Origin of the sequence: Edaphobacter sp. (genome assembly GCF_028283685.1) — a bacterium.
Classification (GTDB): domain Bacteria; phylum Acidobacteriota; class Terriglobia; order Terriglobales; family Acidobacteriaceae; genus Edaphobacter.
Window position 1 is genome coordinate 228,831 of the sequence record NZ_JAPWKF010000008.1, and the last position, 57,067, is coordinate 285,897.

A 57,067-nucleotide genomic window follows, 5' to 3' on the forward strand; every position below is an offset into this window, starting at 1 on the left:
GCATCTCGGTCCGCGCCTAAAACTCTACAAAATATTTCAGAAAAGCAGGAGGGAGACCTTCTGCTCTTCTGCGTGTCAGCGGCGATGCTTTGCGTTGCCCGCCTGCGGCTGGCTGGGAGTTGTCTGCATCCACGCGTGCTGCGCGGACCATCCTGCCGCCGTCGAGAGATCGATGTGCACGGGAGGGACTGCACCCTGCGCGGCGGTGTCTTCCGTCGCAGCCTTTGCCTGAGCGTCCACGTCGGACTTCGCAGCTGCAGGCGTCTCGTCTTTCACCAGCCCATTGCCCAGCGGAGCGATCGCTCCGGCGAACGCCCGCAGGCGAAGCGGGGTCGCCATACCGGAGAGGCGCATCGCGTAGCCGTTGCCGTCGAACTGGCCGTTCAGGCTCGCAGGGTCTCGTCCGCCCAGCAGAATCGGCGTCGGCGCCAGTTGCAACATCGAGCTGGTCCCGTCTGCCGCAGGCACCAGGTGCAGCTCCACATCGCCGTTCAGCAGCGGAGCGTCGTCTGCCGCCGTGCGCAGGGTGCCGTTGTGCAGAGTCATCTCGCCCGTCCATGCGGCTGACGTCGCCGGATCGTGGACCAGGCTGGCCGTCAGCGTGCCCGTGGTGGCGATGCTGTCCGAGATGTTCGCGCTGCCGAGGCGCAGCCAGTTCACCAGCGTCGCCGCAGGCACGCCCGAGGTTCCCAGCCGCAGCGCTGCGGTCTGCGGGTGACGGACATCGGGGATCTCGCCCACCAGCGCGACAGTCGGGCCATCTGCGGCGCCCGGAGGCCAGGAGCAGCGCAGATCGACGAAGGAGTGGAAGACCGAGGTGGCCGTGGCAAAGCACTCGACGTTGGCCGAAAGTGGCTGCTGCGGCACAAAGTCGGCGCGGCGGGCCCCCAGCAGGCGCAGGCGGCTGGTGACGGCGCTCTCACCCAGTGTGCCGCGGATGTGGGCGCTCAACACCAGGTTGCCGCGCCATCCGGCGTCGTCGCCGGTCAGCACGCGGCTGGCCTCGCCCAGCGGAGCATCGCGCCACTGGCCTTCGACATCGACCGGGATATGCGCCAGGGAATCGCCACGTCCCAGCGTGCCTTCAAGCTCGATCGCGCCCGTGTCCGAGGCGCTGGAGTCGGTGCGCGCCGGGCGGGCCTTCAACCGCAGCTGCCACTGGTTCGGGTCGGGCGACCATAGCGCGAACTCGCTCTCCACCAGCGAGAACGGCGTCTTCTCGTTGTCCAGCTTGAAGTTCAGCCGCGCATCGGTGGCCTCGATGTAGGGGAAGCGGGGCGTCGGGCCGGCGCGACGCTGCGAGGTCGGCGCGGCGTCGATATGCGAGGCCTGCAGCAGCACCTTCTCGATGTTCCACTTGCCGTCGGAGGTGTGCACCAGGTTGACGCTGGGGCTGGTAAAGCTGATGGTCGAAAACTCCACGCGGCGGCGCCACAGCGACGAGAGCCGCAGGGTGACGCGAACCTCATTGGCGCGGATGATGGGTTCCGCGCCGAAGGCCGGGTCTTCATCCACCACGAGGTTCTGGATCTCGAAGCCCGGCAGCGGCAGCAGGCTCAGCGAGACCTGGTCGAGGTGCACCGGCCTGCCCAGGCTGCCGCTGATGCTGGTCGCAATGCGGCGCTGGTAGCGGTTGACGTTGATCAGCGGGGGCAGCAGGGCCAACCCCAGCAGCACCAGGACCAGAATAGCGGCCAGCCGCAGGTTGCGCACGGTCTTGCCGCGCGCCGGGACGGTGCCGTCGGGAAGGGGAGTCTGCTGCACGTCGGCGTTGATAGGGTCAATCTGTTGCATCGTTACGGTCTTCGGATCTGCCTGAACGACATCCGGCTCTACCGGATCAGGTGGAACGTCCTGCTCCAGCGCGTCTCGGTGAAGAAGTGGATGAGGATGTGCGTCATGAAGGAGAATCGGTCGGCGATCGTCTGCTTGTTGGCCTGGTCGGCCGGCGTCTCGAACGACCAGTAGACGAACAGCGGCCGTCCCACGATGTTCTCGCGCGGCACGAAGCCCCAGAAGCGGCCGTCCAGCGAATCGGGCCGGTTGTCGCCCATGGCGAAGACCTTGCCCGGAGGCACCACCAGGTCGCCGCCCTCGATGTGCGTGGGCAGCTCGTACTGCCAGCTGGCCGTCACCTGGTACATCGGGTCGGGAGGAATGCTCGGGAAGTCGTCGCGGTAGGGCTGATACTCGTGCTGCGGATCGCCGTCGGAGGAGGGCATCGCGGCGTACGGCTCGTTCTGGGCCACGCCGTTCCGGTACACCACGCCGTTGCGCAGGTGGATGCGGTCGCCGGGAAGGCCGATGGCGCGCTTGACCAGGAACATGTCCGGCTCGCCCGGCTTCAGGAAGACGATGATGTCGCCGCGGTTGACATCGCGGTAGTGCGTAAACGGAGCCCACTTCGTCGGAGGCGCCAGCGTCACGCGGTCGACCAGCACATGGTCGCCGATCAGCAGCGTCTTCTCCATCGAGCCCGAGGGAATCTCGAAGTTCTGGAAGATGAACGTCATCACGAAGAGGCCGACGGCCAGCACGCTGGCGATCGAGGATAACGACTCGAGCGGTGTCTCGGTGCGCTCGTCCTGCTGGGCAGCGGACGTTGCCTGCTCTTCGGTTTGAGTCGTTTCCATCGTCTTCATCAGTACCAATCTCCCGGCGGGATGCCTCTGGTCAGTGTATCGCTGAAGTGCCCTTCGCTGCCCGGTTATGTGGGAGCCGGCCGCCGGAGGGTATCTTTTAGCGGACGATGTGCAGTACCCGGTCCCAGCGGGCGAACCCGGTCAGCCCGGCCGCCAGTTCGCTGCTGCGAGGCAGGGCTCTTACCCTGTCCCGCTGGCCGTCGCGCAGCGAAAAGTAGATCAGCAGCGGACGGCCCACGATCGAATCCTCCGGCACGAAGCCCCAGTAGCGGCTGTCCTCGCTGTCGTTGCGGTTGTCGCCCAGGACAAAGTAATTGCCCGCCGGAACGATCAGCTCGCCGTCGTCCACCAGCTTGCGCATCCGCATCCACCAGCGCGAATCGATCTCCGGGTCGGCGCTCTCCATACGGGGGAAGTTGTCGCGGAAGTTGTCATGCGCCGCGGGCCGGTAGACGGCATACGGCTCGTCGATCGGCTTGCCGTCGATCTGCACGTGTCCGCCGCGCAGCCGGAGATGGTCGCCCGGAAGCCCCACCACGCGTTTGACCAGGTGCATCTCCGGGTTCATCGGGAAATGAAAGACGATGACGTCGCCGCGATGAATCGCCGGGCTGGGCAGCAACGCGCTGCTGTCTTCCGCTGTCGCCGTCACCTGTTTGTCGACCAGTAGAAAATCACCGATCAGCAGTGTCGGCTCCATCGAACCCGATGGGATACGGAAAGGCTGCACGTTGAAGGTCACGATGAAGACAGCGACCGTAATGATGATCGTCAGTGTCTGGATGGCAGGCAGAAGGCCGTGGCGCTCATGCGGGTGAGGCGCCGGGCGATGGTATCGTGCGGCCGCCTGCCGTGAAGGGGATGCAGCCGTCTGCTGCGACCGGGGTACCTGCACTGCGGGGGGCTGCTCCCGGCCGGGGGCGGATGTCACCTCCGTCGTGAGCGGCCTGCTCATTGCGCGGCTCCCAGCCCCGTCTCGTCTGCGGGAGGCGGAACCGGATCGGCGGCCTCCTCGGCCAGCAGCCGCTCCACGGCGATCCGCGCCGCCTGTTGCTGTGCCTGTTTCTTGGTCGAGCCCTCCGATTCGCCGAGCGCACGCGATCCTCCACGCCCATCCGGGATGCGGACCTCCACGCGAAAGAGCTTCTGGTGGTCCGGCCCGCTCTGCGCCGTGAGCACATACTGCGGCTGACCGGCTCCAATCGCCTGCAGATGCTCCTGCAGCGCCGACTTGTGATCGCCGATGGCCCCTGAGAAGGTCTCTCCCGCCTTCAGCGCGCCGTTCAGCTCCGGTATCGACGGCTCAATGATGTAGTGCTCAATGAAGGCGCGTGCCGCCTCCATTCCGCCGTCCAGGTAGATAGCGGCGATGACGGCCTCGATCGCGTTCGCCAGCAGCGCAGGCTTCTGACGGCCTCCGCTCTGCTCCTCGCCGCGGCCCAGCAGCAGCATCTGCCCCAGGCCGATGCGTGCGCCCACATCTCCCAGGTGGCGGCGGCTCACCAGCGAGGCGCGCAGGCGTGTCAGCTCGCCCTCCCGCGAGTGCGGGAAGCGGCGGAAGAGGCTCTCTGCAACGGCAAGGCCCAGCACGGCGTCGCCCACAAACTCCAGCTGTTCGTTGTCCGAGCTGGGATCGGGCGAGGCCTCGTTCCCGCTCTCGTAGGCCAGCGAGCGATGCGTCAGAGCCCAGGTCAGCAGCTCCGGGCGCTCAAAGGTATGGTCGAAGAGAGCCTTCGGCGTCGCGCCCGGATGCTTCGGTGCGGACTTTTTGCGACGGGTGGTCATGCTGCTCCCTCTCGGAATACTCTACCGGATGGATGGACGCACGAGCCCCTTGCCGGGGAAGCGTTTCAGCGAGGCGTATCCGGTCGATAAGCCTGCTTCTCCGCCTTTCCGCTGGGGTCCAGCGGCTCGTTGTCGTCGTCCTGCGTTTGCGATCTCTTCGGCAGAAGGAAGGGCTGTTTAATGCCTTGTTCAGCTGCGGCACGCGTGTCGGGCTGCGAGTCGCGGACGGCCAGCGCCGCCTTATACTCCGCCACGGCCTTGGGCCGTTCCGGGTGTTCGACATCCGGCTGCGCCGGGTCGCGTGCAACGTCGTAAAGCCGCCCCATGTAGATGTGTGCCCAGGCCAGCGTGCGCGGATCCCTGGCCTCGGTGAGGGTCTTGTTGAAGTGCTCCATCGCCGCTCCGGGATCGCCGTGAATCAGCTCGATGCGCCCGGCGAGATAGTTCGCCTGCGGGTCATTCGGATTGGCCTTGAGGGCCGCGTCGGCCATCTCCTCGGCACCCGTCGTGTCACCCTTTATCAGCTTCATCTCGGCCAGGTCCATGCCCTGCAGCTGGCGCGGTGCGCGGCGCACAAAGTCGTTGGCGCCCTCGGGCAGAAACTCGATATGCTCGGCCGAGTGGCGCTCCCGGTCCACGTCCATGCCGTACACCATCTCGGCGATGTCCTCGCGCAGGCTGACGCCTTCCTTCTCCATCGCGCCGATCTTGTCGTAGAAGTAGCCGGTCAGCGCATACCCCTGGTGCATGTCGAGGTCCACCTGCCTGCGGCGGACCACCTCCGCCTCACGCTCCCACGCCGCCAGGTTCGCCTCGTAGCCGGTCAGATCCGTGCGCACGCGGATCTGCGTCGGTCGCACCGGCTTTGCCACGCCCACATCCATCGTGTGCGCCTCGATCGCCTTGATCATGCACTCGGTGATCAGCGCCGCCACGTCGGACTTATACGCGAAGTCCAGCGGAGCATCCTGCACCGCCTTCAGCAGAGGCAGCAGCCGGTTCATCGCGCTGGCGCGGGCATACACCAGCGGCTCCACCTCGTAGTGCAGGTAGGTGTGCCGGATCTGGTCCATATGCACCTCCCCGGTCGCCGACGGCGAAGCCACCACGATGTAGTCGTTGCCATAGATACGCGCGTTCGTCGTCGAAGGAGCCAGCATCGGCTCCAGCAGCACCAGGAAGCGGCGGCCGTCGTAGCTGGAGACCGGCATCTTCAGGTAGAGGTTGGTGTCGAGTACTGTCTTGGTCAGAGGCTCGTGAATCTGGTTCACCAGCGCCTCGTACTCCGGCCGGTGCATGATCCAGATCGCATGCAGGTTGATGTCTGCGGCGAAGTTCCTGAGCAGCGGCAGAATGTTCACCACCTGCGTCGAATCCGGCGGAAGCTCCGTCTCGCCTACCGAGGGCGTCAGCGCCGGTGGAGGGTCCACGTACAGCGACAGCGAGATGTACTGCGCGATGGTCTGGCCAGGATCGTTCAGCTGGTGGTCACGGATGTACGCGCACAGTTTGTCGCGATGGTCGCGAGCCTCCGGCGTTCCGTTGGCCAGCGCCTGGATCACCTCGTCGCGTACCTCGTGCCGCACCGGGGCCGAGGCTGCAAGATCGTTATCGTAGCCGCAGGCGTTCAGAGCCACGGCAATGTCGAACAGCGGCTCGCTGGTCTCCAATGTCACCGATGCTCCCGCAGCCTCCGACTGGATCACTCGCGGGCGCGCCGGCAGGCCGGGACGATTGTCGATCGTCGCATCCGGACGGCTGGCGCCCGAGCTGGAACTGGAAGAGCTGGAGCCCTGCTGTGCATTGGCAGGCAGACAGACCATCGGAGCTGCAAGCAGCAAAGAGAGAGCAAATGACGAAGATCGGATAAAAGGAGACACGATATATATAGTTTTCGACGTTCCAGTGGAGTTTAGGAGAGTGCCGGAGGAGGTTGCAAACCCATTCGGGAGCCCGGTGCGGGAGCGCGGCGTCGGCGGCATCGCATGGCCTCCTCCAACCCGCTCTCTGTAAATGAGTTACGGCGTTGTGGACGGGGCCGCAGGCTGAGTCGTGTCCTGTTCGTCGACCACATGCAGGCGGTAGCGGTGGAGCGGAGCGACGGTCTCGGGAATGCTGCCATCGTTCACCAGCACCTCATCCGGCACACCTCCAAACAGGATGCGCGTCGTAACAGACGCCTGCGGGCCGATGCGGACGCGCTCCGTGGTTGTCAATTTGCCCGAGCGCACCGTCACCGGCACCTCGACGTTCACGTTGCCCTGGTTGTGGACCTCCACCGCCACCAGCCAGCTGACGTCCTTGCCGTTCTTCGCCGTCAGGCTGCGCGGTGTCACGTTGGTGATCGAAAGATCGGCCAGCCCGCGGTCGTTATAGACCCAGTCGTCGAAGACCCACGCCAGGTCTTTGCCCGACGCCCGCTCCAGCACGCGCTGAAAGGCATGCGGGTCTTCGGGGTTTTCGGGAGTCGCGCTGCGGGCCATATCGCGGTAACGCTGCAGCGCCTGTTTCAGCGGCCCGTCGCCGGTGATTGAGCGCAGCATGTACAGCACCGCCGCAGCCTTGGCGCGATAGTAAACCTCATCGTGTGCCGCAATCAGGCTCTGACCAGCCTCGCCCGGAGGAGGCGTGAGCGTCTCCGGCAACGGCTGCGCGGTCTGACTCTGTGCCGCGCTATCTGGCGTTGAACTGGAGCTGGAGGATGAATTCGACGAGTAGCTCTCCGGCGGACCCGGCAGGTTGCGCGGGTCGAACGGGATGCCGTTCTGCTGCTTTTTCGGCATCGGAGCCTGCGCTGCTATCGAAGGCTCCCCCTTGGGAGCCTCAGCGGGAGGCTCCGGCTCCATCAGCGTCAGTGGCGTAATCAGGCCTCGCAGCCCTGCCAGCGCCCTGTCGCGTCCATCCACGCCTTCGTTCTGCACAATGGCCATAAACTGAGGCACACCCTCATTTAGCCAGGGCAGGGAAGAACGGAACCAGGCATGCGTCAGCGAGTGGACCAGCGCCCCTGCAATCTCCGGCACGCTGGGCGCCGTCATCGGAATCGCCAGCAGCGCGTCATCTTCGAATGGCTGGCCGGGATGGTCGAGGATCGTCAGCGGCGTGATCGGCGCCTGCCCCAGCCAGTCCTGCAGCAACGGGGTCAGCGACCCTGCTGCTGTGTTGTACGGCGTGATGGCCTCAGGCCGATCCGTCGCCACGGAGAGAAGCTTGTCCTCGCTGGGCCGCGTCGCCTGCCAGCTCACAAACAGGCTGGGCGTGCGGAAGCCCAGCGGGCCCGCCGGAAAGTTTGCCGTCGCGACACCGTGCGACTCGTCCACCAGGGCATCCGGCTCTTCGGTCACATGCTCGGCAGGCTGATGCTGTCCGTTGACGTAGACATCGACCGGCGGCTCGCCCGTGTACTCGATTGCCAGCCTTAGCTGGAAGTTCGATCCCGCCTCTCGGAGCCGCGACTGGCCGATCGCCTGGAAGAGCTTGGCGCCATCGCCCAGAAATAATGCCGGAGAGCTGACCGGGTACCAGGCCACGTTGCCGAAGCCGCGCAGCGCGATCTCCTGCGCCATGATGCCGTCCCAGTCCACGCTTGAGGCTCGCTCCGGAGGAGCGCCGATGCGCGTCAGCCGCGCCGCCGACTGCGGCAGCGTACCGGAGTAAAGTGCGGTCAGCGCCAGCGATGCGCCTGGAGCCAGCGGCTGGGGCAGATTCACCAGAGCCTCCGACACCTCGCCGGTATGGTCGGCGTCCGTTGCCAGCGTGTGCTGGGTAAACGTCAGCGGCGCACCCGCCGCGATGGACTCCCACTGGAGCGTTGAAGAGATCTGCAATGTCAGCTGTGTCAGCGGCTTATCCGACCCATTGCGTACCGTGAACCGCACCCTGGCCGACAGGCGATTCGTCGCCGGGGCCATGTGCAGGTCGAGATCGCGGCCCGTAAACACCACCGCCGAGCGCTGAGCGTCGGTAATGGCGGCGACTGCCGCCTGCGGCGTGGGATTGGCGACCGCCGCGTGACCCTCCGGCGTCTCCTGCACATCGTTGCGATGGAACAGAACCTTGCCGCGAGCGCCGTGCTGCTCCGTCGAGGGGGCGGCCTGAGGCGTCGTCTCTGCAGGCTGCTGTGCCTTCGCAGGTTGCTGCGCTGCGGCGATCGAGGTCGCCAGAAATGCTGTAATCAATGTGGAACGAATCATTTAGAGACTGCCAAGACCCTTCGGCTTCTTCGCGGCCTTGGGGGCTGCGGCCGTCTGTTGGACGGTTGAGCCGCCGTTTCGGCCCCCTTGCCGCTGCCGCATGGCCTCGTACATCACCACTGCGCCAGCCACGGAGACGTTGAGCGACGACACCTGACCCGCCATCGGAATGCGCAGCAGGTGGTCGCAGGTCTTCTTCACCAGGTCGTGCAGCCCCGCACCCTCGCGGCCCAGCACCAGGCAGCAGTCCGTGGTGGCGAAGTCGAAGTCCGTGTAATCCGGCGTGCCCCGCTCGTCGAGGCCGACGATCCAGATATTCGCCTTCTTCATCAGCTCCAGCGAGCGGACAAGATTCGTCACCCTGGCGATGCGAACATGCTCCGACGCTCCCGCCGAGGTCTTGGCCACGGTCGCCGAAATCGGCGCCGAACGCCGCTCCGGCAATATGATGCCATCCACCCCCGCGCCGTCGGCGGTGCGGATCAGCGCACCAAGGTTGTGCGGGTCTTCCAGCCCGTCCAGCGCCAGAAAGAAGCGGCGTTCGCCCTTCTTCCGCTCCAGCAGGTCTTCAACCGTCAGGAACTGGCGTTCGCGCAGGAAGGCGACCACGCCCTGGTGCATATCGGTCTTGGCGATACGGGTCAGCTGATCCCGCGGCTCCAGAGAGACGCGGATGCGGTTCTCGCGTGCCATCGCCGCGATCTGTTCCAGCTTGCGATCCGAGCGCTCCCGCGCGATCGAGATGCGGTCGACACGCCCCGAGCCGGAGCGGAGTGCCTCTTCCACGGGATGGAGGCCGTACAAAACGTCCATCCCTCAAGTCTAACCGCTCAAAAAGCCGTTTTCAGGCCTCCGGAATGGCCGTAAACTGTCTGCGGCAGGCAAATTTCTGGCTCCAGCAACGATTCCCACGCATTTTTCATGAGAAAAGGTCAGCCTGCGCGACTTTTTCTCTAAAGAGGACGTCACTATCGCTATGGATGCAGGATCCGTGTCGCTGACCGCCGCCCAGGCCGCCTCTCTCAACGAAAGCGAGAATGCGGCGATTGCGCGCGGTCTGAAGCGTCAGGACACTGAGCTGCTCGACCACCTGATCGAGCAGTACCAGCACCGACTCCTCCGTTATCTGCTCTTCCTCACCGGCCGCCGCGAGACCGCGGAAGACCTCTTCCAGGAGACCTGGATGCGCGTGCTGCTGCGCGGTGCGCAGTACAACGGCAAGGCCCGCTTCGATACCTGGCTGTTCACCATCGCCCGCAACCTGGTCATCGACCTCTCGCGCAAGCGCACCATGGCCAGCCTCGAAGAGATGAGCGAACAGAACGAAGATGACCGCCCCTTCGAGGTCGCCTTCGAAGGACCTTCGCCACTCGAACAGTTTCAGTCGCGTGAGAACTCCGCCGAGGTCGGCCAGATCCTGCTGACGCTCGAGCCCGCGCACCGCGAGGTTCTGATCCTTCGGTTCTACGAAGAGATGTCGCTTGAAGACATCTCCACCATGACGCGCGCTCCGCTCTCGACCGTCAAGTCGCGCCTGTATCGCGGTCTGGCCTCGCTGAGGCCGGAGCTGGCCAAGCTCCGGAGCAATCGCCTGATGGAGGCAAGAGGATGAGCGAACTCTTCGAGAGAGCACAGGGACGGGACAACGAACGGCCCGCTCCGCTGGGATCGATCGACTTCGGTTCGCTGAATGTTGCCGCCGGCGCCTCGCTGGTCAATCGGACGCATCGCGTTGTGCGCGAGCGCGCCAACCAGATGTCGAAGCGCCGCGACCGTATCCGCAGCCTGATGGCGCCGATGGCGATCAGCGCGGCGATGCTGGTCATCCTGGTTACAGCGGTATGGACGGTCTTCGACGAGTACGAGATCAATCCGACCGGCTTCGTCGACTCCAGCGATCAGTATCTCGTCCTTGCCGTGTGGTTTCTTCCGCTCTCCCTCGCGCTTCTGGGGATGGCGTGGTGGAACCGGACCCGAGGACGCCGTTCGGAAAATGAGTACATGCGATGAACCTGCCATGGAGACAGAACGGAGCAGCACAGGGAGACCTGCGCGAGCAGCAGCCGGACAGTGAGGACCAGCTCAGCCTGATCCCCGCCTGGTCGGTGGTGCTGGCGGTTGCCGTCTTCACCGCGGTGCAGTATCTCTTCCACGTCGTCATGCCCCACCACAAGCACGAGCTGCTGCCGATGCGGCTGCTGATGGGCTACTCCTGGGGAACGGCCTTCGCCAGCTATGTTCTGCTCGTCGGCTACGTCAGCCGCGATATCAAGCGCCGCCGTATGCCTGCCGGTCTATGGATGTTGATCGTCGTGCTGATGCCCGGTGGTATCGGTGCCGTCGTCTACTTCCTGCTGCGCCAGCCGCTGATGCAGCCCTGCCCGCACTGCCGCACCGAGCTCACCGTCGGTTGCCACTTCTGCCCGCAGTGTCAGTTTCAGATGGCGCCCGTCTGCGGACGCTGCTTCCGCGGCGTGCAGATCACCGATGTCTACTGCATGCAGTGCGGCCACGACCTGGCCGAGGATCACGCCCCCGCCCGCCTGCGGGCGTATAGTGACTAGTGGAGTTGCCTGCTCTGGGATGAGTCGGACTCCGCTTGTCCCATGTCACTGACAGCACTCATCATCGACGACGAACCCCTCGCCCGGCAGGAGCTCCAGTACCTGCTGGAACATGCTGGCGGCGTCCAGGTGTTGGCGCAGGGAACCAACGGCATCGAAGCCGTCGATCTGATCCGCAACCACAAGCCCGATGTCGTCTTCCTCGACGTGCAGATGCCCGGCCTCGATGGATTCGGTGTCCTCAAAAAGCTGCTGGACCGCAAGCTACCCATGCCGCAGGTCGTCTTTGCCACCGCCTTCAACCAGTACGCCGTGCGCGCCTTCGAGGTGAACGCCGTCGACTACCTGCTGAAGCCCTTCGACCGCAAGCGTGTCCTGCAGACCATCGAGAAGGCGCAGTCGCGCATCGCGACAGCCTCCGTCGAGTCCGCCTCCGCCGCCATCACCGATGCCTCGGTCAGCGAAGCGACCGCGAAGCTTGATGCACTGCTGAAGCTGGTCGAAGAACAGGCCGCGCAGGCCGCCGGCTCTCCGCCGCAGGTGCGTGCAAACACCGGCAAGGTTGTGGTGCGGGCGCAGAACCGTCTTCTCCTCGTCGATCAGAAGGAGATCTGCTTCGCCTCCATCGAAGAGGGCACCATCACGGTGGTTACCCGCACCGTCGAAGGCCACTCCAACTGCCGCACCATCGAGGAGCTGCAGAGCCAGCTGGACCCGGAGATGTTCTGGCGAGCGCACCGCTCCTACCTCGTCAACATCCAGCACATCCGCGAGGTCGTGCCGTGGTTCAAGTCCAGCTACCAGATCCGCATGGACGACCCCAAGAAGACCGAGATTCCCGTCAGCCGCGCCCAGACCAAGCGCCTGCGCGACCTCTTCAATCTGTAGACACGCCTCAATTCCTGCTCGCTTCGCGAAGTCTCTGATCCGCAACGTCTCTGGCGAGCGAAAGCATCCTCTGTTCGGCATCGCTGGCTCACTCAGCAAAGAAAATTGAAGTTGCCGGGAACAATTTTTGTCTCTCGACGTACTGATGCCTAGACGGTCTACAAACAGTTCGTGTAGATAATCATAGTATGGGACGACCAAATGATCTTGTGCAGGGAACACTGGGCCTGCTGATCCTCAAGACGCTCTCGCTTGAGCCGAAGCACGGCTGGGCGATCGCCAAGCGGATTCAGCAGATCTCCAACGAGGTGCTGCAGGTGCAGCAGGGCTCGCTCTATCCGGCCCTGCAGCGGCTGGAGCAGCAGGGGTGGATTCGCTCGAAGTGGGCGGAGACCGACACCGGCCGGCAGGCGCGCTTCTACTCGCTGACGGCCGCAGGCAAGGCGCAGCTCGAACACGAGCGCGAGATGTGGAGCCGTCTTTCGGCGGCCATCGATCTCGTCGTCGAGAGCTAGCGGCAATCACGGAGGCACGCGATGCGCTGGATGCACACCATGAAAAAGTTGCTGTCGACGCTCTTCCGCCGCGGCAGCGAGACCGCGCGGCTCGACGAGGAGATGCGCTTCCACCTCGAGCAGGAGATCGCCGAGCAGGTGGCGCAGGGTCGCTCGCCCGAAGAGGCCCGCAAGGCCGCGATGCGGCGCTTCGGCAATCCCGCACTGCTGCGCGATCGGTCACGCGACGGCTGGAGCTGGGGCTGGCTGGAGACGCTCGCCCGCGACCTTCGCTTCAGCACGCGCTCTCTGCTGCGTGCTCCCGGCTTCACCATCACCTCGGTGGCCGTCATGGCGCTGTGCATCGGCGCGACCATCTGCCTGTTTACCGTCGTTCGCGCCGTACTGCTTGATCCGTTGCCCTTCCGCGATCCTGGCAAACTGGTGATGGTGTATGAGCACTGGCGCGCCACCACCTACGGTTCGCCTTATAACCCGGTCGCGCCGGGAGATTTTTTTGAGTGGCGGGCGCAGACGCATGGCTTCGAGGATATGGCCTCATACCACTACTCCAGCCTGACGGTCACTGGAGACCACGGTGAGATGCCAGAGATGGTGGCGGCGCAGAAGGGCACGTGGAATCTCTTTCCGCTGCTGGGAGTGACGCCTGCGCTTGGCCGAACCTTTCGTGAAGAGGAAGACACGCTGGGAGATCACCATGTCGCCCTGCTGACGTGGAGCTTCTTTCAGAGGCGCTTTGGCGGCGATCCTGCGATTGTGGGAAAGACGATCCGAATGGCGACAAGGCCCTACACGGTTATTGGTGTGCTGCCGGAGTGGTTTGTGTATCCCGATGCGCGGACGCAGGTGTGGGTTCCTTACGCGGACGGAGAGACGGCCGAGCGGCTGCACGAGCACGACAATCATTATCCCTATGTCGTTGCGCGGATGAAACCCGGCGTCAGCCTGAAGACGGCCACCGATGAGGTGAGCGCGCTGCAGTACCGGATGCATCTGCAGTATGCGGGGCTGCCGGTGGCCGAGGACGTCATGTCGCGTCCGATGATCGAAGACGTCGTGCAGGACGTGAAGACGCCGCTGCTGATGATGATGTCTGCGGTGGCGTGCATGCTGCTGATCGGATGCCTGAATGTGTCGAATCTCCTTGTTGCTCGTGGAGCAGCGAGGCAGAAAGAGATGGCGATTCGCGGCGCTCTCGGGGCAGGCCGTTTCGCGCTGCTGCGGGGGCAGATGACGGAGACCCTGATTCTTTGCGCCTGTGGGGGAGCCATCGGGTTGTTGTTGGCGCTGACGGGAACGGCATGGCTGAAGCTGCACTGGCGCGATCTGCCTCGTGCGTCCTCCATTCACGTCGATGGAATGATCGTGCTGTTCACCTTTGGCGTGGTGGGCGTGACGGCGATTCTCGCAGGGCTGCTGCCGGCGTTGTCGTCAACCCAACGCGGAATTCTGGAAGGGCTCAAGGACTCTTCGCGCGCTGCGGGAGCGGGTGTGTCTCGTGCCAGGTTGCGCAAGACGCTGCTGAGCATTGAGATTGCTTTGACGGTCATGTTGTTGCTCTCGGCGGGATTCCTGTTGAAGAGCTTTATCCAGCTGCGTACGACGGAGCTGGGCATCGCGGGCGATCATCTGCTGACGCTGCGATATAACCTGCCGATGGAGGTCTATAGCAAACCGGAGCAGAGCGTTGCCTTTTCTGAGTCGCTTCTGGAGCGTGTGAGGCGCATTCCGGGAGTGCAGTCAGCGGGGCTGGGTTCGACGGTACCGGGCGCAGGCTGGGACGGCGACCAGGTCTTCATCGTCCCGGAGCGCCCGACCCACGAGACCAACAAACAGCCCGATGCGATGATCCGGTATGCGGACCCTGCTTACTTTACGACGCTTGGTATTCCCCTGGTTGCAGGAAGGGTGTTCAACGAACACGATCGGCTGGATCAATCCAAGAAGGTCGTCGTCTCGCAGGAGCTGGTGAAGCGGTACTATCCGGGCGAGAACGTGATCGGGCGCACGATTGTGATGGGAGCCGACATCACCAACAAGAAGCGAACCTATGAGATCGTCGGCGTGGTTGGAGACACCTTGTGGAAAGTGGGAGAGCGAACGAAGGCAACGGTGTATTACCCGGTCCTCTCCGGCGACACGGGCTATCGATCCACCCTGGTGTTACGCACAGCCGGCGATCCGCTCAGCTACGCCGTTGCGGTCCAGAAGGCAATCGGTTCGCTCGATCCGCAGCTGCCGCTTGTCGAGATTCTGACGATCCCGCAGATCGTTGGTGAGTCGACGGTAAACCAGAGCTTCTCCGCTTCACTGGTACTGATCTTCGCAGCGCTTTCGCTTCTGCTTGCAGGCGTCGGCCTCTACGGCGTTCTCTCGTACATCGTGACGCAGCGCGTGCCGGAGATCGGCATTCGTCTCGCGCTCGGCGCTCGGCGCGGACAGGTACTGGGGCTGGTGCTGCGCGATGGATTATGGCCTGTCGCGTCCGGGCTGGTGGTTGGCATCGCCTTCGGCATCGCCGTCGGCTATGTCATCCGTTCGCTGCTGTACCAGACCCGGCCACTCGATCCGACCGTCTTTGCCTGGATGGCTGCCCTGATGCTGGCGGTGGCTGCCTTAGCCAGCGCAGTGCCTGCATGGCGGGCCTCAAGCATCGACCCGATGCAGGCGCTGCGTACGGAGTAAGTTCTGCGGCTGAGTATCGATGCAGTGCTTTTACTTCGGCGCCTGCCCCGGCTTCGAGCCCTGCACCACCAGGTCGTTGTCGACGCTGAACACGCCCGACGTGCCGTTGGCCTGGATGTAGGCGATGTTCGAATCCATCGTGTTCAGCACCACGCCGTACAGCGTAACGTGGCCGTTGTTCACGATGATGTGGATCGCGTGATAGCCGATCGGCGGATTCTGCGTAATGCCTCCGGCCATCATGCCGAAGCGGCCGCCGCCCGGCCCCATCGCACGCGCAATCGAGCCCTGGTTGGCGTTGTACTTGCGCAGCGACGCCTGCGTGTAGATGCGCGAGTACACCTGTGCGCGGATGCGGTCATCGTTGTTCGACAGCGGCAGCACGACGATCTCGTTCTCCACGGTGGATATGTCCTTCACCCGCTTAAGCGCGTTCTCTGCGTCGCTCTTGAGGATAGGGCGCGAGGCAAAGCCCTTCAGCACGACGGTCTTGCCGTGAACGCCGAAGGTGATCCAATCGAAGACCGAGTAGGTCGTCAGACTGCCCAGCTGCTTCTGGACGTCGGTGACAATTCTGGTGAAGTCCTCCTGCGACCACGTCGGGTCGGGAGCGGCCTGTGCCGCCTGATCCTGCGCCAGTGCGAGCGAGGGAGTGCAGGCGAGAACAAGAGAGAGACAGAAGGCTTGGATGTGGCGCATAAGAGAATCTCCTTGATCGAATGAAATGCCTGTCTCCGGCCAAATAGCATCAGGCCGGAGTCGCATCCAGCATAGCCCATCGGAGTTAAAGCTTGGCTGCCACCGCCAGCACCTTGCTGATCGCCTCGATCACACTGGCTGCCGTGTTGATGTTCTTCGTGATGGTGCGGATGTCTTCCTTGATCTCCTCCAGCGCCTTGTTCGCATGCTCGATCTTCGGCAGCAGCGCCTTGTAGGCCGTGGCGTTGGCCTCGAGCTTCGCGCGGCTTAGCCCTGTCAGAATCTCGTAGACCGCCTCGCGCGTGCCCTGGATCGTGTCCTTCGAATGCATGTCGGTCGCATCCCAGTAGGCCCGGCCCAGCGTGTCGAAGAGCTGCTGGTAGCTATTGATCGCGTCGCCGATCGCATCGTAGCTCGTTACAGGAGCCTGCGCCGCCGCCGTCGTTGCGACTGGCATCATCGTTGTGGCTGGAGTTGTCGTTGTGGCGGGCGCCTTCTCGGTCTTCATCGCCGTGGCGATGGTCATGGTGGCGTGTGCCTTCGTGGGCAGCGTGGCGATCTTCTTGTTGGACATGATTCTCTCCGGGTTAGCTGGTTGCTGTGGGCAGCGACTGGTAGTAGCTCGCCAGCCGCTGACCGGTGGCGCTCAGCTCGGCGATTCGCGCCGTCAGCGATGGCGCATCCTTCTTGCCCGCCGCCGCGGCCAGCGCATGATGGGTCAGCGCCAGCTGGCGAACGCACCTCTCGAGATCGGCCAGCATGTCGTCCGCCGCCTGCTTCTCTGCAAGAATCTGCGGCAGTCGCTCAATCTCCGCTCGCCGCTCGATGGGCTGCAGATCTTTGCCGGCGTGGCGGATGAAAGCATCCTGCTCCATCAGCAGCACCTCGTAGTCGTTGCCCGACTGTCGGCGCAGCACGGCGATATCGTCCAGCAGCAGTTTGCATAGCGCATCGACACTGGGGTCCATCGCCTCGATCGTCTTCGGCAGCGAGCCGTTAATCTTGCGCGAGATCAGGAACTCGCCCAGCGCCTTCATCGCCGTGCTGGCTCCATTGGCCTGCTCCGGCGTGATGGCGATGCCCACCGGCGTCGTCGCCGAGACCGCGCTGCCCAGGCTCACCAGGTTGCTGCCCACCGCCGCGGAAGCGTCATCCAGCTGCTTCGACGAGACCCCGCCCGCCAGGTCGGCCACGGTCTGCGCGTAGCTTCGCAACCCGTCGAGCACCGTGCGGCGCGTCCGCAGCCCCTCCGCGTCGATCAGATGTTTGATGGCGTGCGGGTCCATCGGCTGCGTGTCGTATCGCGCCACCAGCAGGGCGCTCTGCACCCGGTCGTTGCGCCGCACCGCCGAGCGAAAGGCGTCCTCCGAGTTGTCGACGACAAAGGATGTGGCGGAGGAGAACGCAGCCGTCTGCCTGGCCAGCGGTGACAGCGTGCAGCCAGTTAACAGGAGCGCAGCGATAAGAGGGGCCCCTGAAACCAGTCGCATGTTCATGACGCCCAAGGAAAAATGTTCGATGAAAGATTGTCAAGAAGTCTCTACGCGATCTTTGCGAAGATGAGAGAAGATCGACAGGGAAGAGGGACGGCGATTTGAAACAGCTCCTGGTGCGTACGCTGATGGGAATACTGGCGATTGCGGGCATCCTCTGGGCCGCGGACTGGCTCGTCTGGCAGGGCCGCAGCCTCGCCGGCAAGGGCGACGGCACCGTCACCGTCGGCCACTTCGTCGTCGCCCCGCTCAAGGGCGGTAAGGAAGAGTACTACCCCGACGGCCAGCTCCAGGTACGCTGCACACGCTCACTGCTGCCCGAGGGCTTTCCCCAGGCCGGCGCCAAGCCCTGCTGGTGGCTGGAGCGCAACCCCGTCGTCTTCGAGCGCTGAAATCGTCTTTGAACCCTGAAATCCGCTTCGAGCGCCGAAACATCGCCTTTATTCGCAAACTGAATCCTTAATATGCCCACCCGGCGTGCAGAGACGCGCAGCCAGTTCTAAACTGGGGACAGATGCCCCGCACGTTGGTGGCGAAACCAGGTGAGGAGAGTTCAGCATCATGAGCACCGACAACGAGAAGAAGCCGGCCAAGACAGCCGCCAAACCGAAGAAGACAGCGGCTGCCACCGCAGCCAAGAAGGCTGTCAAGGCAGAAGCCGCGCCCAGCGCGCCCGCCGCCGCAAAGTCAACCGCTGCATCCAAGGCAACCGCTGCACCAAAGGCAACCACCGCCGCCAGATCCGCTGCCGCTGCTGGTATCCCCGAGGCCGCTACGCCTGCAGCCCTGCGTAAACCCACCCACGACGAGATCGCCTACCGCGCCTACTTCATCTATCTTGAGCGCAACGGCCACCACGGCCATCACGACAACGACTGGCACCGCGCCGAGCAGGAACTGCTCAAGCTGCTCTAACCGTCGCATTACCATAGAGATCCCGAAAAAATCCCGGCGCTCTGCCGGGATTTTTCTGCCTGATCCGTCATTTATACGTTGCAAAGAATTTCACAGGGCAACCGTCCCCTCCGTACGGTCATCATCCCAAAGATGAAGATGAATTCAGGTCTTTTTAATGCACGATCTTTGCGGAGCCTTGCCGCTCCGTTTGGTGTACTCACTTTTGGTCTGGTGCTCGCCGCCTCTTCGGGCGTGGCGGTCGCACAGGGCCCTCCGGGACACGATTACCACCACGATGATCACCACGACAACCATTACAACGATCATCACGACAACCATTACAACAACCGTTACAACAACCATCACGATAACCACTACAACAGTCACAACGACTGGCGCTTCCAGAACAATCACCGCGACCAGTTCTATTCGCACTATCGCAACGACGCCATGCGCTGGCGCGGCCGGCAGCGTCCCAACTTCTATCGCGGACAGGTCATTCCTCGCGGCTATAGCATCCAGGTCGTCCCGCCGTCCTACTGGCGCGGCGCCCCGCCACCACCCCCCGGATACCAGTACGGCTACTATGACGGCTACGTCGTCGCCTACGACCCCACCACCCGCATCGTCGCCGACGTCATGGATATGGTGGCCGCGGCCACTGTCCGCTAACAGCTGACCGTATCAAGCGAACCACAGGGCCGCGGCGGCACCCCATCTTCGCCGCGGCCTTTCTCTCGTTCGCTGGGCTCTAGTGGCTCACACCCGGATAATCCTGCGACAGCGGATGCCACTGCGGATCACTCCGATCCGCCTTATGGCTCCGGTGGAACGCCGAGAAGTGGTAGCTCACGCCCACACTCATCGCCCGCGCCCACGCCGTGCCCGACTCCGTCACCGGAATCCCCCAGTGCTGCATCTGGATATCCGCCTTCACCGACAGCCGCGGGTTCAGATACACATCCACGCCCCCACCCGGCGAGTAGGTGAAGCCTGTCGTCCGCACATACCCCAGCGTGTTGTAGATATAGCCCGACGGATAATCCACGCGCCCCAGGCCAAACAGCACATCGCCATACGGCTCGAAGCGGCCAAAACGCCTCCGCACCACCGGCCCGCCCAGCACCGTCATCTCCTTCGAGGCCGTGCTCGCCGCCGACAACGGATACGTCGCCCGCAGCTCCACCGCCGTCGTATATGCTCCAAACGGCCTCAGCGTCAGGCTCGCGCCCGCCGTCAGCGCGCGGTTCGACCCCATGAAGCCCGTCTGCGTCTCCGTGCCCATCACAAAGATCGAGGTGTTCTCCTCCATCCCGCGATTCACGGCTGGAACCGCCTGCGCCACGGCGGCATGTGCGGAAAAGAGCGCGGCCGAAAGGCCCAGGACGACAGAAAGACGGCGGTACAGCTCAAACATGCAACAGGGGCCCTTTGTGCATCCGGGCTCCTGTGCCACACGCAGCCCACTGCAGCGGAGAAACTCGCTCTCCTGCACGTAATGACGGGATCTGTCGGCGATGAGACTACAAGCGACGACACGCCGCTACACGGGGACGACATACGCAGTCGGAGCAAGCCGCTCCCGCAGCCAGAGGGACGAGCGGTCTACTCGTTGGCGATCATCTCACGCAGGTCGGCGATGTGCTGCTTGATGACCTCGATCCTCTCCGGCCACGAGCCAGCACCGGTGTGGTCGGGGTAGGGAACGCCAGCGGCGTACTCACGCTCTGCCTCGGCAAGGCCGGTAAGAAGATGTTCGAGCTTCTGCTGAAGCGTAGGGCCAGACATGGGGTTAGGGTAGCACCTGCTGTTTTGTAGAGGATGTACGAGCATCTACCGGGATAATCGGGTGCCCCATTCATGCAGTTTCATCGCATGAGTGGGCATTCGCGCGCAGCGCGAACCTCTCCCGATCCACCCAATGTGAAGCAATCCTGATGACGCCCTCTTCTCCCATCGCATAATGACGAAAGCTGCTCCAGCGAGAGTCCTCCGACCTGGCCACGAGTCCGCGCGTCACAGGATTGCGATGGATATATTGCACCTTCTCCACGAACTTACCGGTCGTAAATGTATTGAAGTCGTAGTAACGGCTCTGCCAGAATCGTTCGCGCTCTCCGCGCAGCAGCTTCGACGACTCTCCCTTGACGACCCGCAGAAACGAAGCCAGCGTGCGCACATCCGGCTCGCCGGTTAGCAGATGTACATGCTCCGGCATCAGCACGTAGGCGTATATATCGAGCGAATGCGACTGGCGAGCCCGTTCGACGGCTCGCTCAAGAACGTTCTTCGGCTCAGACGAATCCAGAAATGGAAGACGGTGATAACAGCTAAACGTAACGAAGTGGAGCTGGCCGGTGCTCTGTCGCCGTTCAAGGCCGATGGGCATGCTCTGGATAATAGAGCACCGAATATGGTCTCGGTGCAGAACTCGTCAGCACGCAAAATAAGAAATTCCCAAAACGGTTACAAAATGGTGCCCCATTCATGGCGCAGCTTCATCGCGACATGAGTGGGTTTCTCCCGATGCTATAAGCCAGCCGTGTAACTCGAACAAAATGGTTCGAGCTCCGCTCGAATGCCCACTCATGCGATGAGGCTGCATGAATGGGGCACCCGGCTCATAGTGCTTCAGGGATGGGCAATTGAGTAAAACGGCGCGACACAAAAACTACTCCACCGTCACACTCTTCGCCAGATTCCTCGGCTGATCCACATCGCACCCGCGCCTCACCGCGATGTGGTACGCCAGCAGTTGCAGCGGCACCACCTCCAGGATCGGCAGCAGCAGCTCCGGGGCTCTGGGGATGTAGAGGGTGTGTTCGACCAGGCTTGAGATCTCGTCGTCGCCCTCCGTGGCGATGGCGATGACGCGGCCCGCACGCGCCGTCACCTCCTGAATATTGCTGAGCGTCTTCTCGTACTTCAGCACGCTCGCCGGGTCGTCCGGGTCTTTGGTGGCGATGCAGACCACCGGCAGCGACTCGTCGATCAGCGCGTTCGGCCCGTGCTTCATCTCGCCCGCCGGGTAGCCCTCCGCGTGAATGTACGAGATCTCCTTCAGCTTGAGCGCGCCTTCAAGCGCGATGGGATAGTGGATGCCCCGGCCGAGGAAGAGAAAAGTCGTGCGCCGCGTGGAAGAGCCTCGCGATGTGCTGGCACTGCTCGTCGAGCGAGAGCCGCGGACGGTAGCGGCGCTCGGTGCCGGCCCACTCCGGCGGCAGCTTGGGCTCGGCGGCGACAGCCGTGGCGGTCGGCGCAGCCACTCCCTCCGACATGCCGGTCGTATCGGCGCGGTTCAGCGAGAGCATGCCCTCGAGCTTCGCCGGCAGGCGCGATAACTCCGTCGCCAGCCGCAGCGACTCTGCTGCCGTAATCGTCCCGCGCGTCTGCGCCAGGTGCAGCGCCAGCAGAAACAGCGCCGTCAGCTGCGCGGTGAACGCCTTGGTCGAGGCCACGCCGATCTCCGGCCCGGCGTTGGTCGTAATCGTCCCCGCCGCCAGCCGCGTCACCGCCGAGCCGACGACGTTGGTGATGGCCAGCGTAGGCGAGCCCTTGGCTATCATCTCTGCCTGTGCCGCCAGCGTGTCGGCGGTCTCACCGGACTGCGTGATCAGCAGCCCGATGGCTGTCGGATCGGCGATAGGGTCGCGGTAGCGAAACTCCGAGGCGTAGTCGACATCGACCGGCAGCCGCGCCAGCCGCTCGATCATGAACTTGCCCGCCAGCCCGGCGTGCCAGCTGGTGCCGCATGCGGCGATGGTGATCTGCGAGGCCGAACGGATCTGCTCCTCCGTCAGCGAGAGATCGTTGAAGAAGACCTGCCCGGTGTCGAAGGCGATGCGGCCCAGCGCGGTGTCGCGCACGGCGCGTGGCTGCTCGTTAATCTCCTTCAGCATGAAGTGCTTGTAGCCGGACTTCTCCGCCTGGATGGGGTCCCACGCGATGCGCTGCACCTTCAGCGGCAGCGGCGCGCCTTTGAAGTCCGAGAGCGTGACGCCGTCCGCAGTCAGCACCGCCAGCTCGCCGTCGGCGAGAAAGTGAATATTGCGCGTGTGATGCAGGATGCCCGGCACATCCGACGCGAGGAAGTATTCGCCGTCGCCGATGCCCAGCACCGCGGGCGGACCCATGCGTGCCGCGACCAGCTTGTCGGGCTCGTTCGCCGACATCACGCCAATCGCAAAGGCTCCATGCAGCCGCTTCACCGCCTCGCGCACGGCCTCCTCCAGCGGAAGCTCGGGCAGCTCTTTCAGCTCCTGTTCGATCAGGTGGGCGATGATCTCGGTGTCGGTCTCGGTGACGAAGGTGTGGCCCTTCCCCATCAGCTCTTTCTTCAGCGCGATGTAGTTCTCGACGATGCCGTTATGCACCACCACCAGTGAATGCGTGCAGTCGCGGTGCGGATGCGCGTTCTCCTCAGTGGGACGGCCATGCGTGGCCCAGCGTGTATGCCCGATGCCGAAGCTGCCATGCAGTGGTCGCTCAGCGAGCACGGCTTCCAGGTTGCGCAGCTTGCCGGGGGCGCGGCGAAGCTCCAGCCCGCGGCCGCCGCCCGCCACGGCGATGCCGGCTGAGTCATAGCCGCGATACTCCAGACGGCGCAGACCTTCGATGATGACGGGGACGACGGGCTTTGGACCGATGTAACCTACGATGCCGCACATGAAAGAGAGTGTAGATGCCCGCGCCGCTTTTTTGCAGGAAGTCGTTGAAGAAGTAGGCTAACGGCGGAAGAACGGCCTGCGTTCGCCGTAATGCGCATAGACCGCGATGATGATGTCGTGCTGCGACGCTTGAGCATTTCCAGCAGAACGCCAAGGGCGATTCGTGACTGTTATGAGTAAGCGGATGAGATACGAGATCTATTCTCACAAACCCCTTGCAAAAACTTTGGGGCCGGATTAACGTAGCGTTACTCCGTAACCGAGAGCCGAATTAAAGCGGCCCATTACTGCTGCCGTCTCACCCTTCTCCGAGACCGAAACGCCTTGCGCTGCCCAGATGCCGCGCACTTTTCATCATCCGCACCCAGACGCTGCGGCAGGCCTCAATTTCGTCTCATTTGATCCGCCCCTGAAAAAATAAGCGCTCGTTAAGAGCGCACAGGAAACCGCTGTCTCTTTTGGAGGTCGTATGCCTGTACATGCGCACGGGATTAAGCCATCGTGTCTTCGATGGATCGTCTTCACGCTGTTCTTCGCCGCACTGGTCACGGGCCATGCGCAGACCTTTCGCGGTGGCATCAACGGCACCGTAACCGATAAGACCGGCGCGGCCATCGCCAACGCCACCGTCACTGCCCTGCAGACCGGCACTGGCGCTACACGCGAGACCGTCAGCTCCAGCGGCGGAGAGTTTCTCTTCCAGGATCTTGCGCTTGGCGAGTACAGCGTCACCGTCACCTTCAGCGGATTCCAGACCGTTAAGACCGACAAGATCATGGTCTCGGCCGGAACCATCTATACCCTCCCTGTTACCCTGCAGCTGGCCAGCTCCGCATCAAGTGTTGAAGTCGACGCTGCGGGCCTGACGTTGGATACGACCACCACCACGCAGACCACCGTGCTGGAGGCCAAGGCCGTCGCCGATCTTCCGCTCAATGGCCGTGACTTTACCCAGATGATCCAACTCACGCCGGGCTTCGCCGGATACACAGGAGGTGGCTATGGCTCGCTGAACGGTACGCGTGCCAACCAGATGAACTGGCAGATCGATGGCGTCGACAACAACGATCTCTGGCACAACGTCCCCGCCGTCAACCAGGGTGGCGTCTCCGGCATCGCCGGTATTGTGCTTCCGCTCGATGCGGTCGATCAGTTCTCCGCGCAGACGCAGGCTGGCCCCGAAGGCGGCCGTAATCCCGGTGGCACCGTCAACCTCACACTGCGCGCCGGGACCAACAAGATCCACGGTTCGGTCTACTACTACAACCGCAACGAGTTCTTCGGCGCCAAGAGTCCCTTCTCCGATACCAAGCAGAAGGTGCGCAACTACAATCTCGGCTTCTCCGTTGGAGGCCCCATCCTGCACGACAAGCTCTTCGCCTTCGTGACATTTGAGAAGCAGCGCTTCGTCATCGGCGAATCCGGCTCCGCCACCGAGCCCTCGGTCGGCTGGCAGAACAAGGCCAAGGCCGTTATGGCCGCCAACAACATCCCGGTAAACCCGGTGATGCAGAGTGTGCTGAACACGCTATGGGGCACCAGCGTGCTAGCTGCCGATACCGTCGGCGTCGTCAATAACTACCACTCAAGCGATCCCGAGTTCGGCTACAGCTACAACGGACTCGGCAAGATTGACTGGCACATCACCGACAAGGACACATTGAGCGCACACTGGTTTGCGGGACAGGGCAATCAGGTGGCCCCCGTCGGTTCACAGCTGCTCTCCTACTACGAGGTCGCTCCCATCCATGTGCAGAACATCGCCATCGTCTATGACCACGTAATCAACGCTCACATGACCAACCAGGTCCTGGCCGGCGTCAACTACTTCAACCAGGTCTTCAACGACTACAACACCGACTACAACGTGCAGAGCCTCGGCTTCATCACCGGTGCTTCCTACACCAATGCTCCCAATATCAACATCGGCGGCTACGATCCCGTAGGCCTTACGCCTCCCGAGGGCCGCAACGACATCACCGGGCATCTCACCGACCAATTCTCCTGGTCCGTCGGCAAGCACCAGTTCCGCTTCGGCGGTGAGTATCGCCAGGCGCAGCTCGATGCCTTCTACAAGCGCAACATCGTTGGCTCCTTTACCTTCGATGGAACCCGTAACTCGCCCGCAGGCAGCAACGACGACTACATCTATCCGCTCGTCGACTTCCTTGCCGGACAGACCTCGAACGCTACCATCGCCATCGGCGACCCGGAGCGCCAGGTCTTCGTCAATACCTTCTTCCTCAATGCCGGCGACTCCTGGCAGGTAACGCCCAGACTGAACTTCAACTATGGCGCCCGCTACGACTACATGGGGCCGCTGCATAACAGCTGGAAGGATATGTCGGTCTTCCGGCCTGAGCTGACCGCATCCGGCGGCCTCGCCTTCCAGGGCTCCCAAATCGATACGCTCTATCAGCGCTACTGGAAGAGCTTCAGCCCACGCCTTGGTTTCAGTTACCAGCTCGATCCCAGCACCGTGCTGCGTGCAGGCTTCGGCTTCTACTTCGATACGCCCAACCTCAATCCCTTCCTCGACAACCGCCCCGGCAACGCCGCGCCGAACGGCGTTGAAGGCAATCCCGGCGGACCGAATCCTGTCTACACCGTCGCTCCGGTCGGGGGAGCCAACACCACCATCCAGCAGAACGTGGCCATCTTCCCGTCCACGCTCAACGGCTCACCCTGCGCCTCCGACAGCCCCTGCGGCGTCTTCTCCATCGACCGCAACTTCCGCTCCGCCTACAACGAGAACTACAGTCTCAACATCGAGCACTCCATTAGTTCGAACGTCGTCATGCAGCTCGGCTACGTCGGCAGCCAGGGGCGCCGCCTCCTGGCCATGCTTGACATCAACCAGTCCGCCACAGGCGACTTCGCCAATGACGTCGTCCGCCAGCAGACACGCCCTTACTTCAGCGCCTATCCCGGCTACGGCAACATCAACCAGATCGAGAGCATCGGCACCTCGAACTACAACTCGCTACAGGCCCAGATGCGCCTGATGAACTTCCATCGCCTCTCCGGTTCCGTCATCTACACCTGGAGCCACAGCATGGACGAAGTCACCGCCTACCGTGGTGCTCTGCCACAGGACAACACTAACTTCAAAGGCAACTACGGTGCCTCTGACTTCGATGCGCGCAATACCTTCGTCAGCTTCCTCTCCTACGAGGTTCCCGGCGGAGCTCACTGGCGTCCCTTCACCAATGGCTGGCAGGTCAACACCCTGCTCAGCTTCCACGGCGGTCAGCCCTTCAGTGTCGCCGCCTCTGGCGACATCAGCGGCACCAACGAGGGCAACGATCGTGCAGTACAGGTCGCCAATCCGCAAAAGGGATACCAGGGACAGAAGCCCGGAGCCAGCTGGCTCAATCCAGCCGCCTTCGTCGACCCTGCTCTCGGCAGCTTCGGTACGACTCGCCGCAACGCCTACTATGCTCCGGGTTACGGCGATGTCGATCTCTCGGTCTTCAAGAACACGAAGATCCATGAGTGGGCCACGGTGCAGTTCCGGGTCGAGATGTTCAACCTTCTCAACCGTACCAACTTCGCTCCCCCCAGCAGCACATCGGTGGGCGGCAGCTTTACGCTGAACGATACGATCGGCGATTACAACGGTGCTCCCGGTATCGGTGCCGGAGAGCCATTCAACACCCAGCTGGCTCTGAAGGTGATCTTCTAAGCAGCATCTGCCTAGGGCCTCTTCAACATAAAGAAGCCTCACCCGTAACGGGGTGAGGCTTCTTTGGCTCCTGCCTGTTGTTGTGAGACTAGAACGGCCACTTCCACTCTGTGACCGACTTACGATCGATCCCATGCTCGTGGGCATAGTTCACGCTCTCGATGATCTCGTCCTTCAGCATCTCCTTCGTGTGTGCGGCCGTAGCCTGCAGCCTGGGAACGCGGTCGATCACGTCGATCGCAAGATCGAAGCGGTCGATCTGGTTGAGAATCGCGAGCTCCAGCGGCGTGTTGATGTTGCCCTGCTCCTTGTAACCGCGCACGTGGAAGTTCGCATGGTTATTCCTTCGATACGTGAACTTGTGGATCAACGACGCATATGCGTGGAAGTTGAAGATCACCGGTTTGTCGATGGTGAAGATCGAATCGAACTCGCGCTCCGAAAGCCCATGCGGATGTTCTTCCTCCGGCATCAGCCGGAAGAGATCGACCACATTGACGAAGCGGATCTTTAGATCGGAGCAATGCTCGCGCAGGATCGCCGTCGCCGCCAGCGCCTCCGCCGTCGGAATATCTCCAGCACATGCGATGACCACATCCGGCTCCGAGCCTGCATCGGTCGAAGCCCAGTCCCAGATGCCGATGCCCTTGGTGCAGTGCTTAATCGCCGCATCCATGTCGAGATACTGCAGGTGCGGCGCCTTGTCCGCGACGATTACGTTGATGTAGTTCGTGCTGCGCAGGCAGTGGTCCGCCACCGACAGCAGGCAGTTCGCATCCGGCGGAAGATAGATGCGCGTCACATGCGGGCTCTTGTTCGAGACCACATCGAGGAAGCCCGGGTCCTGGTGCGTGAAGCCGTTGTGATCCTGCCGCCATACCAGCGACGTAATCAGGAGGTTGATCGACGAGATCGGAGCCCTCCAGCGCAGCTCCAGCTTGCTCTTCTCCAGCCACTTCGCATGCTGGTTGAACATCGAGTCGATGATGTGCACGAAGGCCTCGTAGCTCGACAGGAAGCCATGCCGCCCGGTGAGCACATAGCCCTCGAACCAGCCCTCCAGCGTGTGCTCCGACAGCATCTCCATCACGCGTCCGTCCGGCGCGATGTCGGTGCCATCCGCGTCCTCCGGATAGATCTCCGCCATCCACGTCTTGTCCGTCGCCTCGTACATTAGCTGCAGACGATTCGATGCCGTCTCGTCCGGCCCGAAGACGCGGAAGCTCGTCATGTTCTGCTTGATCACGTCGCGCAGAAATCCGCCCAGCGTGAACGTCGAAGAGACCTCCACCTGTCCGGGCTTCTTCACCTTGATGGCGTAGTCGCGGAAGTCCGGCAACTCCAGCGGCTTGCGCAGCAGTCCGCCATTGGCATGCGGATTCGCCGTGATACGCCGATTGCCCTTCGGTGCCATCTCGCGCAGCTCTTCGATCAGCTGTCCCTTTTCGTCGAACAGCTCGTCCGGCTTATAGCTCTTCAGCCAATGCTCCACCTGCTTCAGGCTCTTGGGATTGGTCTTCGGATCGAGGATCGGCACCTGGTGCGCGCGCCAGAAGCCTTCGACCTTGTGGCCATCCACCTCCTTCGGCCCCGTCCATCCCTTCGGCGTGCGCAGCACGATCATCGGCCAGCGCGGACGCTCCACGTTCTTCGACTTGCTGGCACGCGCCTTGGCCTGGATGTCCTTGATCTCCGTGATGCACAGCTCCAGCGTCTCGGCCATCTTCGGATGCATCACCGCCGGATCGTCACCCTCGACAAAGTACGGCGTCCATCCATAGCCGCGGAACAACGCCGCCAACTCTTCCTGCGGAATGCGCGCGAGGATCGTCGGATTCGCAATCTTGTATCCGTTCAGGTGCAGCACCGGCAGCACGGCGCCGTCGCGCACCGGGTCGAGAAATTTGTTGGAGTGCCAGCTGGTCGCCAGCGGCCCCGTCTCCGCCTCGCCGTCGCCAACCACCACCGTGACGATCAGGTCAGGATTATCGAAGGCCGCACCGAAGCCATGCGAGAGCGAATAACCCAGCTCGCCGCCCTCGTGAATTGAGCCCGGCGTCTCCGGCGTGCAGTGGCTCCCGATCCCGCCCGGAAAGGAGAACTGCTTGAAGAACTTCTGCATGCCCACTTCGTCCTGGCTCTTGTCCGGATACACCTCCGAGTACACGCCTTCGAGATAGCAGTTCGAAAGTGTCGCCGGAGCGCCGTGCCCCGGGCCGGAGAGATAGATCAGGTCGAGATCGTACTTCTTGATCAGCCGGTTCAGATGCACCCACGTAAACGACTGCCCCGGATCGGAGCCCCAGTGCCCCAGCAGTCGATTCTTAATGTGCTCGGGCTTCAGCGGCTTACGCAGCAGTGGATTCTCCTGCAGGTAGATCATGCCCGCGCTCAGGTAATTGCATGCGCGCCAGTAGGCATCCATCTTGCGCAGCTCGTCAGCTGTCAGAGCTCCGGTGTCGGCCTTCGCGGCGGTGGCTTTCTTGGTCTTGGTCGATGTGGTGGGCGGCATCTTCGATCTCCTTCAAAAGAAACTCAGGGTGGGATTTCGCGGGTAGTTCCTGCCGTATCTGTTGCTAGCTGCCCAGCATCGTCTGCATGTGCCGGGCGATCATCCAGTCTTCCTTCGCTGGAATTAGAAGTATGTCTGTCTTAGAGTCTGATGCTTTAAGCCGGTAAATGTCATCATGCGAGTTGCGATCTTCGGCCTCATTTAACGCGGCGTTCAGGATAACCCCGACCTCTTCGAGCCCGCTGACGACCTCGGACCGCGTCTTTGCATCGTGCTCCCCGATGCCTCCGGTGAACACAATCGCATCCACGCCGCCCATCAGCCACGCATAGCTGCCGATGGCCTTGCGCACGCTGCGCGTAAACACCGCGATGGCCAGTTGCGCACGCTCGTTGCCGTCCGCCGCGGTCTCACGGGTGGCCTTCATGTCGTTGCGTACGCCCGAGAGCGCCGCAACGCCCGAAGAGTGATTGATCAGCTTCTCCACCGCGGCAAAGCTCTCCGTACGATCGCCCTTCATATCGCGCAGAAGATACAGTACCAGCCCCGGATCGAGATCGCCCGGCCGTGTACCCATCACCACGCCGCCCGTCGGCGTCAGCCCCATGCTCGTGTCGATGGAGGCACCCTCCACCAGCGCCGTCACGCTGCATCCGCTGCCCAGGTGCGCGATCACCATGCGCTTCGGGACCGCAAACTTCGCCGCGCGCATCTGCTCCACGATGGACTCGCAGCTCAGCCCATGAAAGCCATAGCGCCGCACGCCATGCTCGCGGTACTCCGTGGGAATGGCGTAGGTTGTGGCGACTTCAGGCATCGTCTGATGAAACACCGTGTCGAAGCACGCGAAGTGCGGAAGCTCAGGGAAGCGCTGCATCATCTCGCGGATGATCCTGATCGCCGAAGGGTCGTGCAGCGGCGCGAAGACCACGGCATCATCCAGATCGCGCATCACCGCATCGTCGATACGCACATGGCTGTGCAGCTTCTCGCCTGGATGCACCACGCGATATCCCACGGCGTCCACCTTCGGCACGCCCGGCTGCGCCAGGGCATCGACGATGCGCGCAATCGCCTGCGTCGGGTCCTCCGCCTGCATGCTCTCAGGCTTCGGCTTCTCCGTCGCCTCCACAGCGTGAAAGACAAACGACGCATGACCGGAGCCGATGCCCGTCACCTCACCCTCATACCGCGAACGCGGCGTCTCTGCATCCGTCGCGAAGATCGAAAATTTGATGGAAGACGATCCGCTGTTGATGACGAGCAGGTGCAACGTGCTGCCTCCGATCATGCGTCTCTGCGTTACTTGTTCGCGACCGCTTCGAGCGTTGCCGCCTCTTCGTTCTTGCGAAGAAGATCAATCACAGTCTGATAGATCCGGTTGCGTGTGGCAAATCGTTCCTCCGCCTTCGTCATATAACGAACGATCACATCCACGCCCGAGGACGCCGGCCGAAGATCAACCGTAGGCGCCACGCTGAAGTGGCTCAGGCCGTGCATGCTGCCCGTTGCCTTCTGCCACTCGGACTCAGCCTGCTTGGCTTCGTCCTCGCTCGCCTGCTGCACCGTCTCGTGAATCGAGTCGATGATCTGGTAGGTGTGCGGCCCTGCCGGAATATTCACCTGAATCTCATCCCACAGCCACTGTCCCGATGTGGAGAAGTTGAAGTACTGCCCCGTAATCGCAAAGTTGTTGATGAAGGTCACGGTGCGTCCCGTCGGATGCCCCTTGTCGGTCCAGTTGCCCGTCTCCAGCAGTGCCGTACGGAAGAGCCCCAGCGAGATGACCTCGCCGCCCACGCCATTGATCTCCACCCAGTCGCCCACGCGGATACCGTTCTTGCCCATCAGGATGAACCAGCCGAAGAAGGCGAGGATGAAGTCCTGGAAGACCACCGTGATGCCTGCTGTCGCCAGGCCGATGATCGTCGGCATCTGGTCCGGCACGCCGAAGACCACCAGCAGCACCATGATCAGCGTCACCAGCTGAATGCTCAGCGAGGCGATCGTGCTCAACGTGTGCTGGTTGCGCCGGTCCAGCCGCATGCGGCCCAGCAGATGCCGCACCAGCGCGGCAAGAATCGAAGCGCACAGCAGGATAAAACCAATCGCGGCGATCGACTGCAGGATCAGGTGCATCACGATCTGGTGCTGACGTTCCACCTGGTCGTGCCAGCGACCATATACCATCGCCAGCTGATTCTGCGTCTGCACGCGGTCGTCGATGATCCCATGAATCTGCGCCAGCGAATGCAGCTTCGCCAGTTGTGCCACGCGGCTCTGTCCCTGCGTGTCGCTGGACGCCCCTGCCGCCAGCTGCTTCTCCATGTCGTCATGCTGCGTGACCAGCGTCTTCGCATCGCTCGTCGCCTGCGCCTGTGCCTGCGCAATCGAGTCCATGCGCGCCCGCTGATCGAACCACGCCGAGATGCGGCCATAGAGTGTGGCGTATCGCTTCGCACTCTGCACCGCCGAAGGCGCGCTGACCGACTCATTCTGCTCGTCGAACTTTTTCATCGCGGCCTGCCGCGCCGTCAGCTCCTGCTGAATCTGCCCGCGTTTGTCGCCCGTCATCCGCGCCAGGTACTCGTTCGCATCGTCCAGCTCATCGTTGTCCAGCTGAATCTGCGCCTTGGCCGCGTCGATCTCGTCATTCGTCGGCGGCTTGGTCCCCTTCGATGCCGCGGCCAGAGCATCCGCCTTACCCTGGTCCTCCTTCACGATGGCCTGCAGCATCGTCACCTTTTGTTGCACCGTCAACGCATCGCCGGTCAGCGTGCGCGTGGCCATCGACGCCTGCCGCAGCGCCTGTGCGAAGGCCTGGTCCACCTCGTGATCGGCCAGCCGCTGCGCGGCGTGCACCAGCCGCTTCTCTTCCACCGACACCGCAAGCGGCGTCAGCGATTCGATCGTCTGCCAGGACCTCTGATCGACCAGGTTATCCGTCGCTCTGCCCCCGGCTTTGCCCTTGCCACTCAGGTAGGGAAGATTCGCCATGGAGCTGCGCGTTAGATATGTGCCTATAAGACTCGCAAGAAAAATTACAGCGGAAACAACGATCGTCAGTCTGCGTATAGCCTTCATTCATTCACCCTACACGGTTTTTCTACATCTGTTGGATACCTGCGGCACCACCAGAAGTTGTGTGGACCGGTCAGCTTGACAGAGCCTGCGTGCATTATGTATATAACCATCTGGTTATAAAAGAATATGAATGACGCCATTCAGCTGCGCTCTCCGGCATCCACCGATCTCAACGCCATCTTTGCTGCGCTCGCCGATCCCACGCGGCGTGCGATTGTCGCACGCCTGGTCGACAGTGATGCCACCGTCGCGGAACTGATGCAACCCTTCTCCATCAGTCAGCCCGCGATCTCAAAACACCTCAAGGTGCTCGAGCGTGCCGGTCTGGTCTCGCGCGGACGCGATGCCCAGCGCCGCCCCTGTCACCTGGAGGCGCAGCCTCTCGCGGAGGCCAACGCATGGCTCGAACGCTATCGCGCGGTCTGGGAAGAAAACTTTTCGCGGCTCGATCTTCTGCTCGAATCCATGAAGTCCGAGCCCTTGAAAGCAGGACGCAAAACAGGAAAGAGGCGTAAGACCTCTCAACGTTAGGCCAACAGAAACTTTCACGGAACAGAAGGAGATACAGGTAATGAATAAGAACATCGACAAAGTAAAGGTTGCAGCCATCGGCGACCGCGAGATCGTCATGACACGAGAGTTCAACGCGCCGCGCACGCTGGTCTTCGACGCATTCACAAAGCCGGAGCTGGTAAAACGCTGGTTGATCGGACCCGACGGTTGGGTAATGTCGGTCTGCGAGATCGACCTGAAGGTCGGCGGCGCCTATCGCTACGAGTGGTCCAAACAGAGCACCGGCGAGAACATGGGCATGGGCGGCGAATACCGCGAGATTGCACCCGGAGAGAAGGTCGTCGCGACAGAGAAGTTCGACATGGCGTGGTATCCCGGCAGCGCCACGGTGACGACCACGTTCTCCGGGCAGAGCAGTGTCACGATGGTTACGACCACCATTTTGTACGACACCAAAGAGGCCCGCGAAACCGTGCTGCGCTCGCCGATGGCGACAGGCATCGAAGCCAGCTACCAGCGCCTCGAAGAACTGTTCGCAACCAGCGTTGCGTAACGAAATAAAATAGGCGCGTGCCTGTGCACGCGCCTATTGCCTTGCGCTATTTTTTTACGGCCAGCTCTTGATCGCGATCACCGCATTCAATCCACCGAACGCGAGCGAGTTCGAAAGCGCCACGGTCGGTCCGGTCGGTCGCGGTTCGTTGATGATCAGGTCGACCTTCAGCGCCGGGTCTGGATTGGTCACGCCTGCGGTATGCGGCAGGCGGCCCTCCTGCAGGGCAAGTATGGTCGCCAATGCTTCCAGCGCGCCGCTCGCGCCAATCGAGTGCCCATGCAGCGACTTCGTCGAGCTCAGCGGAATCTGCGACGCTCGTTCCCCGAAGACCTGGTGAATCGCCGCCGACTCGGTTGCGTCGTTGGCCTGCGTGCCCGTGCCGTGTGCGTTGATGTAGCCCACCTCGTCGATCGCGATGTTGCCATCGGCCAGAGCCTTGCGCATGGCTGCGGCTGCGCCATCAGCCTGCGGCTGCGTGATGTGGTTGGCGTCGGCCGACATGCCGAAGCCGACCAGCTCGCCGAAGATCGTCGCGTTGCGTGCCTGTGCGCTCTCCAGCGTCTCGATGACCAGCATCGCCGCGCCCTCGCCCAGCGACATGCCGTCGCGGTCGGCTGCATACGGCTTGCACTGTGTCGGCGAGACCACGCGCATCGAATCCCACGCGCGGTAGAAGCCGAAGCTCAGCGGAGCGTCATGGCCGCCGCAGAGCGCCGCCGTCGCCATCCCCGAGCGAACCATGTGAAACGCCAGCCCGATCGCATGCGTCGATGAGGCGCATGCCGTCGAGATATCCAGCGTCGGCCCGGTGATCTTCAAGTCGATGGAGATGTTGCTCGCGCCCGCCGAAGCCATCGTTCGCACAATGGTCAACGGATGTGCCCGCGCATTGTTGAGGTAGAGCTTCTTGACCTCGCTCTCCTCGGAAGAACGGCCGCCGCACGCGCAGCCCATAATGATGGCAATGTCGCCCGGGGCGTGATGCTTCATCAGCTCCGCCTGCTCCACGGCCTGCCGCGCGGCCACAATGGCCAGCTGCGTATTTCGGTTGGTGGACGTGACGATACCCGAGTCCAGATGCTGCGACGCATCGAAATCAAAGATCTGCGCCGCCTGCTTGTAGCGCACGCCGGGATTGCCGTCAGGAGCGTCGGCTACATTCACGATCGGCGTAATGCCGGTCTTCCCCGCGAACAGCGACTCGCGGAATGACGAGACGGTGGATCCGATTGGAGTAACGCAGCCGAGGCCGGTGATGACGACGCGATTCACTTGCAGATGTGGCTCCCGTCGTTACGAGGTGGCTGCCGGCGTGGTGCCCGCGGCCTTGGCGTCGATCAGCTGCTTGACGCCGTTGATGACGTCGCCCACTGTCTTCAGCGAGCCCAGCGCCTCGTCTGGAATCTCGATATTGAAGGCCTCTTCGACCTCGAAGGAGATGTTGATCTTGTCGAGCGAATCGATGCCCAGCTGCTCGAACGTGCTCTCGGGGGTAATGGTGTCGGTGGGAATGTTCTTGGCCTTGGCAATCATCTCCACCGTACGAAGTGCAACGTCGTCCATAAAAGTCTCCCCCTTTCTGCTTTAGATGCTCTTAGTTACAAGGGCGTTACCGTTAGTGTACCGGTAGCGGGGAGTGATTCGCCATGGATGAGACCTTGGCGAATCACTCCACCCAGCTCACCACTGTAGCAGCACCAGCTCCGAGCAGAAGGCAGGCCCCATCGCCGCCAGAATCGAGTAGGTCCCCGGCTCGCCCGGATGCTCCTTCAGGTAGCTCTCCATCACCGCAAGCACCGAGGCCGCCGACAGGTTGCCTACCTCGCGCAGGCTCTTCCATGAGGGCGCCAGCGCACCCTCCGGCAGGCTCAGCGACTTCTGCATCGCCTCCAGCACCTTCGGGCCGCCCGAATGAAAGATGTACGTCGAGATGTCTTCGCGCTTCAGGTTGTTGTCCGCCAGGAAGCCCTCAACGTTGCCCAGCAGGTTCTCTTCCACCACCTTCGGTACGTCAGGCGAGAGCACGATGCGGAAGCCCGTATTCACGATGTCCCAACCCATCACCTTCTCTGTGTTGCGGTAGAAGGTCGAGCGCGTATCCAGCACCCGCGGCCCCATGCCGCGCTTCGCCACCTCTGTCTCGGCGCCCGCGATCACCACCGCCGCCGCACCGTCGCCGAACAGGCCGCACGAGATCAGGTTCGCGATCGACTGGTCGTCATCCTGCCAGGTCAGCGAACACAGCTCGACCGAGAGCAGCAGAGCGTACTGCTTCGGAAACGCACGCACATAGTCCGAGGCCCGTGAAATACCCGCAGCGCCCGCCACGCATCCCAGGCCGAAGATCGGCGTGCGCTTGATATTTACCGGGAAGGGGAGACGGTTGATCAGCCGCGCATCGATCGTCGGGCTGGCAATGCCTGTCACCGACGCGAAGAAGATCGCCCCGATCTCCTGCGGCTCCACCCCTGCGTGATCCAGTGCGCGGCAGATCGCCTGCTGCCCCAGGTCCACTGCAGCCTTGATCCATTCGTTGTTGGTCTTCTCAAAGCAGTCCAGCGAAGGGTAGTGCTCAATGGGAAAGACTGTGTGGCGAAAGTCCACGCCGCAATTGGCAAACAGGCGCGTCAGCAGGCGCGGTTCTTCCATCTTGTGCTGCCAGCGCTCACGAAGCGCTTCGGCGATGATGGGCTGGGCATAACGATGTGAGGGATAAGCAGTTCCAACCGAGGCAATGCGCATGCGTATATGTAAGACCCGTTCTCTCTATGTTGTTTTCAAACTGCCGTTAACGCCACAAGCCTACATGCTCAGAAGCGAAAGTGCCCGTAAAAACTTTCGTGCGTGGCTACATCTCCGCACGCTGCCTTACTTAATCAGAGCCAGCTGACGATCGTACAGCGCATTCTGAGGAAACTCCTTCTTTAGCTGGATCAGGATGCTGCGCGCCTCCTGCGGATGGTTCTCGCGCAGCGCCGCAACCGCCAGCATCATGCGTGCGAAGGGCGCAAGATAGTACCCGTCCGAGGCCGTCAGCTTCAACAGCCGAATGCCCTCCTCGCGGCTGGTCTGCGCCCCGGTCATGCTCAGCAGCCAGCGCAGCGGGGCGAACTTCAGGCTCAGCATGTAGTTCTCCACCCCCGAGGCCAGGTAGGCATCGTACATGTGCGGATCTGCCGCGAGCGCCTGCTTGGAGTAGGCGCTCGCTTCCTTGCTGTAGTTCAGCGCCGCCACATCCTTCTTATCGATCATCAGTGCATAGTCCGACCGCATGCCGCTGATCAACGTCTTCACATACAGCGCGCGCGCATCATGCGGGTTGTTCTTCAGTACGGCATCGGCCAGCGTCGAGGCCTGCCCCAGACGGTCATCGAACGAGCGCCGCACGTTGGCATCCGGCGACAGCTTGCTGCGGCTGTCGAAGCGATCCTGATCGGCGAACAGCTGCACGTCGATGATGTGCAGGCGCTCGAACTCGCCGAACAGCCACGCCGCCGCGTCCGAAACCGGCCCCATCGGGTCCGCCGGATGCGCCGTCATCCACTGCTGAAACTTGGTGTGCGCATCGTTGAAGCGCAGGTTGTACATGTCGCGGTAACCGTCATCCAGCAGGCTTCCCCCCAGCGGCCTGGCCGCCCGTGCCGCTCCGCACGTAAGCAGAAAAATCAGTACCGCTACGAGCCGCTTCGCCGAAGGCATCGCTGAGTCACACCACTGTAACCTTTGCCTCGACTTCATGTGCACAGTCATCCTCATCCCACCGCCTCGTAACAGCTGCCCGTTTAGACGGCCAGATTGCACACCGCAGATGGATGCGTGCCTTGGAACGAGAAGGAACGCAAAAAAACTGCGGTTATACGGCACCTGTAGCGCAGTGGGGTTCTGGTTCCGTCTTGCTGAGCAAAGATTTGCACAATTGCGCGGTTCCCGTCCTTGTAACTCATTGAACCCAATAGAGCAATGATTGGCGCACGACCTGCAACTTCGGATACCGCAATTACTGTCAGCAAACCCAGGTACTTCTTCTGTAGAAGGATGTGGGTTAGTTTTCCTCGACGTTCCTGAGAGAGGTGTCGGGAGCCCTCTTTCGGGGATTTTCTAGTCCTTCACTGGACTCAATCGATAAAGTGCGGAGACCTTCTCCGCACTTCTTTTTTTGTCCAAAAGATTTGAACATCCCCGAAGAACCTCGCGCTCGAAGAACCTCGAGCTCTCTTGCCGTCTTTGCGCTGCCATCTCGTCCTCAGGCGATCGTCGAAGACGGCTCCATCCGCGTAAACCAGTCGATCATCGTATTCATCGGCCCCGACAGCGCCTTTGGGCAGGCGTTCGCGATCACTTTGAAGCGGCTGCCGTCCTCCGGCTCCAGGATCTTGAACAGGTAGGCCAGCGTCATAAAGACCGTCGTCGCTATGATGCATCCCGTAATCAAAGCCGGCAGCACCGCCAGGTGGCGCGAGACGCCCCACGCCGCCACCGAGGCCACCACGCTGATCGCCGTCAGTCGCGCGAGAAATCCCCACGGCAGCTGGATCCTGTAGCGCTGGATGCCGATCGCCCACATCATTCCTACTGCGACAATCTGCGCGGCGCCGCTGCCGATGCATGCCCCGAGCGCGCCGTAGCGCGGTATCAGCGACCACGCCACGCCTATGTCCACAAACGAGGCGATCACCGTCGCGATCAGGAAATACTTCTGCTTGTCCACACTCTCGAACAGGCTCTGGATCAGCCCCAGGAACGCCTTCGGCAGACACAGCAGGGGAGCGACGGTCGCCACCACGGCTGCTCCCAGATACTGCTTGCCATACAGCGTCAGCAGCGCCGGAGCCGCCAGCGGCACCGCGATCACATGCAGCGGAATCGAGATCAGCGCAATGTAGCGCAGCGAGGCCGCCGTCAGCGCAGGCAGACGGGAACGGTCGCGGCCATACTGCGCCAGGATGCTCGCCCCTGCCGCTGCGCCAAAGATCGAAGGAAACAACAGCAGCCGCTCCGCCAGCCCGAACGAAACCGAGTAGAACGAGACCTGGCGGATGTCTGGCGAAAGGTGCTTCAGCAGAAAGACCTCCGACCGGTCCCACACCACCAGCGTTAGCAGCATGCCCATTACGCTCTGCGTGGCAAAGCTCATCATGCGCGCCCGCAGGTCGGTCGGCGGATGCACCTCGCCGGTGTCCCAGCTCAGGATGCGCCGCATCGTCGGGATCAGCCGCACCACGAAGTCCACCACCCGCATGGAGAACATCGCGAACGCGATGCCCGTGACTCCCCAGTTCAGAAAGATCGCCGTCAGCGTCAGCGCAAAGTACGTCGCCGTCGCCGCCAGCGACGCCGGCAGGTTCGCCGAAAGATTCTCGCTCGCCACGTTAGCCTGCGCCGAGATGAAGTTCGACATCGCAGGCAGGATGCCGCACACCAGCAGCAGCGCGGCTACACGATACTCCGCCGGGGAGTCGTGCAGCACCCACAGCACCGCTCCCAGCGTGGCCACGCTGGCCAGCCCCGTCTGCATCACGAAGGTGCGCAGGTAGATGAAGCGGGCAGTAGAAAGGTCGCCGCCTCCCACAAACTCCGCCATGTACTTGCGGGTTGTCTCAGGCAGGCCCACCGAGCCCAGGCTCGAGACGATACCGATCAGCCAGGTGATGTAGATGATGTAGCCCATCTTCGCCGGGCCCAGCGTACGGGCGATGGCGATGGACGTAATCAGCGTCGTCACGAAACCGATCAGGTTTTCCAGGCCATACCAGGCGGTGTTGCGGGCGATGGTTTTACTGTTCACACATTCTCGGAAAGCGGGTTAGGGCCGGGCGGCGGAGATCTCTTCGCGCCCGGCCGTACGGGGAATTGCTCTAGCTCTGCTGGCCCAGCGCCTTTTCGGCGTCCTTGGCCGTCTGCGAGTTCGGCGCCGCCAGCGCGACCGCCTTCTTCAGGTGAGCCGTCGCATCGGTGGTCGCCGACAGCTTCTGCAGCGTCATGCCCAGGTGATAATGCATCGCCGCGCTGTTGGGATCGGTCTTCAGTGCGTCTTCCAGCAGGCTGCGCGCCGACGTGTAGTTGCCTTTGTGGAAGTACGCCCACGCCAGCGTGTCCGCCGTGCTCGGCGAGTTCGGCATCACGCGACGCGCCGTCTGTGCCAGCGATAGAGCCACATCCATATTCTGGCCCGTCTCCATCATCAGGTAGGCCAGGTTGTTGGAGGCCACAGGCTGCTCCGGCTGCGTCTGCAGCGCCTTCTTGTACGAGGCCATCGCGCTGTCGCGATCGCCCTGCGCCTCCTGCAGGCTGCCCAGGATCGTGTACGCCGAGGCGTCGTTCGGATGGGTCACGGTCCACTGCTGCCACTTCGCCATCGCCTTCGGGATATCGCCGCTTGCCACCAGCGCATGCGTGTACGCGATCACCGCGCCCGGGCTGTTCGGGCTCATCTGCATCGCCTTCTCCGCCGAGGCCATCGCGCCCTGCTGGTCGCCCGTCCCGCCCTGCAGCTGCGACAGCAGGTTGTACATCTCCGCGTTCTGCGGAACCTTCGCAATCTGCTCGTTTACCCGCGCCAGCGCCTTGGCCGGCTGCTTCTCTGCCAGGTACGTCTGCGCCAGCATGCTCAGCGCCGGCGACGAGTTCGGATTATGCGTCAGCGTCTGCTCCAGCAATCCCTGCGCCTGGGGAATGTTCCTCTGGTACAGCCGCAGCTGTGCCAGCTCGTAGTAGCCGTTCGGAGCGTCCGGGGCCAGCTTGATGGCCTGCTTGAAGTCGGCCTCCGCCTTGTCAAACTGCTTGTTGGTGCCCTCCGCCATGCCGCGCCACAGGTATCCGTTCGGCGACTGCGGGTTGGATGCGATCACCGACTCGCCCACCTGCGCCAGCGTCGTGTAGTCGTGGCGGTCCATCGAGATCTGCGCCAGACCCTCCTGCGCCTCCGGGTTCCGCGGATTGATCCGCGCCGCATCGCGGTACGCCTGCTGCGCCGCCGGAATATCGCCCTTGGTCCGCGCCGCGCGGCCCAGCCAGATCTTCAGCTGACCATTGTCCGGGTTCGCCTTCGAAGCCTTCTCCAGCGCCTCGTACGCATCGCTCGCCTTGCCGTCGTTCAGCAGCATCGTGCCGTTAAGAATCGCCACATCCGGGTGCGTCGGATCGCTGTCCACCAGCTGCTTGACCACCTCGTGCGCCTTGGGCAGATTCTTCGCGTACAGCAGCAGCCGCGCATAGCCGATCTTCATCGGCGTGCTCTTCGGGTGAGCCTCCACCAGCGGGCCGTACGCCGCCACTCCCTTGTCCGCCTGGCTGCTCCGGATGTAATAGGTCGACAGCATCTCTGCCGCCGCCGGTTCATCCGAAAGATCATCGGCAGCCTTGCGCATCGTCTCTTCGGCCTTGGCCGTGTCGTGCTGACGCAGGTACAGATCGGCCAGCGCCGAACGCGCCATCACGTTCTTCGGATCGGCCGCAATCGCCGCATTCAGCTGCGCCAGGGCGCCCGCCGAATCACCCTTGCTCTGCAGAATCGAAGCCAGCACGATGTGCGACCCGACGTTCTTGTCGTCCAGCGCCACCGCCTTGCGGATCTGCTCTTCAGCCTGTCCCGCCGTCGAGGGATCACCGGCCTCCAGCACGCCCAGCGCCGTATGGTACGCGGCCTTGTTCGGATCGAGCGCCAGAGCCTTCTGAATCTCCGCCAGCGCCTCGGGGCGGTCATTCTTCTTCGCCGCGATGCCCGACAGCAGAGCATGGGCATCGGCGTTGTTCGCGTCGATCGCCAGCACCGCGTTGGCCTGCGCCGTCGCCCTGTCCAGTGCATTGCCCGCCATCAGCAGGTCGCCCAGGTCGATGCGTGCCTTCACGTTGTTCGGAGTCAGGTCGACGGTCTTCATCAGCTCCCCGTAGCCCGGCATCGTCGAACCCTGCTTCAGATACACCTTGGCCAGCTCATAGTGCGCATCGGCGAAGTTGCGGTCCACCTTCAGCGCGTTGGAGAACTGGATCGCAGCCTCCTTCAGCTTGTCCTCATCGGCGTACCGCTTGCCGCTCTCCAGATACTTCTGTTTCTGCTTATTCGGGTCGCGGGAACAACCGGAGACCGAACCAAGGACAACAAAACCGGCCAGCATTGCGGCAGTCAAGCGAAGTGCTCGTGAAGTCGATAACGTCTGCATCGTGTCTTTCCTTTGGCTGCTTTCCATAAATTCCATCATCTCGTGTTCGCGGTGGCCGCGCTGGCGGCCGGCGGCTAGTTCGGGATGAACTGCGGCAGAAACGGCGTCATGCGGGCAGTAAAGCGAGTAGCCCGAGCCCGTGCCGCCTCAATCGATTCGTTCGGTGCAATCGGCGTGATAACGCGAACCAGCGCGCCATCGGTGCGGTTATAACGGATCGCATCGGCCAGCATGTACGCCTTGGCACGATACTCATTGGCGATCGAACGCCCATGCGCCTGGTACCAGTAGATGACGAACTGCCGCGACTCTCCATTGTTGATGACATACTCGCCCACGTTGTAGCTCTTGCCGTTCACATCCTCGATCGTCGTATAGCCCGACGACTCGAAGCTCCAGCCCGCGCCCGGCAGGCAGTGCTGCGGCGAATGAATCGACTGCCCCGTGCGCTGCGTCGCAAAGTAGCCGATGAAGACTCCCACCGGGTACATTCCGCCCGGCCCGCTCGCCGACCGCTTTGCCATCACCGCAGGATCGCTGATCGTGTAGTTGCGGTTCAGAAAGTCGCCCTTGCCCAGGACCGTCAGAACGTCGTTGTCCAGCGGAACGTCGCGGCCGCTCATCCCGTCGATGGTCACCGGCATCAGGCTCAGCGGATCGCTCGCCGGAACATGGTCCGCGTCGCCGCGATGCAGCAGCAGGCCCAGCGTCACCACCATCAGGCCGATCACCGTCAGGAAACGCGAAGACCTCATACGGCCTCCTTTGGTGCCGGGGAGAACAGCCCGATCACCTTGTGCACCAGGTACAGGCAGCCCAGCGAGACCAGGAACATCACCCAGCCCGAAAACTCGTGGAAGAAGCCCTGCGCCTTGTTCGGGTCCCAGTACTGCACGCACAGACCGGTGCCCACGATGCGGAAGACGTTGGCCGTCACCGCGATCGGAATAGCCGCAATGGCCAGCAGAGTTCGGCGAGCCGTCGTCTTCTCCAGAAAGTAGCCATAAAAGATTGCCAGCGTGAACAGGCTCATCAGCGACCGGATGCCGCTGCACGCCTCGGCCACCTCCAGCTTCATCACCGGCAGCTGGATCACGTTGCCCTCCTGCAGCGTCGGAACCCCCAGCAGCGGCAGAATCGAGCTTGCCACCTGCGAGGCCATCAGCTGCAGCGGAAAGGTGATCTGGTTAAAGATGATGGCCGGAAAGGGAATTGCCAGCAGGAGCACCAGGATGGGGAAGCGTAGTTCCTTTAACATCGCCCCGCCGAAGAAGGTCCAGACCAGCCCGGAGATCAGCACCACGAACGAGAACCGGGAGGTGAACAGGTCCACTCCATAGATACCGAAGATCAGGATCACCAGCCCCAGGACCACCAGCGGCAGCCCGGCCCAGCTCCCCTTTACCGGGGTCGCCGCGATCTCCCTGCGCTTGTCCCACAGCAGGAACAGCGAAAACAGGGGAACCAGGAAGCCGTGCGAGTAGTCGGCGATGTTGTACCAGTCGACCACCAGCTTGATGCCGACCCGAAGGTACAGCGCCACTAATAACAGGGAGACGATCCCCAGGGGGACCCAGGCGCCCTTCGGCACACGGGACAGCAGTCCCGGCAACGTCTCGCGCGATCCGGCATCCATCTTTCCCGCAGCTGGAACCGCCTGGGTGCTGCTGGCCATCATGTATGAGACGTTGGCGTTGTGGTCCACGAGAGATCCTGTATGCAATTAGCATGCCGCTTTTCGCGGTCCCATTGCTTGGGGCTTTTGCCGCCGTGGCACGCACGGGTGAGAATATGCTGGACCATAATGATAGGCAAATAGGAAAATGTTTTCACACTTCTGCTGCCATTCTGCATACCGTGATCCTGTCCCGCAAAGTCCTTGCCGGAAAATATAACGGGTAATTCGGCCTTTAGTGCCTATAACCGGTTCAGGAGCCTGTCCCCGGATCTGCATCCAACAAACAAAGTTCCCTTCACGCTGGGATTTGGCATATGGTGTGCAAGTGTGCAAGGTACTGCCCACAAAGGTGCTATTGAAGGTGCGATGCTCCTTCAGTGCATGATTGGGTGACTACGTATCCTCCGGCACTTCGCTGATACAGCGGCCGGCCTACGGTACAGACAACGCCTCACAGGCGTGGAGAGTGGATCAGGATGTTTCAGTGGCAGACAGGCCCGGAGAGCTTCGGGCAGATCGAGACAGGACGAAGACGTCCCCTAGCGCAGGCAGGCCAGAGCCTCGCCCGCAGCCGCTACCTTGGCCTCGTGCTGGCTGTGGCCCTCTGCGCCACCGGACTCAGCGCCAGCGCCCAAACTACAGAAAATAAACAGGCTCCTGCTGCGACGGCACCTGCTCCCCTGTCGGGATCATCGGCCGGGGCCGGGGTCGATCCTACCCGCTACATCATCGGCTCGGAGGACACCCTCCAGATCACGGTCTGGAAAGAGCCCACGCTCTCCGGCACCGTTCCCGTCCGTCCCGACGGTCGCATCTCGCTGGTCCTCGTCGGCGACCTGCCCGCCTCGGGCCGAACCCCCATGCAGCTGGCCGACGACATCACCACCCGGCTCAAGAAGTACATTCAGGACCCCAACGTCTCTGTCATCGTCATGGCGGTTGGCAGCCAGAAGATCTTCCTCGTCGGTGAGGTCGGTCACGTCGGTCCGGTCATGCTCTCGGCCGGGATGTCCGCGCTGCAGGCTATCGCTGCCGGCGGCGGCCTGACTCCCTACGCTAACTCGAAGAAGATCTACATTCTGCGTAATCAGGCTGGTAAGCAGGAGAAGATTCCGTTCAACTACAAAGAGGCTCTGAAGGGGGCGCTACAGGGTCCCGAACTGAAGCCGGGAGATACGATCGTCGTCCCATGATGAGACTACCGATGAAGAAGCTGCTTTCCATCTCGACGATGCTGCTGGCCTTTGGCGCGCGCGGCTACGGCCAGGCTGCTCCCGCGGCAACTCCCACCGGGTCCACCACCTCTGCCGCCGACCAGACGCCCCGGCCCTGGTTCGCCGATGGCACCGTGCACTACGCCCTCAGCGCCACCGAGCTGTTCCAGTTCGGCTACTATGGCTCCGGAAACGTCACCACCACCACGGCCTTCTCCGGTAATGTCGGCTACATGACGCTCAGCCAGACCCACCCCTTCACGCTGATCTACTCCGGTGGCGTGCTCATCGGCCAGGGCGGGCAGGGCACTACGACTTACCACAACGTTGCGGTCTCCCAGTCCCTCATCAAGGGCAAGTGGATCATGGGCATCACCGACTCCTTCAGCTTCCTGCCCCAGTCGCCCACCACCGGCGTCAGCGGCATCGCGGGCGTCGGCCCTATCGGCAGCATTCCCACCGACCCGCCCTCGCTGGGCGCCGCAGGCGGCGTGCTGACCTACTCCAATAACCGCATCGGCAACACCGTCACCGGCACCGTCGAGCGCCTGCTCACCGGCAGGACCTCCATCAGCGGCGCCGGTTCCTACACCATCCTGCACTTCCTCGACGATGACGCTGGCCTGGACAACACCTCCACCACCGGTCAGGTCTCGGTGAACCATCGCATCAATGTGCGGAATTCGGTCTCGGTCAGCGCGGTCTACTCCAGCTACGAAACCACAGGTCTCTACTCCAACCTGCCCGGCTACCCGTATAACAACGTCACTTACCAGACCAAGGGGATCAACCTGACCTACCTGCGTCAGTGGACCCGTTCGCTGTCCACCGACGTCTCCGCCGGTCCCCAGTGGATCTCCAGCTCCTCGGCCGCCCTCGTGCCGGATCGCCTGAACGCCTACGTCAACGGTGGCATCAATTATGTCCGTCCGATGGACAGCTTCGGCCTGCGCTATACTCACGGCGTCAACGGCGGTTCGGGTGCCTTCGCTGGAGCCGAAGCCGACTCGGTCTCGGCTACCTATAACCACACCATCAACCGCAACTGGGCGGCCTCGGCCTGGGTCAACTACACCCATACCACCGGCCTGCTTTACGTTCTGCCGGACGCCACCAACGGCAGCGGTGCCATCAACACCGAGTACGGCACCGTTCAGGTGATGCACGGTTTCACCAGGACCATCTCCGGCTACGCCAGCTACACCGCGCAGAACCAGGATGTAAACACCCCGCTGGCGTCACAGAACGTCTACAGCGGACTCTCGCACACCATCGGCATCGGCGTGTCGTGGGCACCGAAGTCGACGCGACTCGGTGAATTTTAGGAGCAACATTATGTTAGGACATCGCGCGCTGAACGTGGACGACTACCTGGGGATTCTCAAACGCAGAGGCTGGATCATCGCCGTACCGGCGGTCCTGCTGACGCTGGTCGGCCTCGGACTCAGCTACATCGTTCCCCCCAAGTTCGTCTCGCAGACCCTGGTTCTGGTCGAGCAGCAGAAGGTGCCGGAAGACTACGTCAAGCCGGTCATCGAAGAAGACCTCACCGCGCGTCTCGCCTCCATGAAGGAGCAGATCCTCAGCCGTTCGCGGCTGCAGCCTATCATCGAGCGCTTCAACCTCTACGGCACCAAGGGCATGTCCATGGATGACCGCATCGATCAGGTGCGCAAGGACATCAACATCAAGCCCATCCACTCCGAGATGGCGCGCACCGGCGGCCTGCCCGGCTTCTTCATCGCCTTCACCGCCGCCGACGCCCGCACCGCGCAGCTGGTCTGCGGCGAGATCACCTCGCTCTTCGTCAGCCAGAACCTCAACGCCCGCGCCCAGTCGGCCGAAGGCACCACCGACTTCCTCAAGGGCCAGCTCGACGACGCCAAGCGCACCCTCGATGAGCAGGATGCCAAGCTGGCCGCCTTCCAGCAGAAGTACATGGGACGTCTCCCCGGCGAAGAGGCGACCAACATGAACATGATGACCAGCCTCAACACTCAGCTTGAGGCTGCCACCCAGCAGCTCGCCCGTCTGCAGCAGGATCGCAGCTACGTCGAGGCCATGCTGGCCCAGCAGCAGACCGTATCGTCGCCCTCAGGCGTCTCCGGGACGTCCTCCAGCGCCGACCAGGCCGAGCTGCAATCGCTGCTCACCGAAGAGTCTGACCTCACCAAGCGCTACACCGCCGACTATCCCGACGTCATCGCGGTGCACCGCAAGATCAAGGAAGTCCGCGCCCGCATCGAAGCAGCACCTGCTGTATCCGCCTCGGCTTCTGCCGTCACCAGTGCTCCCAGCCGCAACGACTCGCCCGGTGTGCAGCAGCTGCGCGCGCAGCTGAAGGGTCTCGAACAGGGCATCATTCAGAAGCAGCATGAGCAGTCGAACATCCAGTCCTCCATCCGCATGTACCAGGGCCGCATCTCCTCCAGCCCGGTGGTGCTGGAAGAGTACAAGAACGTCACCCGCGACTATCAGACCGCGCAGTCCTTCTACGACGACCTGTTGAAGAAGATGAACTCCTCCAAGATGGCCACCGACCTCGAGCGCCGCCAGCAGGGCGAGCAGTTCCGCGTCATGGACGAGCCCAATCTTCCCGACGGGCCGACCTTCCCCAAGCGCGGCATGTTTGTGGCCGCCGGTCTCTTCGCCGGTCTCATCCTCGGCGTCCTGATCGTGGCCTGGCGCGAGTACCGCGACACCGTTCTGCGCTCCGAGCGCGATGTCTGGGCCTTCACGCATCTGCCCACGCTCGGCGTCATCTCCTTCACCGGGGACCTCGAAGATATCCGCCCCAGGCGCAAGTGGCTGGGCAGGTCGAAGCCTGACCTTCCGCCCGCGTCCAGGCCGCTCACGGAGACAGGTGCGTAACGATGTATAACGCCTTCTTCAAGCTGCACACCAGCCCCTTCGGCACCAGCCCCGACCCGCGGTTTCTCTACATGATGCCGCACACCCGCGAGGCCCTGGCCTGCCTGGAGTACGGCATCTCCGCGCGCAAGGGATTCACCGTGCTCACCGGCGAGGTGGGCACCGGAAAGACCACCCTGCTCAAGCGCGCGCTGGCCTCCTTCAACGGACGCCGCATCGCCACCTCGTTCGTCTTCAATCCGCGGCTCGAGGTGCTCGACTTCCTCGAGTTCGTGCTGACCGACTTCGGCATCACCCCGGCCACGCGCACCAAGTCCGGCATGCTGTTGCAGTTCAACCGCTGGCTCATCGAGCGCTACCGCATGCAGGAGACCTGCGTCGTCGTCGTCGACGAGGCGCAGAACCTCAGCTGGGAGCTGCTTGAGGAGATCCGCCTGCTCACCAATCTCGAGACCTCGTCGGAGAAGCTGCTGCAGATCGTGCTCTCCGGCCAGCCCGAGCTTGAAGAGAAGCTGCGCCACCCCAGCGTCCGCCAGCTGCGCCAGCGCGTCGCTCTGTGGTGCCGCACCCTGCCGCTGACTGAAAAGCAGACCTCCGCCTACGTCGCCGAGCGCCTGCGCCTGGCCGGAGCCAAAGAGCCCATCTTCATGCCAGAGGCGCTGGAGCTGGTGCACCGCTACAGCCGCGGCATTCCGCGCATCATCAACCTCCTCTGCGAGCACTCGCTGATCGTCGCCTTTGTCGAACAGGCGCAGCAGGTCACCCCGCAGATGGTCGAAGGTGTCGCCGTCGAGCTGGAGCTGGAGACACAGCCGTTTTTGATCTCCTCCGCCGCCATGGGCAGCAGGGGAGCTGACCAGAGTAATGAGATGTCGGGTTTCCTGGCCGCATTTGAGGGAGATCTGAAGGGAAGGCAGGATCGATGAGCCGTATATACGAAGCACTCCAAAAGGCAGAGGCCGAGCGCAAACAGGACCCCCGTCCATTCGAGGCCATCGATCCAGAGGCATCCGCCGCCGTCGCCGACTACGAGCCACCCACCGGTTACGCGCAGGCGGAGTTCGCCTCCGCGCTCACCGATCACACCGCTGCGCCGCTGCCCATCGGCAACACGGCCTTCGACGCCTTCACTCGCCACGAATGGAACCCCTCCATCGACAAGCTGCCGTCGCTGCTCGATCGCGGCCCGTCGGTCGAACAGTTCCGCAGCCTGCGCTCTCGTCTCTACGAGCTGCGCGACGTGCGCCCCATCAAGTCCATCCTCATCTCCAGCGGCCTGCCGCAGGAAGGCAAGAGCTTCGTCTCCGCGAATCTCGCTATCTCGCTCGCCCGCCATCGCAACAGCAAGGTGCTGCTGATCGACGGCGACATGCGCCGCTACACCGTGCACGAGATGATCGGCACCTCGCCCAGCCCCGGCCTCGCCGACTACCTCTCCGGCTCCGCAACCATCGAGGAGATCGTGCAGCGCGCCGAGCTCGACAGCACGCAGCAGGGAGCAGCCGCGGCCAATAAGGCCGGCCTCAGCAATCTTGCCTTCATCCCCGGCGGCAATGGCGGTGACCGTGCCGCCGATCTCTCCGGCAGCCCCCGCTTCGGCGAGCTGCTCAAGGCGATGTCCCCGATCTTCGATTGGATCATCGTCGACTCCTCGCCCGTGCTCCCCGTCTCCGATGCGGTGAATCTTGCCCGCTCCTGCGACGGCGTGATGCTCGTCGCCCGTGGCAGTGTAACCAAGTATCCGGTGGCGCAGCGCGCCGCCTCCGAGCTCAGAGCCTCCAATGTGCTCGGTTTTGTGCTGAATGCGGTCCATGAAGCACCGCAGGTCGGCAGCTACTACGGCTACAACGCGGGCAAGGAGTAAGAGGCGCAGCCCGGAACGAAAACGATGATTCGGTTATTCAATGTCTATTACCCCACCCGCACCATCGTTCTGCTTTTGTGCGAGGCGGTGATCGTCAGCGGGTCCTTCCTGCTGGCGATGGTGGCGCTGCAGGGCCCGTTGAATGCCTCTATCTGTCTTAATTATGAGTACGGCGCGCTCAAGATCGGCGCCCTCACCGTCCTCACGCTGCTCTTCTCCTACTACTTCGACCTCTACGAGCCGCAGCGCATCTCCGCCCGCTGGGAGATCTACTTCCGCCTGCTGCTGGTCCTCGGCTTCCTGTCGTTCCTCCTCTCCGCGGTCGTCTATCTCTACCCCGAGTTCGATATGGCTCGCTACGTTCTCGTGCTGGGCCTCATGTTCCTTACCCTGGGGCTGCTCATCTGGCGCAGCGCCTACGAGTGGATCATCGGACAGAGGATCTTCCGCGAACGCGTCTACGTCCTCGGCAGCGGCGACCGCGCCCGCATGATCGTGGAGATGCTGCGCGAGCGCAGGGACGCCGGCATGGAGGTCGTCGGCTTCGACATCGCCCCGGCCGACAAATCCGAGCGCAAGGAGTGGTTTGGCCATACACTCGACTCCTTCCGTGGCCGCACCCCCGACGTCAACCGCGTCATCGTTGCCATGGAAGACCGCCGCGGCGAGCTTCCGCTGCGCGAGCTGCTGAAGCTGCGCTTCGACGGCGTGCTCATCGAAGAGTCCGGCGCCCTGCTCGAGCGCCTCACCGGCAAGCTCTACCTCGACGGCCTGCGTCCCTCCAGCTTCATCTACAGCGAAGGCTTCCGCATGCGCCCCTCGCAGCAGCTGGCGCGCCGCGTCGTCTCCACGCTGACTGCGGCTGCCGGTCTGCTGCTCTTCCTTCCGCTCTTTCCGTTTGTCGTGCTGATGGTGCGGCTCTCCTCGCCCGGCCCCATCTTCTTCCGCCAGACCCGCGTCGGCATGGGCGGACGCCCCTTCACCGTCTTCAAGTTCCGCACCATGCGCACCGACGCCGAGGCCTCGGGCGCAAAGTGGGCGCAGCTCAACGATCCCCGCGCAACAAGGGTCGGTAACTTCATGCGCAAGGTCCGCCTCGACGAGGTGCCGCAGCTGTGGAATGTCCTCAAGGGCGACATGGGCTTCGTCGGACCACGCCCCGAGCGCCCCGAGTTCGTCCCCGAGCTGGCCGAAAAGATCCCCTACTTCGAGCTGCGCCACATGATCCGCCCCGGCCTCACCGGCTGGGCCCAGGTTCGCTACGGCTACGGCGCCACCATCGAGCAGGCCCGCGAAAAGCTCGAATACGACCTCTACTACATCAAGCACATGACCCTCGGCCTCGACCTGCTGATCATGTTCGAGACCATCAAGACCATCGTGCGCCGCCGGGGTGCGCAGTGAGGCTGCTGTTCTGGCTATCGCTCGCCGTCATCGCCTACACCTACGTGGGCTACCCCATCATCATGGCTCTCCTCGCCCGCTACGCCGCAAGGCCGTGGCGCATGGCCTCCTTCAACGGCACGGTCTCCATCGTTATGGCCGTACATAACGCCGTCGACCGCATCGGCGCGCAGATCGACCACCTCGCCTCCATTGCGCCTGGGCTTGTCGCCGAGATCATCGTCATCTCCGACGGCTCCACCGACGGCACCGCAGAGCTGCTGGCCGAGCTCGAGACCCCGCGCCTGCGCCCCATCGTGCTCCAGGAGCAGGTCGGCAAAGCCGCCGCGCTCAACCACGGCATCGGCGCCTCCTCGGGCGATGTGCTGCTCTTCATGGATATCCGTCCCAAGGCCGCTCCCGGCTCCGTCGAACATCTGCTCGCCAACTTCGGCGACGCCACCGTCGGCTGCGTCGCCGGGGAGCTGCTGCTCAGCAGCGAAGGCCACGACGCCGCGGCCTCCGCCGTCAGCGGCGTCTACTGGCGCTACGAGCAGTGGATTCGCAACTGCGAGGCCGCCTTCGATTCGCCCGTCGGCGTCTACGGCGGCTTTTACGCCGCGCGCCGCACGCTGGTCGAGCCCTTTCCCGCAGGCATCATCCTCGACGACATGTTCCAGCCGCTCTCTATCGTCCGCAAGGGCTACCGCAGCGTGCTCGATCGCACCGCCATCGTCCACGACATCTGGCCCGGCAAGGTCGCCGGGGAGTTCGCCCGCAAGGTGCGCACGCTGGCCGGCAACTTCCAGCTCGTCTCGCTCGCCCCCTGGACTCTCGGCCCGCGTAACCGCGTCCTCTTCCAGCTGGTCTCGCACAAGCTGATGCGCCTCGTCGTGCCGTACTTTTTCATCACGCTGCTGCTTAGCGCGACCTGGCTCGGCATCGCCTCACCCGCATGGCGCGTGATCGCCGCCGCAGAGTGGATCTTCTGGCTGGCATCGCTCACAGCGCTTCGCGTACGCCTGCCGCTCGTGCACAAGATCGCCTCCGCCGCCGGTGCGCTGCTGGTGCTCAACGCCGCCGCCGTTGCGGGTCTTTATCGTTTTCTGTTTACCCCCGGGCCCCTTTGGAAGACATGGTCGCCAACCGGACAGGCAGGCTCGCTGGAACCGGGCCGAGGCCGTGCATAGCTACTGAACCCAAACCAGCCTTCGACCAGATGAGAAGAGAAATGTCAGCGACGAGGACGCAGATAAAGATCCATGTAGGCCTGATCCATGCGGTCGAGCGTGAAGTGTTCGTCGTAGGCGGCCTGCGCGTTGGTCGCGAAGCGGCTGCGCATGGCATCGTCTCCGGCCATCTGCACGATGGCCTCGGCCATCGCCTCGGCATCGCCCACCGGCGGCGTCAGACCGCACTCCGCATTGCGCACTACTTCCGCCATACCACCCACATTGGTCACGATGGCGGGCAGCCGCATCGACATCGCCTGCAGCAGCGACATCGGCAGCCCCTCCGAGACCGACGACATGCAATAAACATCGGCGGCCGCAAAGAAGCCCGCGACATCCAGCCGCTCGCCCCAGAACGTCACGCTCTCCGCGATGCCCAGCTCGTTGACCAGCGCCTCCAGCGCGTCGCGCTCGTGCCCATGTCCCACCAGCCACAGCTTCAGGTCTGGCCGCTGCTTCAGCGCGATCGCCGTGGCCCGCACCAGCGTGGAGAGATTCTTCACCGGCGCCAGTCTGCCGACGAACAGCAGCGTGAATCCATCCTTCGCCACGGCCTCTGCGGGCTCCACCGGGTCGACGCCGTTGTACACGCGCACGATGCGGTCCTTCCGCGCTCCCGGAACGCCGCGCAGGTTCTCGCACGTCGCATCGCAGATGCCCACCACCCAGTCGCAGAAGCGCGCCGCAAAGTTGAACGCCTTCTCCTCCTTCATGTCATAGGGAGGAGCCACCAGACTGTGCCGCGTGCTCAGCACGCACTTCGCGCCCGCCAAACGGGCCGGAATCGCGGCCTGCAGCGTGGGCGCGGTATTGTGGCAATGCACCACCTCGGGCCGCAGCCTGCGCAACTCGCCGATAAATCGCAGGAAGGTCTTCGCCAGCGGAGCCTCGCCCAGCACCTTAACGGTGAATCCCTCGCTTACCAGCGACTCGCCCAGCGTGCCCAGGTTGCTGTACGCGATCACCGAGACATCATGCCCGTGCGACCGCTGCAAACGGCACAGCTGCGCGACCAGAATCTCCGCGCCGCCCATCTCCAGACTGTAGACAATGTGAACGATCTTCATGCGTGGTGCTTCGGTGCGGCTCTTCCAGGCAGGCTCTCACGCGTGGGCAGGCGGCTCGACTCGAATGTACATCAAAGCCGCCCGGCCGCAAACCCAACCGGCGCCGCAGAAGGTACTCTGTTACTTGCTCATGAGCATCAACAAAGGAGAGGCTGACGGCCATGCCGGGTGATATCGAGATTGCTGTACCCGAGAGAACCGTGGCGAAGTCCGGCATCGCAGGCGTGCGCTCCCTGCTCGCAGCGCGCGATGCCGCCTTCTGGCCTGCGCTGCGCGAAGCAACGCATTCCGCCCGCGACTTCTCCGAGGTGCTCTCGCTCGCCACCATGCGCAAGAAGGCGCTCCGCGCCGGCATCCCCGTCGAGATCGACCGCACCATCCGCCTCGCCATCGTGGGCGGCTCCAGCCTCTACCCGCTCAACGAGCTGGTCGAGCAGATGATCGGCGCGGCCTCCACCACCGGCTGGTGGCAGGCCGAGATCTTCAAGGGCGACTTCGACAACTACATCTCCGAGATCCTCGACCCCGAGAGCGAGCTCTACGCCTTTCGCCCCGACGTCCTCTTCCTTATCCCCTCCAGCCAGCGCTGCGTCTACCAGGGCGCGCTCACCGACGCCCGCGAGCAGCAGCACGCCGCCGCCATCGGCACCGCCGACGATCTCCTCGCGCTCGCCGCCACCGCGCACGACCGCACCGGCGCCGAGATCATCGTCGCCAACTACCTTCCCGCGCCCGACTTCGACCCCGGCCCCTATCGCGTGCGTTCGCTCGGCACCGACTGGAGCTTCCGCAAGATGGTCAACCTCGAGCTTGGCCTCCGCGTCCCCTCCTACGTCCACATCTGCGACGCCGAGTTCCTCGCCACGCAGCGCGGCGTCACCAACTGTTACGACGCCCGCGCCTGGTTCGAGACCAAGCAGCTCTACGCGCCCGACTTCGCCGTCGACATCGCACGCGAGGTCGCCACCATCGTCCGCTCGTTGCACAAGGCATCTAAAAAAGTGCTCGCGCTCGACCTCGACAACACCCTCTGGGGCGGCGTCATCGGCGACGACGGCATGACCGGCATCGAGATCGGCGGCACCCACGCCCGCGGCGAGGCCTTCAAGCAGTTCCAGCTCGCCATCGCGCAGCTGGCGAAGCGCGGCGTCGTGCTCGCCGTCTGCAGTAAGAACGACTACAAGAACGCCGCCGAACCCTTCGAGAAGCACCCCGAGATGGTGCTCAGGCTCACCGACATCGCCAGCTTCCAGGCCAACTGGGAGCCCAAGTCCGAGAACCTCAAACGCATCGCCGACGAACTGAACCTCGGCCTCGACAGCATCGTCTTCGTCGACGACAACCCCGCCGAGATCGAGATCGTCAACCAGTTCGTCCCGCAGATCGAGACCATCCTCCTCGGCCCCGACCCCGCGCAGTACGCCGCACAGCTGCTCAACTGCCGCCACTTCGAGCCGCGCTCCATCACCTCCGACGACCTCCAGCGCGGCGAGCAGTACCAGCAGCAGGCCGCGCGCGCGCAGGCCATGGGCAGCTCCGGCACCGACATGGCGTCCTACCTCGCCTCGCTCGACATGCACGCAGTCCTCAGCGAGTTCACGCCCGTCGACGTTCCGCGCATCTCGCAGCTCATCAACAAGAGCAACCAGTTCAACGTCACCACCCGCCGCCGCAGCGAGGCCGAGGTCGAAGCCCTCATCGCCGATCCCGCGCACTACGCCTACAGCGTGCGCCTCGCCGACCGCTTCGGCGACAACGGCCTCATCTCCGTCGTCATCGTCGCCGTCGAAGGTGCAACCGCTACCGTCGACACCTGGCTGATGAGCTGCCGCGTCCTCAAGCGCCAGATGGAAGACGAGGTCGTCAACGAGATGGTGCGGCTCGCCGCCCTGCGCGGCGCAGACGAGATCATCGGCCACTACCTGCCCACCGAAAAGAACAGCATGGTGCGCGACCTCTTTCCCCGCATGGGCTTCTCGCAGGTCGAAGAGAACCCGGAACGCACTACGTGGCGGCTCGACGTGAACACCTTCACGCCCCGTCCCACCCATATCCAGATCGACCGCAGAGCCTACGAAAACTAACCAGACCGGAGAAGTAATGACGCAGACTGAAATCCTTGCCAAAATGCAGCCTGTCTTTGACGATGTCTTCCTCGACGACGTAAAGGTCACCCCCGAGCTCAGCGCCAACGACGTCGAAGAGTGGGATTCGCTGCTGCAGATCTCCCTCGTCCTCGGCGTGGAAAAGGCCTTCGGCGTGCGCTTCCGCGTCGGTGAAGTGGAAGCCACCAAGAACCTCGGCGAGTTCGCCGACCTCATCCAGCGCCGCATGGCCGAGACCGCAAAGGCCTAGCCCGAAGCTCGAAGCCCCGAAGGACAAGCAACGATGTTTCCTGCCGTCTGGTCCAACAAACACGCCGTAGCGCTGATCGTGGTCATCGCCACGCTGCTCTCGCTGCCCGTGCTGATGCACGTCGTCGGCCTGCCGCCGCGCGGCAGCGTCTACTCCGGCATCCGTGTCGAGACCGGCACCGGCCCGCAGGACGAGTTCACCATCTTCGAGGAGAAGGGGCCCGTCGACATTCTCTTCGTCGGCAGCTCGCTGCTGGTGCGCGGCGTCGATCGCGACTACATCCAGCAGCAGCTCTCGGCGCAGCTTGGCCGGCCCGCCCGTGTGCGCTACCTCGCGCTCAAGTGGCAGGGCCTCGACATGCAGTACATGCTGATGCGCGACTTCCTCGAGCACCACGCCGCCGGCATGGTCATCATGAACATGCCTACCGATGCGCTCATCGGCGACTCGCCGCACATCCAGGCCTATCGCTGGATGCGCTGGGGCGAGTTTCCGCAATCGACTGCGGGCCTGGCCATGCGCGAACGCCTCGCCATCTACGGTGCCGAGGTCCTCGGCGCGCCGCGGCAGATCGTCAACTACATCCGCCCCAACCGCCTCGTCACCGATCCGGCGATGGTCGCCAAACTCGGCTCGCAGTCCGACTACGGCGCGGTCGGCTACTTCGGCGGCCCCTTCGTCCCCGAGCCGCGCACACCGCCCGCCTTCGCGCCCGCCAGCATGATCGCGCAGGGAGCCGGGGACGCCAACTTCGACTTCCACGGCAAGCCGCTCGGCCCCTACCACCAGTACTGGGCGAGAAAGATCGGCGATCTCGTGAAGCAGTACCACGTGCCCTTCGCCATGCTGCACATCCCTGAGGACACCGAGAAGGGAAGCATCACGGTGCCCGAGCGCATGTACTGGCCCGAGGTGATGGGCGTGCCCGACGCTCCCGTCATCGGCCTGCCCTCCGCCACGCTCTTTCACAGCACGCCTTCGGCCGAGGTCGACAACTACTACTACGATCAGCACTTCAACGACAACGGACGCGAGTTCTTTACCCGTGCCGTCACGCCCACCATTCTTCAGCTCTTCTCGCAGGAGGCGCATGCCCAGCCCGCCCGCTAAGCTCAACCCCGCGCTCATCAGCGCGCTCGTCGTCCTCTGCGTCGCGGCCATCGCGCTGACGCTCTGCATCACTCCCGACTCACTCTCGGTCAACCTCGTCTACCAGGCGTTCTAAGCATGCTCACGTCCATCCAGTACGGTGAAACAGCAGCCTCGACCGAAGGTGTCATTCCGGGCGCAGCGCGCAGCGCGGAGTCGAGGAACCCCCGCATTTTGCCCGCAGCAGCACAGTATCCGGCCAGTATCACCCGGCCCGATCGGCACGCCTCATCTCCCAAAGGAGACGCATAGCTGCGATGCCGCCCGGCCTGACTCACTTCCTCTCGAACTCGCTGCTGCTGATGACGCTGGCAGTGCCGTTCCTCTTCTTCCCCCTCGCCGCATGGCTGGCCCTGCGCCTGCCCGTTGGCAAGCTGCGCATGGCCGCCTTCGCGCTGGTCAACCTCGTCTTCGCGCTCGCGGTCTGCATCTCGCGTGGAACCTACGGCGTCCGCCTGCACGACGTGAAGCTCTACTTCCTCTTCTCCACGCTGATGTTCGCGCTCTACGTGGTGCTGGTCGGGGTGCAGTATCTTCTGCTCGATAAGAAGCTCGGCTCCTGGCTGCCGCTCTTCTTCCCGCTCATCATCCTCGCGGTGGTCAAGTACATGCCCGGCCACTGGACACAGGGCTTCGTCCCCGCGCCCTTCTCCAACAAGGTCTTCGCCGACTTCTTTCTCGGCCTCTCCTACATGGCCTTCCGGCTGACGCACATGG

General features: G+C 63.0%; 52 protein-coding genes (2 of these 52 only partly in view). 25 read left to right on the forward strand and 27 right to left on the reverse strand.

Annotated elements, in window-relative coordinates:
• A protein-coding gene (locus PW789_RS15970) for a zf-HC2 domain-containing protein (RefSeq protein ID WP_299378397.1) crosses the window boundary here: on the forward strand, nt 1-20 show its 3' portion. It extends 667 nt beyond the left edge of the window; only the last 20 of its 687 coding nucleotides appear in the window; its start codon lies off the left edge, out of view; it ends in the stop codon at nt 18-20.
• Nucleotides 21-75: 55 nt separating this feature from the next.
• On the opposite strand, the gene PW789_RS15975 is transcribed toward PW789_RS15970, so the two are convergent.
• The 7 genes from PW789_RS15975 to rlmB form a co-directional block, all read right to left on the reverse strand.
• Nucleotides 76-1,794, reverse strand: a complete 1,719-nt coding sequence (locus PW789_RS15975) for an AsmA family protein (protein ID WP_299378399.1) — start codon at nt 1,792-1,794, stop codon at nt 76-78.
• A gap of 38 nt (nt 1,795-1,832) precedes the next feature.
• A complete protein-coding gene (gene lepB / locus PW789_RS15980; protein ID WP_299378862.1) occupies nt 1,833-2,633 on the reverse strand; it encodes a signal peptidase I in 801 nt (266 codons plus the stop codon).
• Between the two features lie 106 nt (nt 2,634-2,739).
• Nucleotides 2,740-3,597 carry a signal peptidase I gene (gene lepB / locus PW789_RS15985; RefSeq protein ID WP_299378402.1) on the reverse strand — a complete coding sequence of 286 codons (858 nt, stop codon included), beginning with the start codon at nt 3,595-3,597 and terminating at the stop codon, nt 2,740-2,742.
• Nucleotides 3,594-4,427 carry a ribonuclease III gene (gene rnc / locus PW789_RS15990; RefSeq protein ID WP_299378405.1) on the reverse strand — a complete coding sequence of 278 codons (834 nt, stop codon included), beginning with the start codon at nt 4,425-4,427 and terminating at the stop codon, nt 3,594-3,596. Before rnc ends, lepB (PW789_RS15985) begins: the two co-directional genes overlap by 4 nt.
• Nucleotides 4,428-4,492: 65 nt before the next feature.
• On the reverse strand, nt 4,493-6,250 hold the full coding sequence (locus PW789_RS15995; RefSeq protein WP_299378409.1) for a hypothetical protein: 1,758 nt from the start codon (nt 6,248-6,250) through the stop codon (nt 4,493-4,495).
• Nucleotides 6,251-6,445: 195 nt separating this feature from the next.
• Nucleotides 6,446-8,620 carry a hypothetical protein gene (locus PW789_RS16000; RefSeq protein WP_299378412.1) on the reverse strand — a complete coding sequence of 725 codons (2,175 nt, stop codon included), beginning with the start codon at nt 8,618-8,620 and terminating at the stop codon, nt 6,446-6,448.
• Nucleotides 8,621-9,433 carry a 23S rRNA (guanosine(2251)-2'-O)-methyltransferase RlmB gene (rlmB, locus tag PW789_RS16005; protein WP_299378415.1) on the reverse strand — a complete coding sequence of 271 codons (813 nt, stop codon included), beginning with the start codon at nt 9,431-9,433 and terminating at the stop codon, nt 8,621-8,623. It lies immediately after the preceding gene.
• A 163-nt stretch (nt 9,434-9,596) separates the two neighbouring features.
• Here rlmB and PW789_RS16010 point away from each other — a divergent pair, with 163 nt between their 5' ends.
• From PW789_RS16010 to PW789_RS16035, 6 genes are all read left to right on the forward strand, one after another.
• A complete protein-coding gene (locus PW789_RS16010) occupies nt 9,597-10,232 on the forward strand; it encodes an RNA polymerase sigma factor (protein WP_299378418.1) in 636 nt (211 codons plus the stop codon).
• Nucleotides 10,229-10,630 carry a hypothetical protein gene (locus tag PW789_RS16015; RefSeq protein WP_299378421.1) on the forward strand — a complete coding sequence of 134 codons (402 nt, stop codon included), beginning with the start codon at nt 10,229-10,231 and terminating at the stop codon, nt 10,628-10,630. Before PW789_RS16010 ends, PW789_RS16015 begins: the two co-directional genes overlap by 4 nt.
• Nucleotides 10,627-11,184: a zinc ribbon domain-containing protein gene (locus PW789_RS16020; protein ID WP_299378423.1), complete on the forward strand. Its 558-nt coding sequence runs from the start codon at nt 10,627-10,629 to the stop codon at nt 11,182-11,184. The genes PW789_RS16015 and PW789_RS16020 overlap by 4 nt, the downstream gene beginning before the upstream one ends.
• Nucleotides 11,185-11,226: 42 nt before the next feature.
• Nucleotides 11,227-12,072, forward strand: coding sequence for a LytTR family DNA-binding domain-containing protein (locus PW789_RS16025; RefSeq protein ID WP_299378425.1), 846 nt, complete (start codon nt 11,227-11,229; stop codon nt 12,070-12,072).
• A 188-nt stretch (nt 12,073-12,260) separates the two neighbouring features.
• On the forward strand, nt 12,261-12,587 hold the full coding sequence (locus PW789_RS16030) for a PadR family transcriptional regulator (RefSeq protein ID WP_299378427.1): 327 nt from the start codon (nt 12,261-12,263) through the stop codon (nt 12,585-12,587).
• 39 nt (nt 12,588-12,626) lie between these two features.
• The gene (locus PW789_RS16035; protein WP_299378429.1) at nt 12,627-15,272 is read left to right on the forward strand and encodes an ABC transporter permease; all 2,646 of its coding nucleotides are present in this window, start codon (nt 12,627-12,629) and stop codon (nt 15,270-15,272) included.
• 30 nt (nt 15,273-15,302) lie between these two features.
• Here the strand turns inward: PW789_RS16035 and PW789_RS16040 are convergent, their stop codons facing one another.
• From PW789_RS16040 to PW789_RS16050, 3 genes are all read right to left on the reverse strand, one after another.
• Nucleotides 15,303-15,971, reverse strand: a complete 669-nt coding sequence (locus PW789_RS16040) for a BON domain-containing protein (protein ID WP_299378432.1) — start codon at nt 15,969-15,971, stop codon at nt 15,303-15,305.
• Between the two features lie 85 nt (nt 15,972-16,056).
• Nucleotides 16,057-16,545, reverse strand: coding sequence for a hypothetical protein (locus tag PW789_RS16045; RefSeq protein WP_299378434.1), 489 nt, complete (start codon nt 16,543-16,545; stop codon nt 16,057-16,059).
• A gap of 13 nt (nt 16,546-16,558) precedes the next feature.
• Entirely contained in the window at nt 16,559-17,461 is a 903-nt protein-coding gene (locus PW789_RS16050) for a hypothetical protein (RefSeq protein WP_299378436.1), read from the reverse strand.
• Nucleotides 17,462-17,565: 104 nt separating this feature from the next.
• Here PW789_RS16050 and PW789_RS16055 point away from each other — a divergent pair, with 104 nt between their 5' ends.
• From PW789_RS16055 to PW789_RS16065, 3 genes are all read left to right on the forward strand, one after another.
• Entirely contained in the window at nt 17,566-17,856 is a 291-nt protein-coding gene (locus PW789_RS16055) for a hypothetical protein (protein WP_299378438.1), read from the forward strand.
• A 169-nt stretch (nt 17,857-18,025) separates the two neighbouring features.
• Complete coding sequence (locus PW789_RS16060) at nt 18,026-18,379, forward strand: DUF2934 domain-containing protein (protein ID WP_299378440.1); 354 nt, start codon at nt 18,026-18,028, stop codon at nt 18,377-18,379.
• 138 nt (nt 18,380-18,517) lie between these two features.
• Nucleotides 18,518-19,033, forward strand: coding sequence for a hypothetical protein (locus PW789_RS16065; protein ID WP_299378442.1), 516 nt, complete (start codon nt 18,518-18,520; stop codon nt 19,031-19,033).
• Between the two features lie 79 nt (nt 19,034-19,112).
• Here the strand turns inward: PW789_RS16065 and PW789_RS16070 are convergent, their stop codons facing one another.
• From PW789_RS16070 to glmS, 5 genes are all read right to left on the reverse strand, one after another.
• On the reverse strand, nt 19,113-19,778 hold the full coding sequence (locus tag PW789_RS16070; RefSeq protein ID WP_299378444.1) for an outer membrane beta-barrel protein: 666 nt from the start codon (nt 19,776-19,778) through the stop codon (nt 19,113-19,115).
• Nucleotides 19,779-19,966: 188 nt separating this feature from the next.
• Nucleotides 19,967-20,149, reverse strand: coding sequence for a hypothetical protein (locus PW789_RS16075; protein ID WP_299378446.1), 183 nt, complete (start codon nt 20,147-20,149; stop codon nt 19,967-19,969).
• Between the two features lie 70 nt (nt 20,150-20,219).
• On the reverse strand, nt 20,220-20,750 hold the full coding sequence (locus PW789_RS16080; RefSeq protein WP_299378448.1) for a transposase: 531 nt from the start codon (nt 20,748-20,750) through the stop codon (nt 20,220-20,222).
• A gap of 282 nt (nt 20,751-21,032) precedes the next feature.
• Nucleotides 21,033-21,461: an SIS domain-containing protein gene (locus PW789_RS16085; protein WP_367182583.1), complete on the reverse strand. Its 429-nt coding sequence runs from the start codon at nt 21,459-21,461 to the stop codon at nt 21,033-21,035.
• Entirely contained in the window at nt 21,439-23,028 is a 1,590-nt protein-coding gene (glmS, locus tag PW789_RS16090) for a glutamine--fructose-6-phosphate transaminase (isomerizing) (RefSeq protein ID WP_299378450.1), read from the reverse strand. Before glmS ends, PW789_RS16085 begins: the two co-directional genes overlap by 23 nt.
• Nucleotides 23,029-23,497: 469 nt before the next feature.
• On the opposite strand from glmS, the gene PW789_RS16095 reads away from it, so the two are divergent.
• On the forward strand, nt 23,498-26,713 hold the full coding sequence (locus PW789_RS16095) for a TonB-dependent receptor (protein ID WP_299378452.1): 3,216 nt from the start codon (nt 23,498-23,500) through the stop codon (nt 26,711-26,713).
• An 88-nt stretch (nt 26,714-26,801) separates the two neighbouring features.
• On the opposite strand, the gene PW789_RS16100 is transcribed toward PW789_RS16095, so the two are convergent.
• The 3 genes from PW789_RS16100 to PW789_RS16110 form a co-directional block, all read right to left on the reverse strand.
• The gene (locus tag PW789_RS16100) at nt 26,802-29,225 is read right to left on the reverse strand and encodes a phosphoketolase (protein WP_299378454.1); all 2,424 of its coding nucleotides are present in this window, start codon (nt 29,223-29,225) and stop codon (nt 26,802-26,804) included.
• 64 nt (nt 29,226-29,289) lie between these two features.
• Nucleotides 29,290-30,516 (reverse strand): acetate/propionate family kinase, encoded by a 1,227-nt coding sequence (locus tag PW789_RS16105; protein ID WP_299378456.1) that lies wholly within the window; start codon nt 30,514-30,516, stop codon nt 29,290-29,292.
• Nucleotides 30,517-30,527: 11 nt separating this feature from the next.
• Entirely contained in the window at nt 30,528-32,222 is a 1,695-nt protein-coding gene (locus PW789_RS16110) for a mechanosensitive ion channel domain-containing protein (protein WP_299378459.1), read from the reverse strand.
• Nucleotides 32,223-32,435: 213 nt separating this feature from the next.
• On the opposite strand from PW789_RS16110, the gene PW789_RS16115 reads away from it, so the two are divergent.
• Both PW789_RS16115 and PW789_RS16120 read left to right on the forward strand, forming a co-directional pair.
• Nucleotides 32,436-32,840, forward strand: a complete 405-nt coding sequence (locus tag PW789_RS16115) for a helix-turn-helix transcriptional regulator (RefSeq protein ID WP_299378461.1) — start codon at nt 32,436-32,438, stop codon at nt 32,838-32,840.
• Nucleotides 32,841-32,880: 40 nt separating this feature from the next.
• On the forward strand, nt 32,881-33,375 hold the full coding sequence (locus PW789_RS16120) for an SRPBCC family protein (RefSeq protein ID WP_299378463.1): 495 nt from the start codon (nt 32,881-32,883) through the stop codon (nt 33,373-33,375).
• 54 nt (nt 33,376-33,429) lie between these two features.
• Here the strand turns inward: PW789_RS16120 and PW789_RS16125 are convergent, their stop codons facing one another.
• From PW789_RS16125 to xrt, 8 genes are all read right to left on the reverse strand, one after another.
• Nucleotides 33,430-34,650 (reverse strand): beta-ketoacyl synthase, encoded by a 1,221-nt coding sequence (locus PW789_RS16125; protein ID WP_299378465.1) that lies wholly within the window; start codon nt 34,648-34,650, stop codon nt 33,430-33,432.
• A 21-nt stretch (nt 34,651-34,671) separates the two neighbouring features.
• Nucleotides 34,672-34,941, reverse strand: a complete 270-nt coding sequence (locus tag PW789_RS16130) for an acyl carrier protein (RefSeq protein ID WP_299378466.1) — start codon at nt 34,939-34,941, stop codon at nt 34,672-34,674.
• A gap of 117 nt (nt 34,942-35,058) precedes the next feature.
• Complete coding sequence (locus tag PW789_RS16135; protein WP_299378468.1) at nt 35,059-36,120, reverse strand: 3-oxoacyl-[acyl-carrier-protein] synthase III C-terminal domain-containing protein; 1,062 nt, start codon at nt 36,118-36,120, stop codon at nt 35,059-35,061.
• Between the two features lie 126 nt (nt 36,121-36,246).
• Nucleotides 36,247-37,116 (reverse strand): hypothetical protein, encoded by an 870-nt coding sequence (locus PW789_RS16140; RefSeq protein WP_299378469.1) that lies wholly within the window; start codon nt 37,114-37,116, stop codon nt 36,247-36,249.
• A 505-nt stretch (nt 37,117-37,621) separates the two neighbouring features.
• Nucleotides 37,622-39,163 carry a polysaccharide biosynthesis C-terminal domain-containing protein gene (locus tag PW789_RS16145; RefSeq protein WP_299378471.1) on the reverse strand — a complete coding sequence of 514 codons (1,542 nt, stop codon included), beginning with the start codon at nt 39,161-39,163 and terminating at the stop codon, nt 37,622-37,624.
• Nucleotides 39,164-39,233: 70 nt separating this feature from the next.
• Nucleotides 39,234-41,537, reverse strand: a complete 2,304-nt coding sequence (locus PW789_RS16150) for a tetratricopeptide repeat protein (RefSeq protein WP_299378472.1) — start codon at nt 41,535-41,537, stop codon at nt 39,234-39,236.
• Between the two features lie 74 nt (nt 41,538-41,611).
• Entirely contained in the window at nt 41,612-42,292 is a 681-nt protein-coding gene (locus PW789_RS16155; RefSeq protein WP_299378474.1) for an exosortase C-terminal domain/associated protein EpsI, read from the reverse strand.
• Complete coding sequence (gene xrt / locus PW789_RS16160; RefSeq protein ID WP_299378477.1) at nt 42,289-43,242, reverse strand: exosortase; 954 nt, start codon at nt 43,240-43,242, stop codon at nt 42,289-42,291. The genes PW789_RS16155 and xrt overlap by 4 nt, the downstream gene beginning before the upstream one ends.
• Nucleotides 43,243-43,691: 449 nt before the next feature.
• Here xrt and PW789_RS16165 point away from each other — a divergent pair, with 449 nt between their 5' ends.
• Genes PW789_RS16165 through PW789_RS16195 form a run of 7 tightly spaced genes read left to right on the forward strand, consistent with a single transcriptional unit; the run spans nt 43,692 to nt 51,737 of the window.
• Nucleotides 43,692-44,408, forward strand: coding sequence for a polysaccharide biosynthesis/export family protein (locus PW789_RS16165; RefSeq protein WP_299378479.1), 717 nt, complete (start codon nt 43,692-43,694; stop codon nt 44,406-44,408).
• A gap of 11 nt (nt 44,409-44,419) precedes the next feature.
• The gene (locus PW789_RS16170; RefSeq protein ID WP_299378481.1) at nt 44,420-45,754 is read left to right on the forward strand and encodes a hypothetical protein; all 1,335 of its coding nucleotides are present in this window, start codon (nt 44,420-44,422) and stop codon (nt 45,752-45,754) included.
• 10 nt (nt 45,755-45,764) lie between these two features.
• The gene (locus PW789_RS16175; RefSeq protein ID WP_299378483.1) at nt 45,765-47,300 is read left to right on the forward strand and encodes a GNVR domain-containing protein; all 1,536 of its coding nucleotides are present in this window, start codon (nt 45,765-45,767) and stop codon (nt 47,298-47,300) included.
• Nucleotides 47,301-47,302: 2 nt separating this feature from the next.
• Nucleotides 47,303-48,226: an AAA family ATPase gene (locus tag PW789_RS16180; protein ID WP_299378485.1), complete on the forward strand. Its 924-nt coding sequence runs from the start codon at nt 47,303-47,305 to the stop codon at nt 48,224-48,226.
• Nucleotides 48,223-49,164: a CpsD/CapB family tyrosine-protein kinase gene (locus tag PW789_RS16185; RefSeq protein ID WP_299378487.1), complete on the forward strand. Its 942-nt coding sequence runs from the start codon at nt 48,223-48,225 to the stop codon at nt 49,162-49,164. The genes PW789_RS16180 and PW789_RS16185 overlap by 4 nt, the downstream gene beginning before the upstream one ends.
• Before the next feature lie 24 nt (nt 49,165-49,188).
• The gene (locus PW789_RS16190) at nt 49,189-50,568 is read left to right on the forward strand and encodes a TIGR03013 family XrtA/PEP-CTERM system glycosyltransferase (RefSeq protein ID WP_299378489.1); all 1,380 of its coding nucleotides are present in this window, start codon (nt 49,189-49,191) and stop codon (nt 50,566-50,568) included.
• Complete coding sequence (locus tag PW789_RS16195) at nt 50,565-51,737, forward strand: glycosyltransferase (protein WP_299378491.1); 1,173 nt, start codon at nt 50,565-50,567, stop codon at nt 51,735-51,737. The genes PW789_RS16190 and PW789_RS16195 overlap by 4 nt, the downstream gene beginning before the upstream one ends.
• A 44-nt stretch (nt 51,738-51,781) precedes the next feature.
• Here PW789_RS16195 and PW789_RS16200 read toward each other — a convergent pair whose 3' ends face one another.
• Nucleotides 51,782-52,846, reverse strand: coding sequence for a glycosyltransferase (locus tag PW789_RS16200; RefSeq protein WP_299378493.1), 1,065 nt, complete (start codon nt 52,844-52,846; stop codon nt 51,782-51,784).
• A gap of 161 nt (nt 52,847-53,007) precedes the next feature.
• Between PW789_RS16200 and PW789_RS16205 the strand changes: the two genes are divergently transcribed.
• The 5 genes from PW789_RS16205 to PW789_RS16225 form a co-directional block, all read left to right on the forward strand.
• Nucleotides 53,008-54,930 carry an HAD family hydrolase gene (locus tag PW789_RS16205; RefSeq protein ID WP_299378495.1) on the forward strand — a complete coding sequence of 641 codons (1,923 nt, stop codon included), beginning with the start codon at nt 53,008-53,010 and terminating at the stop codon, nt 54,928-54,930.
• A gap of 16 nt (nt 54,931-54,946) precedes the next feature.
• Nucleotides 54,947-55,201, forward strand: a complete 255-nt coding sequence (locus tag PW789_RS16210; RefSeq protein ID WP_299378497.1) for an acyl carrier protein — start codon at nt 54,947-54,949, stop codon at nt 55,199-55,201.
• Nucleotides 55,202-55,234: 33 nt separating this feature from the next.
• On the forward strand, nt 55,235-56,311 hold the full coding sequence (locus PW789_RS16215) for a hypothetical protein (RefSeq protein ID WP_299378499.1): 1,077 nt from the start codon (nt 55,235-55,237) through the stop codon (nt 56,309-56,311).
• Nucleotides 56,292-56,426 carry a hypothetical protein gene (locus tag PW789_RS16220; RefSeq protein WP_299378501.1) on the forward strand — a complete coding sequence of 45 codons (135 nt, stop codon included), beginning with the start codon at nt 56,292-56,294 and terminating at the stop codon, nt 56,424-56,426. The genes PW789_RS16215 and PW789_RS16220 overlap by 20 nt, the downstream gene beginning before the upstream one ends.
• Before the next feature lie 181 nt (nt 56,427-56,607).
• Nucleotides 56,608-57,067: the 5' end (the start) of an MBOAT family O-acyltransferase gene (locus tag PW789_RS16225; RefSeq protein WP_299378503.1), read on the forward strand. The gene runs 827 nt beyond the window's last position; 460 of the gene's 1,287 nt are visible here — the first part of the coding sequence; the start codon lies at nt 56,608-56,610; its stop codon lies beyond the right edge, outside the window.

What these genes read in the sequence shown, in the direction of transcription:
- PW789_RS15975 (WP_299378399.1), bottom strand. Translation starts at nt 1,794, where the DNA reads ATGCAACAGATTGACCCTATCAACGCCGACGTGCAGCAGACTCCCCTT.
- lepB (WP_299378862.1), bottom strand. Translation starts at nt 2,633, where the DNA reads ATGGAAACGACTCAAACCGAAGAGCAGGCAACGTCCGCTGCCCAGCAG.
- lepB (WP_299378402.1), bottom strand. Translation starts at nt 3,597, where the DNA reads ATGAGCAGGCCGCTCACGACGGAGGTGACATCCGCCCCCGGCCGGGAG.
- rnc (WP_299378405.1), bottom strand. Translation starts at nt 4,427, where the DNA reads ATGACCACCCGTCGCAAAAAGTCCGCACCGAAGCATCCGGGCGCGACG.
- PW789_RS15995 (WP_299378409.1), bottom strand. Translation starts at nt 6,250, where the DNA reads ATGGTCTGTCTGCCTGCCAATGCACAGCAGGGCTCCAGCTCTTCCAGT.
- PW789_RS16000 (WP_299378412.1), bottom strand. Translation starts at nt 8,620, where the DNA reads ATGATTCGTTCCACATTGATTACAGCATTTCTGGCGACCTCGATCGCC.
- rlmB (WP_299378415.1), bottom strand. Translation starts at nt 9,433, where the DNA reads ATGGACGTTTTGTACGGCCTCCATCCCGTGGAAGAGGCACTCCGCTCC.
- PW789_RS16010 (WP_299378418.1), top strand. Translation starts at nt 9,597, where the DNA reads ATGGATGCAGGATCCGTGTCGCTGACCGCCGCCCAGGCCGCCTCTCTC.
- PW789_RS16015 (WP_299378421.1), top strand. Translation starts at nt 10,229, where the DNA reads ATGAGCGAACTCTTCGAGAGAGCACAGGGACGGGACAACGAACGGCCC.
- PW789_RS16020 (WP_299378423.1), top strand. Translation starts at nt 10,627, where the DNA reads ATGAACCTGCCATGGAGACAGAACGGAGCAGCACAGGGAGACCTGCGC.
- PW789_RS16025 (WP_299378425.1), top strand. Translation starts at nt 11,227, where the DNA reads ATGTCACTGACAGCACTCATCATCGACGACGAACCCCTCGCCCGGCAG.
- PW789_RS16030 (WP_299378427.1), top strand. Translation starts at nt 12,261, where the DNA reads ATGGGACGACCAAATGATCTTGTGCAGGGAACACTGGGCCTGCTGATC.
- PW789_RS16035 (WP_299378429.1), top strand. Translation starts at nt 12,627, where the DNA reads ATGAAAAAGTTGCTGTCGACGCTCTTCCGCCGCGGCAGCGAGACCGCG.
- PW789_RS16040 (WP_299378432.1), bottom strand. Translation starts at nt 15,971, where the DNA reads ATGCGCCACATCCAAGCCTTCTGTCTCTCTCTTGTTCTCGCCTGCACT.
- PW789_RS16045 (WP_299378434.1), bottom strand. Translation starts at nt 16,545, where the DNA reads ATGTCCAACAAGAAGATCGCCACGCTGCCCACGAAGGCACACGCCACC.
- PW789_RS16050 (WP_299378436.1), bottom strand. Translation starts at nt 17,461, where the DNA reads ATGCGACTGGTTTCAGGGGCCCCTCTTATCGCTGCGCTCCTGTTAACT.
- PW789_RS16060 (WP_299378440.1), top strand. Translation starts at nt 18,026, where the DNA reads ATGAGCACCGACAACGAGAAGAAGCCGGCCAAGACAGCCGCCAAACCG.
- PW789_RS16065 (WP_299378442.1), top strand. Translation starts at nt 18,518, where the DNA reads ATGAATTCAGGTCTTTTTAATGCACGATCTTTGCGGAGCCTTGCCGCT.
- PW789_RS16070 (WP_299378444.1), bottom strand. Translation starts at nt 19,778, where the DNA reads ATGTTTGAGCTGTACCGCCGTCTTTCTGTCGTCCTGGGCCTTTCGGCC.
- PW789_RS16075 (WP_299378446.1), bottom strand. Translation starts at nt 20,149, where the DNA reads ATGTCTGGCCCTACGCTTCAGCAGAAGCTCGAACATCTTCTTACCGGC.
- PW789_RS16080 (WP_299378448.1), bottom strand. Translation starts at nt 20,750, where the DNA reads ATGCCCATCGGCCTTGAACGGCGACAGAGCACCGGCCAGCTCCACTTC.
- glmS (WP_299378450.1), bottom strand. Translation starts at nt 23,028, where the DNA reads ATGTGCGGCATCGTAGGTTACATCGGTCCAAAGCCCGTCGTCCCCGTC.
- PW789_RS16095 (WP_299378452.1), top strand. Translation starts at nt 23,498, where the DNA reads ATGCCTGTACATGCGCACGGGATTAAGCCATCGTGTCTTCGATGGATC.
- PW789_RS16100 (WP_299378454.1), bottom strand. Translation starts at nt 29,225, where the DNA reads ATGCCGCCCACCACATCGACCAAGACCAAGAAAGCCACCGCCGCGAAG.
- PW789_RS16105 (WP_299378456.1), bottom strand. Translation starts at nt 30,516, where the DNA reads ATGATCGGAGGCAGCACGTTGCACCTGCTCGTCATCAACAGCGGATCG.
- PW789_RS16110 (WP_299378459.1), bottom strand. Translation starts at nt 32,222, where the DNA reads ATGGCGAATCTTCCCTACCTGAGTGGCAAGGGCAAAGCCGGGGGCAGA.
- PW789_RS16115 (WP_299378461.1), top strand. Translation starts at nt 32,436, where the DNA reads ATGAATGACGCCATTCAGCTGCGCTCTCCGGCATCCACCGATCTCAAC.
- PW789_RS16120 (WP_299378463.1), top strand. Translation starts at nt 32,881, where the DNA reads ATGAATAAGAACATCGACAAAGTAAAGGTTGCAGCCATCGGCGACCGC.
- PW789_RS16130 (WP_299378466.1), bottom strand. Translation starts at nt 34,941, where the DNA reads ATGGACGACGTTGCACTTCGTACGGTGGAGATGATTGCCAAGGCCAAG.
- PW789_RS16135 (WP_299378468.1), bottom strand. Translation starts at nt 36,120, where the DNA reads ATGCGCATTGCCTCGGTTGGAACTGCTTATCCCTCACATCGTTATGCC.
- PW789_RS16140 (WP_299378469.1), bottom strand. Translation starts at nt 37,116, where the DNA reads ATGAAGTCGAGGCAAAGGTTACAGTGGTGTGACTCAGCGATGCCTTCG.
- PW789_RS16150 (WP_299378472.1), bottom strand. Translation starts at nt 41,537, where the DNA reads ATGCAGACGTTATCGACTTCACGAGCACTTCGCTTGACTGCCGCAATG.
- PW789_RS16155 (WP_299378474.1), bottom strand. Translation starts at nt 42,292, where the DNA reads ATGAGGTCTTCGCGTTTCCTGACGGTGATCGGCCTGATGGTGGTGACG.
- PW789_RS16165 (WP_299378479.1), top strand. Translation starts at nt 43,692, where the DNA reads ATGTTTCAGTGGCAGACAGGCCCGGAGAGCTTCGGGCAGATCGAGACA.
- PW789_RS16170 (WP_299378481.1), top strand. Translation starts at nt 44,420, where the DNA reads ATGAAGAAGCTGCTTTCCATCTCGACGATGCTGCTGGCCTTTGGCGCG.
- PW789_RS16175 (WP_299378483.1), top strand. Translation starts at nt 45,765, where the DNA reads ATGTTAGGACATCGCGCGCTGAACGTGGACGACTACCTGGGGATTCTC.
- PW789_RS16180 (WP_299378485.1), top strand. Translation starts at nt 47,303, where the DNA reads ATGTATAACGCCTTCTTCAAGCTGCACACCAGCCCCTTCGGCACCAGC.
- PW789_RS16185 (WP_299378487.1), top strand. Translation starts at nt 48,223, where the DNA reads ATGAGCCGTATATACGAAGCACTCCAAAAGGCAGAGGCCGAGCGCAAA.
- PW789_RS16190 (WP_299378489.1), top strand. Translation starts at nt 49,189, where the DNA reads ATGATTCGGTTATTCAATGTCTATTACCCCACCCGCACCATCGTTCTG.
- PW789_RS16200 (WP_299378493.1), bottom strand. Translation starts at nt 52,846, where the DNA reads ATGAAGATCGTTCACATTGTCTACAGTCTGGAGATGGGCGGCGCGGAG.
- PW789_RS16205 (WP_299378495.1), top strand. Translation starts at nt 53,008, where the DNA reads ATGCCGGGTGATATCGAGATTGCTGTACCCGAGAGAACCGTGGCGAAG.
- PW789_RS16210 (WP_299378497.1), top strand. Translation starts at nt 54,947, where the DNA reads ATGACGCAGACTGAAATCCTTGCCAAAATGCAGCCTGTCTTTGACGAT.
- PW789_RS16215 (WP_299378499.1), top strand. Translation starts at nt 55,235, where the DNA reads ATGTTTCCTGCCGTCTGGTCCAACAAACACGCCGTAGCGCTGATCGTG.
- PW789_RS16220 (WP_299378501.1), top strand. Translation starts at nt 56,292, where the DNA reads ATGCCCAGCCCGCCCGCTAAGCTCAACCCCGCGCTCATCAGCGCGCTC.